Origin of the sequence: Paenibacillus sp. J22TS3 (assembly GCF_018403205.1) — a bacterium.
Classification (GTDB): domain Bacteria; phylum Bacillota; class Bacilli; order Paenibacillales; family Paenibacillaceae; genus Fontibacillus; species Fontibacillus tuaregi.
Genome location: NZ_BOSF01000006.1, coordinates 288,358 through 346,028 on the forward strand (window position 1 = coordinate 288,358; position 57,671 = coordinate 346,028).

Genomic DNA, 57,671 nt, shown 5'->3' on the forward strand with positions numbered 1-57,671 from the left:
AAGATGCGGTCAGCTCCTTGGCGGGTAGAGGGGTTATTGAGGGATATGAAGATGGAACGTATCGCCCCAATGCTAATTTGACCCGTGCTGAAGGGGTCGTACTGTTAAGTCGGATGTTGAATGCCCAGACCGTGACTTATGATAAAGCAGGCACCTACGGCCCAGCGGCAGGAACGGTAACGGTTCTTGGCAATGTGACCATTAATGCGGCAGGAACTACTCTTCAGAACACGGTAATCCGCGGGAACCTGTTACTTGGGAAGGGCATTGAGAATGGGGATGTTACCCTCAAAAATGTCAAAGTAGACGGGACTGCAACGGTTAATGGCGGTGGGGAGAACTCCATTCATCTAGTGAATACCGTTCTAACTAAATTAATTGTAAACAAATTAGGCGGAGTAGTAAGAATAGTAGCTGAAGGTACGTCATCTATCCAAGAGACATATGTAGTATCATCCGCTAAGCTCGAAGAAGCAGGAACCGGCGCTGGTTTTATAAAAGTGATTTTTGCAAAAGAATTGCCAACGGGTTCTGTTGTTACTTTAACAGGAGCATTTAGCACACTGGCCATGGAGGCCTCGAATATTAAGGTGGAGTTTCTTAAAGGTTTAGTGGAAAGCATGACAGTTAACGGAAGCGGCAATACCATTCATCTTGGCAAAGATGCAATCATTGCTAAATTAATTCTGAATGCAGCCGTGAAAGTTTTAGGTTTTGGCCAAGTTCAACATGCTACTGTAAATGAGGGTGGTAAAGGGTCTTCATTTGAAACAGCGCCAGGTAAAGCAGACGGACCTCAAAGCGGCTCTATTAGTTCCGGCACAAGCGGTTCGAATAATGGAGGGACTGGTGGTTCCACGGGCAATAACGGCGGTTCAGCCGGTGGTGGTTCTAACAACGGTGGAGGTACCGATCCATCAGGACCAGCAGCACCTGTGGTATTAAATGTAGTGGAAGGAAAGACATACACTTCCGGTGTTCTGCCGAACTGGACCGATGCGGCAGGCACAACCAGTACAGCGACTCTGAATGGTAAGACGTATGTGAAAGGTACAGGGATCACGGATGCTGGCGAGTATGCGTTAGTCGTAACGGCCAGCAAGAATGGCAAAAGCGCCAGCACAACGGTTAAATTCAAGATTGATCCAGCTCTGCGGATCATTGGATATGTACCCGGCTGGGTAGACTGGTCTGATGCGAATACGGTAGATGTAGCCAAAATGACACACCTGAACTACGCATTTAACCATATTGATAAAGATCACAAGCTCATTCCATTCCAAGGAAACTACCATGATGATCAGAACTATGCCTATTTAAGCAGTCTGAAGTCCAAGAACCCCAATTTGAAGATTCTGAATTCTGTTGGAGGATGGGGGGCAGATGGGTTCTCGGATGCGGCAGCGACACCAGCAGCCCGGGAGACTTTTGTCAACAGCGTGATCGAGCATATCAAGAAATACAATCTGGACGGAGTAGATCTCGATTGGGAGTATCCAACACAAACGGCGGGGGATCTGATTAAGGCAACCCCAGAGGATAAGGAGAACTTCACACTTCTTCTTCAAACGGTTCGTGAGAGGCTGAACAAGTTGGGCCTTGAGAACAACAAATATTATGAGCTGACCATTTGTGCGGCTGCCGCATCGGACTATCCGAAGTGGGTCGAGCTGGATAAGATCATTCCGCTCCTGGACAGTCTGAACATCATGACATATGACTTGGCAGGTGGATGGGTGCAGAAAACTGCTCACCACACAAACCTTTATGCAGGTAGAAGCGTGGATTCAACGGTGCAGATGTTCTTTGATCATAACGTGCCAGCAAGTAAAATTGCGATCGGTGCTGCTTTCTACGCTCACAAATGGACAGAGGTGGAAGCAGACGGAGAGAATATTCTTGATCAGAAAGCCAAGGGCAGCGAGGAAACGCCAACGTACAACGATATTCTTACGAAATATAACGAAGAGCATGGATTTATCCGTCACTGGGACGATGCAGCCAAGGCGCCTTATCTGTACAATCCAACCACTAAGGAATTTCTGTCTTATGACGATCCCCAATCCGTAACGGAAAAAGGAAAATATGTACTGGATAAGAAGCTTGGCGGCGTATTGTTCTGGGAGTACAGCCAGGATAAGACGGGGGCCCTGCTGGAAGCTTTGAATAACGGACTCCAGGGTAAACCGTACGAAGTGGATAACACAGTACCTGATGCTCCAAAAGTGGTTAACGTGACAGAAGGAACAACATACACCTCTGGTGTACTGCCGAACTGGACCGATGCCAAGGGAACCTACAGCTCGGCTACATTGAACGGTAAAGCGTATGTTAAAGGCACAGGCATTAATGAAGCAGGTGACTATACTCTGGTTGTGACTGCCATTCATGGCAAGAGCTTAAAGACTTCAAGCACAACGGTTAAATTCAAGGTTGAACCCGCTCTGCGGATCATTGGATATGTGCCCGGCTGGGTGGACTGGTCTGATGCGAATACGGTAGATGTAGCCAAAATGACTCATCTGAATTATGCGTTTAACCATATTGATAAGGATCACAAACTCGTTCCATTCCAAGGAAACTATCATGATGATCAGAACTATGCTTATTTGAGCAGTCTGAAGTCCAAGAACCCTAATTTGAAGATTCTGAATTCTGTTGGAGGATGGGGTGCAGATGGGTTCTCGGATGCGGCAGCGACACCAGCTGCCCGGGAGACTTTTGTCAACAGTGTGATCGAACATATCAAGAAATACAATCTGGACGGAGTAGATCTCGATTGGGAGTATCCAACACAAACGGCGGGGGATCTGATTAAGGCAACCCCAGAGGATAAGGAGAATTTCACACTTCTTCTTCAAACGGTTCGTGAGAGGCTGAACAAGTTGGGCCTTGAGAACAACAAATATTATGAGCTGACCATTTGTGCGGCTGCCGCATCGGACTATCCGAAGTGGGTTGAGCTGGATAAGATCATCCCGCTCCTGGACAGCCTGAACATCATGACATATGACTTGGCAGGTGGATGGGTGCAGAAAACTGCTCATCACACAAACCTTTATGCAGGTAGAAGCGTGGATTCAACGGTGCAGATGTTCTTTGATCATAACGTGCCAGCAAGTAAAATTGCGATCGGTGCTGCTTTCTACGCTCACAAATGGACAGAGGTGGAAGCAGACGGAGAGAATATTCTTGATCAGAAAGCTAAGGGCAGCGAGGAAACGCCAACGTACAACGATATTCTTACGAAATACAACGAAGAGCATGGATTTATCCGTCATTGGGATGAAGCAGCCAAGGCGCCTTACCTGTACAATCCAACCACTAAGGAATTTCTGTCTTATGACGATCCACAGTCCTTAACGGAAAAAGGAAAATATGTACTGGATAAGAAGCTTGGCGGCGTGTTGTTCTGGGAGTACAGCCAGGATAAGACGGGGGCCTTGTTAGGAGCACTTTATGATGCTCTCCAAGGCAAAGCACCTGAACCAGATACCAACGCAAATTAAGTAGTTGACAGCCGCCGCTATGCAACGCCATACCACGCGCAGGGAGCTTCAGACGCCCTTTAGCCTGGTATGGAAAACTGCTTAAGATGAGCTTTAATAGGAGCAACCATTTTAATTTCTTGAGTGTTAATCCGAAGAAGCCAAGCACAACAGAATGTGCTTGGCTTCTTAATGTTGTTAGAACATTTAGGATAGGTTATCCCCGCTTGCGGAGCACATCGGAGATGAACAGCTCGCTGGCATTAATCGCATCCTTCAGCTGGCGGCTCGCTCCCTGGAAGGGATGGGTCGTATTGAAGGTATGATTGGCTCCTTCAATTAGAATCCAAGGAATATGCGGGTTCGCTTCAACCAGCTTTCGGGAGCCCTCCAACAGATGGTCCTCCGTTCCCTGAATCAGAGCTACGGCGAAATCGGCCAGGCCGATGCGGTTCATAATATGATAACGGTCCTTCTGCTGCTCAAGATCTTCCAGAATCACAACATCCAGCGGCATCCGCTGGCCGGTTCTTGCATTAACCACGTGACTGCGGCCCTGCTCACGCATCTCCTTCTTTTGCTGCTCGTTAAAGAGATCCAGCTTCGTAAGTCCGTTCCAGGACAGGACTCCGGCCAGCGTTCTCGGGTGATCAAAGCCATAGACCAGACAAACCCCGGCTCCCCGGCTGTGTCCGATCAGGAATAGGGGCAGGGCAGACAAAGACGGGTCCTGCCGGATATAAGTATGAAGAGCTTCGAGGTCCCGAAGCTCGCGATCGTAGGTATTGACGGCAAATTTATTAAGTTCGGTGAATTCTGTTGGACTTTCGCCAATGCCATTATGGGAGAAATTAAAAGTAATGACTTCATGCTGGCGGCTGAATTGTTCGGCAACATAGGGGAACATACCCCAATCTTTGAAACCCTTGAAGCCGGGGGCCAGAATAATTAGGCTCTGCGGCCTAGCCTCCTTCGAGGGATAACGGGTGCACCTGAGCAGGTTCGCTTCATCCAGCCGGATATTGAAATCTATCGGCATTCAAGCTCACATCCTTATCTGGTGGTATCGCCTACCATTATATCACATCCCGGACTAAAGACTCGCATGGATGCGGTACAGTTGGTACAATGGAAATATAGTCTGGACGGAAGGAAGGGGTCACATTGATCTATGGCATTGGCCATGATGTAGTCGAGATTCCCCGTATCGAAGCGCTTGCGGGTGGACCGCTGGGAGAGCGGTTTCTCAAGCGGGTCCTTACAGAGGCGGAGCGGGCAAGTGCCGCTGGCCGCAATCGCCTGGCGGAGTATACGGCGGGCCGCTTTGCCGTCAAGGAAGCGGTAAGCAAGGCGTTTGGCTGCGGCATCGGCCGGACTTTGAGCTTCCAGGATATCCAGATTACTCCGGATGCGGCCGGGAAGCCTTGGGCTGAGCTCTCCGAAGGGGCGTGGGAGCGCCTTACGCTTAGCGGCAGCCCGCAGCACTATAAAATACATGTGAGTATCACCCATGAGAGACAGCTGGCCTCGGCTTTTGTTATTGTTGAATATATACCGTCAGAAAGCGTATCAGATGAACGATAGAGGAGACACGGATGCAGCAGGATAACAAGGATATCAAAAAATTCTTTAGCACTGAATTGTTGGAATGGTACGGGCGGTCCAAGCGTGATTTACCTTGGCGCCGACACCGTGACCCTTATTTTATATGGGTGTCGGAAATTATGCTTCAGCAGACCCGGGTGGACACGGTCATTCCGTATTTCCACCGTTTTATAGAGAAGTTTCCTACGGTTAAGGCTTTGGCAGAGGCCCCTGAGGAAGATGTGCTGAAATGCTGGGAGGGGCTTGGATATTACTCCCGCGCCCGCAATCTGCAGCAGGCCGCCAGGCAGGTAGTAGAGCAGTATGGGGGAAGCATCCCTGATGACTTGGAAGCCGTCTCGGCTCTTAAAGGGGTGGGCCCTTATACCCGCGGCTCTATTATGAGCATAGCGTTTAACCGGCCTGTGCCGGCTGTGGACGGGAATGTGATGCGGGTGCTGTCCCGTTACTTCCTGATTGAAGAGGACATCATGAAAGCAACAACCCGGAAGAAGATGGAGGCTCTGGCTGAAGAGCTGATTCCCGAAGGCCGGGCCTCCGATTTCAATCAGGCCCTAATGGAGCTGGGCGCGCTTGTATGTACGCCCAAGTCTCCGCACTGCTTGACCTGCCCGGTGATGGAGCACTGCCAGGGCCGTCTGGCAGGCATGGAGACCGAGCTGCCGGTCAAGACTAAGGCCAAGAAGCCGCGGCCGGAATACCGGCTGGCCGCGCTTGTGGAAGGCAGCGGCCCAGACGAAGGCCGCGTACTGGTGCGGCAGCGCCCGGCCACGGGCCTGCTCGCCCGCATGTGGGAGCTGCCGCATATTCTGGCGGCAGCGGACCCGGCCGGCGGCGCCGGACTGCCGGATGGGCCGGCCGAAGACCGGCTCACCGGCGCGCTTGCCGCCGAAGGGGTATACGCGCAGCCGCAGGGACCTTATATGGAGGCTGAGCATACGTTCAGCCACATTCATTGGAACCTGCGCGTGTACCGCTTCCGCCAGTCCCCCGAATTGGGGGCGCTGGCGGCCCTCGGCGCCGTTGCAGAGTCCGGCGCCGTGTACGAGATTGCAGCGGCTCAGGAAGACGAGCCGCTGGAGACGCGCTGGATTAACCGGGAGGATATGGAGAAGCTAGCTTTTCCCAATGTGTTTCTGAAGATCCTGAACCAGTACTTTTCTATTCGTAATTCTTAAATTAGTCTATATAGAAGCAGCCTTCATTCCTGACTGGAAAGTGCCAGACAGAATTGAAGGCTGTTTGTTTGTGTTCATTGGACGGCGTGAGACGAATCGGTTCAGAGCATCAGATCATCCGGTTCTCGACAGATTTCATCTTGTTCTGCTCATCAGGCACCCGGCTCTGATCCAGGATCTCCTGATCCTGTACATGACCGGTATCCCCGCTTACACTTCTGGCGAAGCTAGTAAACTGCGCCTTATGCTTGTCGGCTTCATGCTTGGACTTTAACAGCTCTTGCGGATCGTTGGTAGTCATCATCTAACCTCCTTATCCATATAAGAGTTGTTATTACTTTACCCAATTTGCCTGAATCCAACCAGTAAAATTGCCGTACTGACGTACAGCCAAGCGAATAAAAAAAGGACCGCATTTGCGGTCCTTTGGTAGACTGAAAATTATTTTTTAGCAGCCTCGTAACGTTTGTTCACTTCGTTCCAGTTGATTACGTTCCAGAACGCAGCGATGTAGTCAGGGCGTTTGTTCTGATATTTCAGGTAGTAAGCATGCTCCCATACGTCAAGACCCAGAACTGGAGTTTGTCCTTCCATGATTGGGCTGTCTTGGTTAGGCGTGCTGGTTACCGCAAGCTTGCCGTCTTTGCCAACAACGAGCCATGCCCAGCCGCTGCCGAAACGGGTAGTTGCCGCTTTAGCGAAATCTTCCTTGAACTTGTCGAAACCGCCAAGCTCGCTGTCGATTGCGGAAGCGATAGCGCCAGTAGGATTGCCGCCACCGTTAGGTCCGATGATTTCCCAGAATAGGCTATGGTTAGCATGTCCGCCACCGTTGTTGCGTACTGCTGTACGGATGTTCTCTGGAACTGCATCCAGGTTGGAGATCAGTTCTTCAACGCTCTTGCTTTGAAGCTCAGGTGCGCTTTCAAGTGCAGCGTTCAGGTTAGTGACATATGTGTTATGGTGACGATCGTGGTGGATGTTCATAGTTTGTTCGTCGATATGTGGTTCGAGTGCGTTTGCTGCATATGGCAATGCTGGCAGTTGATGAGCCATTTGTGAATCCCTCCTGAAATGTTTTTTGGTATTCAAACATACAAAAGAGCACCTATGTACGGATGCCTCACCTATAATTAAACATGATAATCTTGACTAAATCAATAGGGCTGTATGGAAAGGGCTGGATATCGGCCGATGGTTCTGGCATGCTGTTGGTAGGAGACGATTTTGTAATTGCCAATCCGTGGGGGAGAGATGCTTTCATGTACAAGAAAGACCGGGGGGAAGCAGTTCGGGGAAAGGGCAGAGGGGGGGCGCTTTTTGAGGTTTTGCTGGTCTCGGTCAAGCTGGGACTGACTTCTTTTGGCGGACCTATCGCACATCTTGGCTACTTTCATAACGAATATGTTCAAAAGCGCAAGTGGATGGATGAGCGGAATTACGCCGATTTGGTGGCACTCTGCCAATTCCTGCCCGGTCCGGCGAGCAGCCAGGTTGGGATTGGAATCGGGCTGATCCGGACAGGCCTGCTTGGGGGAATCGTGGCCTGGCTCGGCTTTACGCTTCCTTCCGTTATCGCACTAGTCTTCTTTGCGCTTCTTCTTCAGGGGATGGATATATCGCAGGCGGGATGGATTCACGGTCTGAAGATTACTGCCTTGGCTATTGTGGCTCATGCGGTATTGGGCATGGGGCAGAAATTGGCCCCTGACGCGAAACGGGCCACGATTGCCGCTGTGGCGGCTTCTGTGGTCCTGCTGTGGCAGAATCCCTTCAGCCAGGTCGCGGTGATTGCCGCAGCAGGTCTGGCAGGGTTCTGGCTGTACCGGGAGGATAGCCAAGGGGAGAAGACGCACCAGCTTAAAGTGCCGATCAGCCGTAGGGCAGGCGCGGGATGTCTGGTTCTCCTTTTCATTTTGCTTGTGGCTTTGCCGCTGCTAAGGACAGCAATTGCAAGTCCAGCTCTCGCCCTGTTTGACAGTTTCTTCCGATCGGGTGCTCTGGTATTTGGCGGGGGCCACGTAGTGCTGCCTTTATTGGAGCAGGAAATTGTAGGGTCAGGCTGGGTGAGCAAGTCTGTTTTTTTGGCCGGTTACGGGGCAGCTCAAGCTGTGCCGGGTCCTCTTTTTACATTTGCCTCTTATTTGGGAATGATGGCTTACGGCCTGGGAGGTGTTGTTATTGCCACTGTGGGGATATTTCTTCCCGCGTTTCTGCTGGTGATCGGAGCGCTGCCTTTCTGGAGTACTCTTCGGGGAAACCCCCGGGCCCAAGCAGCCCTGATAGGGGTCAATGCTGCCGTAGTGGGAATTCTTGCCGCTGCCTTTTATAACCCGCTCTGGACTTCTACAGTCAGAGAGCCAGTAGATTTTGTCCTAGCTATGATTCTGTTTGTCATGCTTAATTTCTGGAAATGTCCTCCGTGGGTGATTGTGCTGACTGGAGCAGCGGGGGGAGCTCTTACTGCCGCGGCTTAAACTTGGCTAATGCGCTTACAAGACTGTAAAATCCGTCATTTCTGGCTGTTCGGATCAGGTGTATAATTGAGATAAATAATTCCGTACCACAGGGCTCTTCTTCATAAGAGAAGCCCTGTTTGATATGAGCAAAAAGCATAATATTAATGTAAACGCTTCCTATTAAGCGCTTTCAGAAGAAAACAGGTGATTTGCTGCGATAAATGTGGTTTAATGGTCAAGGAAGCTTTATTTTATCGGTTTTTGTCATGTGTATGTTCGGTTAATGTAAACTTCCTGGAGTGGACAGGCGTCCGCTTTACTTTACGTTAACCCATCTTGTGAGGAAAAGGGAGATATAGACATGCGGGTTCGTTCCTTTCAATTGAGTGACGCCAGTCAGGTCATGGAGCTTTTGCAGGTTGCCTTGTCAGAGGAATGCTATGAGGACACGAAGCGGGCATTTGCCCGGCAGCTCTCTTGGGATTCTGAGCTAATCATGGTTACGGAAGCGGACGGAGAGATCGTTGGCGCTCTAATCGGTACCATTGACCAGAATCTGGGCTGCATCTACAGGGTCGCCGTTCATCCAAATTACCGCCGTCAAGGGGTAGGCAAGAATCTGGTAACCGCAATGGAGCAGCGCTTCCAGCAGCGCAAGGTCAGCCGCATTATGGTCGCGGGAGACGAGCATAATCTTGCTGCAATGCCGCTTTATGAAGCGATGGGTTACGCCGGAAAAATTCTCGAGGCTTTCCAGAAACTCGGAATCGCGGCGGCGCATACGTTATCGAGATCATAGAATTAAGTCGAATTATTTATCCCTTTATAAGCATATCTTTCCGTGCATTGCATTTGCCGGATAGATATGCTTTTCTATTTATAGATAGCAACTCCGGCTTAACCCGGGGTTCTCTCAATATTATGTTGCAATATCCGGTTTATGTCTTAGATTGATGAGGTGATGGCTAATGAAGCCGCAGAACAACTCCGGGAAGGATGACATCATATCCTGGGCGCAGCTGAAGCGTGATATCCAGGAGGCTGCGCCATCCCTTGGCATTGATGATATAGGCTTCGCTGCTGCGGACCCTTTCTTATCTTTAAAAGAGGTGCTGCTTGACCGGCGCCGGAAAGGCTACGAATCGGGCTTTGAAGAGCCCGATATCGACAAACGAATCTATCCTGAGCTGTCGCTGGAGAATCCGGCCTCGCTTATATCGATAGCAGTGGCTTATCCATCCAAGATGGAGAATCCGCCAAAATCTGAACCGGGCAGGAATCGCGGGATTCTTGCCCGTTCTGCTTGGGGCCGTGATTATCACCATGTGCTCCGGGAGGCGATGAAGAAGCTCGAGGAATTCATCCGGCTCAGGGTGCCTGAGGCGAGAATTGAGAGCATGGTGGACACCGGGGCTTTAAATGACCGTGCGGTGGCGGAGCGTGCGGGAATAGGTTTTAAGGGAAAGAATTGTCTGATTATATCCCCGAAGTGGGGTTCGTGGATTTACTTGGGTGAACTGATTACGAATATTCCCTTTCCACCGGATACCCCGGTGACTGAGGATTGCGGGGAATGCACAAAGTGCCTGGATGCGTGCCCTACGGGTGCCCTTGTGGGCCCTGGGGAACTGAACGCGCAGCGGTGCGTCTCCTTCCTGACTCAGACCAAGGGTCTGCTAGAGGAGGAATTCATGCTCAAGATCGGCAACCGGCTGTATGGCTGTGATACATGCCAGACGGTATGCCCGAAGAATCGGGGCAAGCATTGGAACCACCGGCCGGAGCTTCTTCCTGATCCTGAGGTGGCCAAGCCGCTGCTCTTGCCGCTTCTGGATATCAGTAACCGGGAGTTTAAGGAACGGTTCGGTGAGAGTGCGGCAGCTTGGCGGGGCAAGAAGCCGATCCAGCGCAATGCGTTAATTGGGCTGGGTAACTTCAAAGATCGGCTTGCCGTACCGAAGATAATAGAAGTGCTGCTTAAGGACCCACGGCCGGAACTGAGGGGAACGGCTGCATGGGCTCTTGGCCGGATAGGCGGCAGCGAGGCCATGGAAGGGCTGGATCAAGCTGCGGGGGCCGAGCAGGACGAAGCCGTCAGAGACCGGATTGAAAGAGCGCGGGAGAAGCTGCTTAAGACCTCCCTTGCCGGAGATTCCAAGTATGGGAATCCCTCACCGGTACTAGGACAGATTAATGATTGCTGTTCCGAAGGCGAATGATAACGGGGGGATAACATGAGGTACGTTAGCATCGAAGACATTGAACCGGGTCAGTATCTCGGCAGAACCGTGTATTCTGCGAATGGGACAGTTCTGTTGTCCAGCGGTGTTCAATTAACGGTGTTTATGATTAACACCTTGAACCGGATCGGGGTCACGATGATCTACATCCAGGATGAGCGGTATGAGGATGTGGAGATTGAGGATGTGCTGAGTGAACAGACCAAACAGGTGATCTTCAGGGAGATGAGTGAGACGCTGGAGGCCGTGCGTTCAGGCAAGGAATGGAGTACCAGGAAGCTTAGCCTGTCCATTGATCAGCTTCTGCACGAGGTTCTGGATCACAAAGGGGTGCTTGTTCAGCTTACGGATATAAGGACCGCGGATAATAACCAATATCTTCACGCGGTCAATGTGTGCCTGCTTGCCTCCTTGATCGGTCTGAATATGGGGCTTAACTATAGTCAGCTCAAGGACCTGGCGATTGGGGCGATGCTGCATGATATCGGCAAGATTGTGCCTGTGCCGGAGGGGGTTGCCGCAGAGACGGGCAAGTTCCATCATACCTGGCGCGGGTTCGATCTGATCAAGCAGAAGCGGGAGTTCAGCCTGCTGGTAGCGCACACGGCTCTGCAGCATCATGAGAAGCCGGATGGCAGTGGAGTCCCAAGAGGGCTTACCGATGAAGAGATTCATTTGTATGCCAAAATTGTCGCGGTTGCGAACCGGTACGATAATCTGATCGGTCAGGGGACGGGCAGTCTGGACAAAAGAATGCTGCCGCACGAGGCCTGCGAGACGATGATGGCCGCATCGGAACATGATTTGGACCGGAGTGTGCTCATAGAATTCACACGCATCGTGTCCATATACCCTAACGGTACTTCCGTAAGGCTGTCTACGAAAGAGACAGGGGTCGTCGTAAGGCAGCACCGCGGGCTGCCCGGGCGTCCTGTGGTCCGGTTAATCCGTGGTTCGGGCGATGATATGGAGGTCAAGGAAGTGGATTTGGCAACAGAGACGACCCTGTTTATTGAGGCGGTTCTCGCCTGATTTTTGTTTGCTTCACAGGGCTGAAGAATGATATTATTAGTGAGTGCGTCTGCTTGTCTGAACGCATAAGAGACTCAGAATTTAGAGGTGATCGACCGTGGTCTATATCGTTGGTGTTATTGCGCTTATCGTTGGCTTGATCGGCGGATTTTTCATTGGGGTCGTATACTTGCGCAAGCAGTTGACCAAGATGCAGAGCGACCCGCAAATGCTTCAGAAAATGGCTAAGCAAATGGGATACAACCTGAACGGCAAGCAAATGCAGCGTGCCCAGCAAATGATGAAGAATCAAGGCGGAATGCCGCCGATGAATCGCAAGAAGAAATAAGGGGTTTCATCGATTTTATAAAGAACTATAGAGCGAAGGGGGGTTGCTTCCATGGCAGGCGTTAAGGATTATTTGAATACCCAGGTCGGCAAGAACCGTGAACAGGTGGAACACCATGTGCGTGAGATCCTGAAACTGATTGGCGAAGACGTGGAGCGTGAAGGACTGCTGGATACTCCGGCAAGGGTCACGCGAATGTATGAGGAAATCTTCGGCGGTTATGAGGTGGACCCGCGTGATGTGCTGGGGGTTACTTTTGAAGAGAACCACGAGGAACTGGTCATCGTTAAGGACATCGTCTATTACAGCCAATGTGAGCACCACATGGCGCCTTTCTTCGGCAAGGTGCATATCGGGTATATCCCGAGCGGCCGGATAGCGGGCCTCAGCAAGCTTGCCCGTCTGGTTGAGGCCGTTACCCGGCGGCTTCAAGTACAGGAGCGCATCACTTCACAGATCGCCGACATTATGGACGAGGTCCTTAGCCCTCAAGGGGTTATGGTGGTAGTGGAAGGTGAGCATCTGTGCATGTGCGCCCGTGGGGTCAGAAAGCCAGGCAGCAAGACAGTTACGTCCGCCGTTCGCGGCACATTCCGCAGTGATGCGGCTTCCAGAGCCGAATTCCTGTCACTGATTAAGTCATAATCAGCAGGTTGAATTAAAGACAAAGGAGCAGGCATTGCAGAGGTTTCTGCATGCTGCTCCTTTTTGCATATGACAATAATCTATGGAAGATGGGGTCTGCGGAACCAAACTGCGAAATTCTGAAACTCAGCGGCTCTATAACCCAGCGGCTCTATAACTCTGGCATTTTGCCCAGATTAGAAGGGCTGCCATTTCAGATTGCGGGCTTCACCGTAGCGGTAGGCAACTTCAGGCCAGTACACCACGTTCCACCAGTCGGCAATGTATTTCTTCCGCTCGTTCTGATGCTTGAGATAATAAGAGTGTTCCCATACGTCTATCGGCAGCAGAGGAACGACATCCCACTGGGACAGGTTCTGGTGCTTTTCGGCCTGAAGAATCTCCAGTCTGTGGCTGCGCGGGCTCCATACCAGAATCGCCCACCCGCCGCCTTCTACCTCTTCCGCGGCTTTGGTGAACTGCTTATGGAAAGCCTCATAGCTTCCGAAGTCCCGGCGGATCTGGTCAGCCAGCTCCCCTTGAGGGCGGCCGCCTCCCTTTGGATTCATCGTATCCCAGTAGATGGTGTGCAGGTAATGCCCGGCCCCGTTAAAAGCCAGCTCCCGCTCCCAGTGCTTCACAAGGTCAAAGTTGCCGGTCTTACGCGCCTCTGCAAGCTTGGTCTCCGCTTTGTTCAGATTGTCTACGTAGCTCTGGTGGTGCTTGTCATGGTGGATGCGGACGGTAGTCTCGTCGATGTGAGGCTCGAGCGCATTATATGGATAAGGCAGGGGAGGAAGCTTATGACCGCCGATGGGGACCGGCTGTGCCTTTACCCTACCCGCATCGGCCGTCTGGCTGGAGGGCTCGGCAGACGGCTCCTGGGTCCCGGGGGAAGCCTCACTGCGTATGAATGCCTGAGCGTATGGGTCCAGGACGGCTGGATGGTGAACGCTATGTTCAATCTGTCCAGGGCAGTTCAGCGTCTCCAGCACACCTAGGAAGTATTCGGATTCGCGGATGATATGTAGGATGACGGTCTTTGCCAACGGAACCGATTTGACCGCAGCGCTCTGGTCCAGCATAAGGTACAGCTGGCGTATCCATTCCTTCGACTGCCGGAATGAAGTGTCCAGCAGCTGTTCAATCTGTCTCAGCAGTTCAGGCTGAACAGCGTTGGCCTGAGCCTGGATCGCGTACTGGAGCAGGTCGTTCGCCGCCTTCTCGGTCTCCTTGAACACGATGGCCCATTCATCCAGCAGTTGAACATAAGGCTGTTCAAGGTTAGGAACGATCGCCTTAATGACATCGGTATGTTCATCCTCCTGCTGTTTCCAGAACCGGATTTCCTCCAAAATGCGAACAGGCAAAAAAGGCCCGTAAATATAGAGCATAAAAGGTGTACCCCCTCTAAAATGAACTTCTCGATATAGAAGTTATGCCAAGGGGAGGTTGGCTATGCCTAAATTTAACGGGCCTGGTACAGGTTATAAGCGGTTATTTGTTCTTCATGGCTGCCTGAGCCTGCCCCAGGAACGTGGATACCCGGCGCAGGTACTCTCTTGGATGCTCCCTGAAAATCAACTCATGGTGTGCCTTCTCTACGATCCAGACGCCAGATACCGGATTGGTCTGATTGGAGGCAAGCTTCTCCGCAATGGGATAAGGCGCCTTCTCATCCTCGGTACCGTGGATGAACAGGATCGGGAACGGATAGTTCTTCTTCTTGACCTCCTGATAAGGAATCTGGCGCAGGCTGGTTCCGTTCTGGATCGGAAGCAGCATTTCCAGAATCTCAATAGAGGGGTGCTGCGGCAGGTTCATCTTCTGCCGAATGTTATGGTACAGCGTATCGGGCTCAAGCAGGAAGGTACTGTCGAGTATCATGGCATCGATATCTTTGCTGACGAGACCGGCCTGCAGGGCCGTGCCTGCACCCATGGAGAAGCCCCATACTACAATCTCTTTGGCACCCCTTCGCTTGGCAAGCTCTATCGCACCGAGCAGCTGCTGGGTCTCTTTCTTGCCCCCTGTAGCCACTTCCTTGCTGTTCTGTGCGGCGAAGCCATAGTCGAACATAATAACATTGAAGTTCAGCCGGTGGGCAAAGTGAGCCAAGTCATACATCGGGATCCAGCTTTCTTCCCGGTTGGCCCCGTACCCATGGCTGAACACAATGGTCTTCTTGGACCCAGGGGCCGGAATATACCACCCCTGCATAGTACGGCTTCCATCAATCGCAGGAAAATTAACATCTTCATATTTCATGCCCTTGGCCAGCATGGGGTTGGAATACAGGGGGGCTACCGTAGGATTCGACAGCACCCAGGCAATATAACCGTGAAGAGCAATAAAGCAGAACACAAGAAAAAAAACGATGGACAGCAGCAGGGCCACCAGCACATGCTTTAATTTAATAAAACGCGGGGTCAGCAGCGCGGTCTGCGTGTCCTTGGATACTCCAGTAGCTCCAGTAGAGTGGGGGGCATCGCTCCGTGTTGTCATCGGGTTCATGCATTCCCCTCCTTATATCATTTGAGTTAATATTTATGGTGATTACCCGGTAGGGGCGTATTAAATCTTATATATCCAGAAATGATTTTATATTTTATCGTATGATGAGGATTAGGCAAAGTCAATGGCGGGGAAATATATGGACTTTTCCAGAAACTATGCCATAGTAAAAATATAGACGAGACTGCTTTGTTTCTAGTATAATTTTATGTAACTAGGTTTCATGGAGTGAAACGATAGGGAGGCTTTCCTGATGGAGGACCGCAAACTGACTGTACGTGCCGTAGAGAGGGCACTTGATATATTAATGTGTTTTACCAAAGCCACGGATCTTGGACTTACGGAAATATCAAGCCAGATCGGCTTGCACAAGAGCACCGTGCACAGGCTGATGACAACGCTGGAAGAGAAAGGGTTCGTGATTCGCGATTCGGCAACAGAGAAGTATCGCCTCGGGCTCCGGATTTGGGAGCTGTCAGCCCATTTGTCGCATAGCGATGATCCCGCTGTACTGCTTCTGCCGCAGATGGAGCTGTTACGCGACCGGCTCGGTGAAACGGTAAGCTTGTATCTGCTGGATGGGACCGAGCGGATTCGAATTCAGGCAGTGCAGAGCAGCCAGGCCATTCGCCGGGTTGCACCTGTAGGGGCCAGGCTGCCCCTTTACGTTGGGGCCTCAAGCAAGGTACTGGTTGCATTTGCCGATCCGTCTACGCAGCAGGCGGTCCTGAACAGCCCGGATTGGCCATCTTCCGTGGACCGTGAGGATTATATCCGTCAGCTGGACGAGATCCGCGCGAAAGGGTACGCAACCAGCTATGAGGAACGTGAACCGGGTGCGGCTGCCGTATCCGCACCAATCTTCAATCATGCGGGTGCCAGTGTGGCCGCATTGTCCGTCTCCGGACCTGTCAGCCGCCTGTCGCCTCAGACGCTTGTGGAATTTGGCCCGATCCTGATTGAGGCTGCCCGCGAGATGGGCCTGATGATGCATTGATCATCCGCAATTGAGGGAAACTTTAAAGACCCCTGCCGGCCGCCAGAGGCCAGGGGTCTTTTTTTGGTTGGGCTAAAATGCAGGCCCGCGGACCAGTTAGAACAACGAAGATAAGGAGGGAATAAGTTGATCTTATGGCTGATTTTCTGGGGCATTCTGCTTGTGGCCGGTTATATGGTCCGTAGAGGGAAGAGGCTCCTGCTGCATCCAGATACACCCGAAGGACCGGGAAGCCGCATGATTCGTTCTTTAGGTACTTACTGTTATAGCATTGGCGCAGCGGGGCTGCTCAGGGAAACCATTCCGTTGTTGTTTAATGTATCTTCTATTATCCCGATGCTGAATATTATTCTGGTCTCCTTTGTACTTACACTGACACTGGTTATGTTCGCCAAGCTGCGCCGTCTGAAATTGGAATAATTCCGTGCATATACCTAAGCCGCCCCGCTAAACCTATGGTTAGCGGGGCGGCTTATTTCAAAAAACAGCTTATTTGGTTTTCTTCACCCATGCCGCGATATCATTGATTATCGTCTCGGAGGCGTGAGATGGTTGGGCATATTCCATGCTTGTGGATACCCCGTCATACTCGCTGAGAAGATGATTCACTTTCGGGTAAGACTTATATTCCACGTCACTGCGGCCAGCGAGGGCAGTTTTCCAGGCGTTGAATTGGGTCATCGGAACCTGATAGTCATTCTCTCCGGCAAGAATGAGAAGTGGGCCTTTCTGTGCTTTAGCCATGTCCGTTGGCTTGTAATCTCTCATAGAATACCACCAGTAAGGGGTACCCAGAGGGAAATTGGCCGGGAGATTATCCAGAGAATATTGCGGGTCATTCAGCATCTTGGCTGCCGCACTCCATACTGCGGCACTCTGTTCGTAAGGAGCTGTGTCCTGGCCAAGGCCTTTGATCCGGCGGATCAATTCCTGCTGCTGCTCCAGCGCCACATCCATGAACGTACTGCTTGGTCCAGCAAGCATGATGGAACCCTTGATATTCCGTTCATCCTTGTCCGCATTGATGATGAGCGGAAGGGCGAACCCGCCTTGACTGTGACCGGCTACGAAAATATGGGACGTATCAATGTCCTTGCGTGATTTCAGGTATCTAACCGCGGTAATGGCATCATCCACGGTTTCCTGCTTGATGGTTGCTTTAGGATTAGCGGCAAATTTGAAAGTATGCTCATACGTAATTTTATCATAGCGGAGTACCGCAATCCCCTGACTTGCCAGACCATTCGCCAGATCACGGAACGGCTTAGCTGCGCCAATGGATGAATCCCGGTCATTAGGCCCGGAGCCGTGCACCAGTACGACCACAGGAGCGGGACCCCCGGATACGGGTTTGGTCAACACGCCTGGCAGAGCGAATACGCCTTCACCAAGGGTAACCTCTTCTTCCGTGTAGGAAGCCGGATTCACGTAGGACGGGTTCGTATAGGCCACGCTGCCACCCGGGGCGATGAACAGGTCATCCACTTGGCCAGCCTTATTCATACGCAGAGTATAATTGAGCGGTGCAGCTGGAGTCTGGAACGAATAGGTGATATTGGTGTGCACTCCGTTAGGCGTTACCGTTCTGGACAGCTGGGTGGAAGGAGCGCCATAGATTTGGGCGTATCCTTTCCATAGCTCCTTCAGCTGAGGCTTGGGCAGCGCTACCTTGAACGCGGGACTCATCCATTTCTCAGCAGCATCTGCGTCACCGGTTTTAAGCGCCTGTACAAATGCATCCCCAGGAAGCCCCTCTTCGACAGATGGCTTCTCTTCAGCTGGAGCATCCTGAAGCAGCTGAATGATCGCATCGGGATTGATGAGCGCTTGATTGCGAACCACCCGAAGAGAATCTGGCAGATTAATCTGCTTGCCATTCAGCGCAGCCGTTTTCTTACCAACAGTTAGAACTAGCGTGCTGTCACCTTTAGTAATCGTGACGGTTTGGGACTTCTGGTTCCAGGTTACTGCTGCGCCAAGCTTGGCGGCTGTATCTCTGACCGGTGCAACGGATGAGGCGCTCTTAGCTGCCCCAGCAGCCGCTGGAACGGATAGACTAAGACACAGGGCAGCGGTAACTGCAGTGTACCGGATTTTTGGACGTTTCGTCATCATAGGTTCCTCCTAAATGTATGAAGTATAATAATCTCTGGCTTAGGGAGCCAGAAAAGTAATAACCAATATTATAATTACAAATGGTGCCACCAACATCAACCAAGCAAGCGGTCTTGCATAGTTCATCGTCCAGCCCACACCCATTCTCTTCTCAACAAAGAGCGAAGGGTCGTTCGGATTGTAGTAGAAATTGCCGAGCTTCCAGTTGTGATCATCATTGACAGGCATAGTTCCCGATTTATCAGCACTGTTGTCCAGGCGGCTCCCGCCTTGTCCGGTCTGGAAGGAGAGCAGGAGAGCTGATAGGATCATCAAGGCTGGTACCAGCATGATGACAGTCATTTGAATATGGTTGTTGATCTGCAAAAACATACTCAGCTGTATGAATGAGAACATCAGGATGAGTGCAAAGCCAGAAACCAGGCTGTACATGGACCATCTACGGCGGAACAGCACATTTTGCTGGGAGGATGCCGCGCCTTTGCCAGGCTCAAGCTGCTGCTTGCTTCTGGAAATAATACGGTTAACCATGTAGAACAGCAAAAGCAAAACTACCTGCATGACATTGGGGAAAAGAACAGACATGTGGGACTTCTCCACACTTCTTATGACCTCTCCATCCATGCTGTATTTCATCGGTATCATGTTGGGCACAAGGTCGTAATTCATCAGGGCAACCAGAACGTTGGCCGCAATTATAAGCAGATGAGGCAGGAACCACCAGTTTGAATAGACAAGCTTATGCGTGCGGAAGCTGGTATCAATCACAAGCTTCTCCTGCTTAGAAGGCAGGGCAGGATGCATAGCCTTATAACCTTTCATTTTGAAATAAAAATAGAGCTGGATAAGCATGGAACTTAAAATCATCGCTGCAGCATACACCGGAAGAATAATGCTGGCCAGTGTACCCTCCTGGCCCGAGGACATGAACAGAGCAAAGGCAATCGATAGAACAGCCTGGATGACTCCTGTAGTCCAAGCATAAGCTCTGCGCATGCCTGCTACTTCCTTGCTGTAGTACATTTCCTCAGAGACCGAAATTCCGAAGCTGACGGTCTTCCGGCTTAGAAATGGCATTGCGATCATGGTTGCCGAGACGGCGGCGATCATCAGGATCAGAATAATAATAGAAAGCCAGTTCATATTTACTTGCCCCTCTCATTGTTATCAGGCATAAGTTCGCTATAGATGCTGCCTGTGATATCTATGAGCTGTTCCTTCGTCATTCCTCTGCATATGGCTTCGGCAATAATGGATTTCAACTGCCTGCGCTGCTGCTCCAAATACTCTGGAGTGACAGAGGGCATCCCATCCGGGTTGACCACCACACCCTTCTGCCGATGGACCAGAATGAAGCCTTCCTGCTTGAGCAGGGTATAGGCTTTATTGACGGTATGCAGATTAATACCGATATCGGAAGCCAAGCTTCTCACTGAAGGTAGAGCCTCTCCGGGCTGAAGTCGGCCGCTGGCAATCCCTTCTATGATCTGGTTGATGAGCTGGGTGTATATGGGGATATCGGACTGCATATCAAGCTCGATAATCACAATAGCGGCCTCCTAACTATCTGTTATATCTCAAATATAACAGTTATAATTTGGTTTGTAAATAGATGATGCTCTAAATGTTGAACATAACAAATACCGACAGGCAAGAAGTGGGACGGAAGAACATTTCACATGGCTTACTTGTAAAACAATAGTTCAACTTATACAATTTGGTTTTCCCTAAATATCGGCGTATATTAGATATAGTTAAATCCGATTTAATCGGGTGGGAAATGATATTTTGTGTGAAAGGAATATACTTATGCCGAAGATTGCGAAGAATTTAACAGAACTGATTGGGAATACCCCACTGCTTGAATTAGGTGCTTATGAGGAAAATGAGGGGCTCCAGGCCCGAATACTGGCTAAGCTGGAATACTTCAATCCGGCTGGAAGTGTTAAGGACCGTACAAGTTTTGCTTTAATTCAGCGTGCTGAGGAGCAGGGATTGCTTAATAAGGAATCCGTTATTATTGAGCCAACCAGCGGGAACATGGGGATTGGGCTCGCCTTTGCGGCAGCAGCACTTGGATATAAGCTCATTATTACCTTGCCGGAGACCTTCAGCATTGAACGCCGGAAGCTCATGAATGCTTATGGTGCCGAGCTTGTCTTGACACCGGCCAGCGAGGGCATGGCAGGGGCCATTCGTAAGGCGGAAGAACTGGCGGCAGAAATTCCGAACGCCTTTATTCCACAGCAATTCAACAACCCGGCGAACCCTGAAATACATAAGAAAACAACAGCAGAAGAAATTTGGCGGGACACGGACGGACAAGTGGATATTTTTGTGGCCGGTGTAGGCACAGGGGGGACGATCAGCGGAGTCGGTGAAGTGCTTAAGAAGTATAATCCTGCAATTCAAGTTGTAGCCGTTGAACCGTTCGATTCCCCAGTGCTGTCGGGAGGCAAGCGGGGCCCCCATGCGATTCAGGGGATTGGCGCAGGATTTATCCCGGGTAACTACAATCCACAGGTGGTGGATGAGATTGTTCAGGTCAAGAATGAAGATGCGTTCGAGACGGCACGCCGGCTTGCCCGCAGCGAGGGACTGCTGGTGGGGATTTCCTCCGGAGCTGCAGCTTTTGCAGCAGCCTCGCTCGCTGCGCGCCCAGAGAACAAAGGTAGAACTATCGTTGTGATACTGCCGGATACCGGCGAAAGATATTTATCTACGGACTTGTTCGGGGAGTAGCTTAGATAAGTCCATGCTGCCGCTTGTACATTTCACGAAGAAGCCCCGCTGTGCATCCTGACTGGATGGGCAGCGGGGCTTAATGTGTTTCTTCGGGTTTTTTTTACTAATTGCGAAAAAAGCCTGCAGCTCGGGAACGGGTTCCGTGGCTGCAGGCTTTTTTTGAAGCAGTATAACTGCAACTGATTATAAGCAGATTACTTCGCTGCGGATTCGCTGATCATCTGGCGAAGCACCGTCTGCAGAATACCGCCGTTGTGGTAGTAGTCCACATCCACCATGCTGTCCAGGCGGGCTACAACAGGGAACTCGAACTGGGTTCCGTCTGTACGTGTAGCCACTACGTTCAGCACTTGGCCTGGCTTCACTCCGTTGTCAATGCCCAGGATATCGAACGTTTCGGTACCATCGATACCAAGCGTCTTCCAGCCGTGGCCTTCCTGGAATTGAAGCGGAAGTACACCCATGCCAACAAGGTTGCTGCGGTGAATACGCTCGAAGCTCTCGGCGATAACCGCTTTGACGCCCAAGAGATAGGTTCCCTTGGCAGCCCAGTCACGGGAGCTTCCGGTACCGTACTCTTTCCCGGCGAGAACAACCAGGTTGGTGCCGTTGCTTTGGTAATTCATTGAAGCATCATAGATGGACATGATCTCATCCGTTGGCAGATACTTCGTTACGCCGCCTTCAGTACCTGGAGCAACCTGGTTGCGGATACGGATGTTCGCGAATGTACCGCGCATCATGACTTCATGGTTACCGCGGCGGGAGCCGTAGGAGTTGAAGTCCTTGCGGGCTACGCCATGCTCGTTCAGGTACAACCCAGCCGGGCTGGTTGGTGTGATGTTACCTGCAGGGGAGATGTGGTCCGTTGTTACGGAATCACCAAGCAGGGCAAGCACACGCGCGCCGCGGATTTCTTCAATATCCTGCAGGCCGTCTGCAAGCTTCTCGAAGAATGGAGGATTCGCGATATAAGTGGATTTCTCATCCCATTCGTACAATTCGCCTTCCGGCACAGGGATGGAGTTCCAACGCTCATTCTGGGTAAATACATTCTCATATTTGCTGCGGAACATCGCAGGGCTGACGGACAGGCCGATCGCATCCTTGATCTCCTGGGATGTTGGCCAGATATCTCTCAGATACACCGGATTGCCTTCCTGGTCATGGCCAAGCGGATCGTTCTGCAGGTCAATGTTGACCGTTCCGGCCAAGGCATAGGCTACAACCAGTGGTGGTGAAGCCAGATAGTTGGCCTTAACCTGGGCATGGACACGTCCTTCAAAGTTACGGTTACCGGAGATTACAGCCGCAACCGTCAGGTCGTTATCCGCAATTGCCGCACTTACCTCATCTGGAAGCGGACCGGAGTTACCGATACATGTTGCACAGCCATAACCGGCAACGTGGAATCCGAGCTGCTCCAGGGAGTCGATCAGACCGGCTTTCTCCAGGTACTCTGTTACCACAAGGGAGCCTGGAGTCAAGCTGCTCTTCACATAAGCCGGCTTGGTCAGGCCGCGCTCAACCGCTTTCTTGGCAAGCAATCCGGCGCCTAACATAACGCTTGGGTTAGAAGTATTGGTGCAGCTGGTGATGGCCGCGATAACTACGGAACCGGTGCCCAGCTTGGTCTCGCGTCCATCCGGATGCTTCACGTCAACGAACTTGGCGATCTTCTCATCGCTCAGGCCGTAGCCGCCTTTATCCACTGGAGTGCGGATAATTTCAGTGAAGTTCTTCTTCATGTCTGTAAGCTCAATGCGGTCTTGCGGACGCTTCGGACCCGCAAGACTCGGTACAACTGAAGCCAGATCCAGTTCAATCAAATCTGTGAATTGAGGATCTGCTGTCTCGCTGGTACGGAACATGCCTTGAGCTTTGTAGTAAGCTTCAACCAGAGCGACCTGCTCGTCAGGACGTCCTGTGCTGCGCAGATAGTTCAGAGTCTCGTCATCGACAGGGAAGTAACCGATGGTTGCGCCGTATTCCGGAGCCATGTTGGCAACGGTAGCACGGTCAGCAAGGCTGATATTGGCAAGACCCGGGCCGTAGAATTCCACGAATTTGCCGACAACGCCTTTCTTGCGGAGCATTTGAGTTACCGTAAGGGCAAGGTCAGTTGCCGTAGCGCCTTCAGTAAGGCTGCCTGTGAGCTTGAATCCGATAACCTCAGGGGCAACGAAGTACAGCGGCTGACCCAGCATGCCTGCTTCGGCTTCGATACCGCCGACACCCCAGCCTACAACCCCAAGACCGTTGATCATAGTGGTATGGGAGTCCGTACCAACGAGGGAATCCGGGAATACAACCGTTTCGCCGTCAATGGTCTTAGTCGCCGCAACGGAAGCAAGGTATTCCAGGTTAACCTGGTGTACGATGCCTGTTGCCGGAGGAACGGCACGGAAGTTGTTGAACGCAGTCTGTGCCCAGCGAAGGAAGCGGTAGCGCTCCTCATTACGCTCGAACTCTACGTTCATGTTATATTCAAGAGCTTCTGGTGTGCCGAAAGCATCAACCATTACGGAGTGGTCAATAACAAGATCGACGGGTACAAGCGGATTGATCTGTTTCGGATCGCCGCCGGCTTTCTTCACCGTGTCACGCATAGCTGCCAGATCGACAACGACCGGCACGCCGGTGAAGTCCTGAAGCACGATGCGCGCAGGGATGAACGGAATTTCCTTGTTGCTGTCTTGACCTTCGGTCCAGTCAGCGATTTGCTTGACATGCTCTTCGGTAATAGCTCTTCCGTCAAATTGTCTTACAGCGGCTTCAAGCAGCACTTTGATTGAGAACGGAAGCTTGGAAACGTTGGAGAAGCCTTGGGCTTCCAGAGCCTGCAGATCATAGTAACGGTAGGATTTCCCACCCACTTCAAGACTGCGGGCAGCAGAGTACTGATCTTTGATTGGCATGAAGATGACCTCCTAAAAGTTTTGCGCGAAGTAAGCAGTGGACTAAGGCTGGGGCTGGTAAGGATTGAATGGGGTAAAGGTACCCTTGCCAACGATGTTGGCTGACAGGCAATCCGCCGCAGATTCCATTCATTCATAGTATAAATTGTCGGATACCATAAGTTCCAGATGGTTCAGCCGTGCTTTTTCGACTAAGTTTCATTAGATGAAACGTAATTTCAAAATAATATCTAAAATAATTATACCGCTTACTTTGTGGTGAGTAAAGTACTTTTTATTGGTTTTGGACACAGGCCGGACGCGGAAATCGGCGGGTTGAAACCGCCATCTTGCCGGGTGAACATACTGCCAGTTTTCAACTCATATATATAAAGAAAGGAAGTGAATAGCGAGGGGAGATTTGCGCATCTACCCCCTCTGGCCCAAGCGCCGTATAAAGGAGGTTGAACGCATGGCGGACGAGTGGAAAGGTGCATTATCCGCTTATATACAGCAGCAGAACAAGGATGAGGTTGACTTTCGTCCTTCCTCGGTACCGACTCTGGTCACAGATCTTGAGTATCTGATCCGTCGGGGGGAACGAAAGCAGCTTCTTGCAGACTGGTATTCCAAAAGAAAGGCGGTTCCGATCCGAAGCGAGACACGGGCCAAGCTGCTTAGGGAGACGGAGAACCGCAAAGACGAGGTTCAGGTGGATCTTCAGCTTCACCGTACGATCTATTATGAGAAGGGTGGAGTTACACACAAAGAGGAGCGCATTGACCAGGAGCGGCTCACCCTGCAGCGTGATGATGGCAGCTGGTCGATTATCCGTGTGGACATTCGCGTGGCCGAGCGCCATCCCCAGACCGGAATTCCCTATACTGCGATGGATGCCGATCTTGAAATTCCCAAATCGGCTTCGAGGCCTTATTTGAACAGGGAAGTCCTTGGGGTTGTTAATCAAAGCCGTGCCAAACAGTATAACCGGGCGGAGGCTGCTGCCTATGCAGACCGCTGGTGGAACAGCGCCAACCCGGAATTTCAGGAATTTGCGGTGGACTGCACGAACTACATCTCCCAAAGTCTCTTTGCAGGCGGAGCCCCAATAAACTATACTGGAAAAAGAGAATCGGGCTGGTGGTACAAGGGATACGTCGGCGGAAAAGAAGCCTGGAGCTACAGCTGGTCCGTTGCTAACAGCCTGGAGCGCTACCTCAGCAGTGGCGGGCTCGGCGCGAAAGTGCTCGAACGTCCGCAGCAGCTGGAGCTCGGCGATGTGATTATTTATGACTGGGACGGCAACGGAGCCTACGAGCATAGCACGATAGTAACCGCGTTTGATGCCGGGGGAATGCCTCTGGTCAACGCCCATACTGTAAGCAGCAAACATAGGTATTGGGATTACCGCGACTCCTATGCATGGACCGAGAATACGGTTTACCGCTTCTTCCATCTTGCTGACCGGTTCTGATCATAATTAAGTGAAGAGAGGTTAACCATGGGACAGGATAAGTTAACCGTCGGTTTGATTTACGGCGGTAAGTCAGGCGAGCACGAGGTGTCGCTGCAAACGGCCTTCGCTGTGATGAATGCATTTAACTACGATAAATACGAGGTGCTTCCTTTCTATATTACAAAACAGGGGGAGTGGAGAGTAGGCTCCCCACTGTCAGCTCCTTATGCGGACGCTGCGAAGCTCCGTCTTGAAGACGGTGCTGGCGATACCTCCACAGCTATTCAGAAGCTGTTCAGCAAGCTGGCTTCTGGGCAGGCAGAGGTCGACGTGGCCTTCCCGCTTCTGCACGGAACATACGGCGAAGACGGCACAATTCAAGGGCTCTTCGAAATGGCGTCCCTGCCTTACGTCGGTGCCGGTGTGTTGTCCTCTGCAGCAGGCATGGACAAAGCCGTTATGAAGAAGCTGTTCGGGGATGCGGGTCTTGAGCAGTGCAAATACTGCTATTTCACTGGGGCCCAGTGGGAACGCAGCAGTCATACCCTCATTCAGGGTGTCGAACAGCGGCTTGGCTACCCTTGCTTCGTTAAGCCTGCGAATTTGGGGTCAAGTGTCGGCATATCCAAGGCGGCCAATCAGGAGGAGCTTCTGAAGGCTGTAGATTATGCTCTTCGCTATGACACCAAAGTGGTTGTAGAAGAGTTCGTGGAAGCCCGTGAAATTGAGGTCGGTGTGCTGGGCAACGAGGAAGCGGAAGCCTCTGTGCCGGGAGAGATCGTCTCCTCTAGCGAGTATTATGACTATCAGGCCAAGTATCTTGACGGCAAATCTCAAATGGTGATCCCTGCGGCGATTGACACTGAGGTGGCTGACCGGGTTCGCGATCTTGCCGTGAAAGCATTCAAGGCGGTTGAAGGCAGTGGATTGTGCCGGGCCGACTTCTTCCTGAAGGCGGACGGAAGCCTGCTGATCAACGAGGTGAATACGATGCCTGGCTTCACTCCGTTCAGCATGTATCCCCTGCTGTGGCGGGAGACAGGGGTCTCCTATGAAGCCCTTCTTGACCGGTTGATTGAGCTGGCCCAGGAGCGCTTCGATATCAGACAGAATCTGGACTTTAATAATGGAGTGAATTAATTATGGGATTCCAAACCGAATTCAATTCCGTCTGCAAGTTCAAGAGCGAGCAGGAGCTGTATGAGCTTCTTGAATACGGCCGCGGCAAAATGGTCAAGTCCGGCCTAAGGGTGTTCCCGACAGGGCAAAAGGTGATCGCCTACACGTCGGATAACCGGGCTGTGGCGATTGTGAAGGTGCTGGGCTGCATAGCCGAGATCAACTTCAACGGGGATGAAGTGACTGAAGTGGAAATGTCGCTTGTCCGTCAGCTTACTGAAGAAGAATCGCGCATTCAGACCGCTTTGGCTTACGAAATGTTTTTCGGTGAGCATGAGGGGTAATACAAATATGGTGTTTGATTATTCTCCGTAATGTGGAATAACAGCAAATAAAGAACCGTTAGTCCTTCTGGATTAACGGTTCTTTTTTAGAGTTTATGGATTGGAGCATACTATATCAGATGATTTAAGAATAAGATTTACGTCCATCTTATATAGAATGAAGTGCGAAGGAAGTGGGTTACTGATGATCGTTCGTTTCGGATATGTGGCCATGTCTACAGTTGTTAAGAATGCTTCTCCCTCCAAAACCATGACGTTTAAGAGCTTTGGGCAGCTGGCCGACCGGGAAGCGGCTCTGCGTAAGCTTGAGCATGTGGCCGCGGAAAACCTCCATAATACGCTAAGGCTTTTGAAGCACAATCGCGCGTACAACATTCAGGTCTATAGATTCTCCTCCAAGTTAATCCCGCTTGCAACTCATGGAGAACTGGCGGATTGGGACCCTTTCCCGGCGCTTCAGAACGATTTCGCCGCGATTGGCGATTATGTCAAGAAGCATGGGATGAGGGTATCTTTCCACCCCGATCACTTTACGGTGCTGAGCACACCCCGGCCCGAGGTGCTGGAGAGCTCCATCCGGGATCTTGAGCATCACGTCCGGATGCTGGATGCGATGGGCCTGTCTGCCAGCGCGAAGAACAATATTCATGTCGGCGGAGCTTATGGGGATAAGAAATCCGCGGGGGAACGCTTTAAGGCGAATGTGACGGCCCTGCCGGACAAGCTTAAAGAGAGACTGACCTTTGAAAATGATGACAAGACCTTCAACACGCCCGAAACCCTGGAGCTGTGCGAGCAGCTCGGCATCCCGATGGTTCTGGATATTCACCATCAATGGGTCAATAACGAAGGGGAGGACCCTGCCGATCTGTGGCCCCGGATTCTTAAGACCTGGCAGAGCCCCTTTGCCCAGGCGGGTTCGGACCCGGAAGATCCGCTTCCGCCTAAAATTCATGCTTCCAGCCCGAAGAGTCCATCGGACTCCCGGAGCCATGCCGATCATGTGGAGACGGGCCCGCTTCTCGACTTTCTGAGGAAGATCGCTCCCTATACGGAGCGGGTGGACGTCATGCTGGAGGCGAAGCTGAAGGACGGGGCACTTTTTGCCTTGATGGAAGATTTGGGATTCTACTCAGGTGAAGGTGTTCGTGTGATTGACGAAGCTTCTGTAGAGATTGCGCCATGAGCGGGCGTGAACCTTGAAAACTTCGGGAAAATAAGGTAAGTTGGACGTAAGAAGCGGGGGATGCCGCGATCTGAAGGAGGACTTACTTAATATGAGCAATTTATTGGAAGGCAAGAATATTATTATTATGGGTGTGGCTAATGACCGCAGCATCGCTTGGGCGATTGCCCAAAGTCTTGCGGCTCAAGGCGCACGCCTGGCATTTACATATGAAAGTGAACGCGTGGAAGGCCGGGTGCGCAAGCTTGCCGAGACGATTCCGGGAGCAATTATTCTGCCGTGCAACGTTACGGTGGATGAGGAGATCGACAAGCTAGCGGACACGCTGAAGAGCGAGTTCGGCGTGCTTCACGGTCTCGTGCACAGCATTGCGTTTGCCAAGGCGGAGGATCTGGCCGGTGAATTTGCGGACACGTCCCGCGAAGGCTTCGCGCTGGCGAACGACATCAGCGTGTTCTCCCTTGTTGCGGTAGCGAAGCGCCTGTCGCCGCTGATGACCGAAGGCGGAAGCATTATGACCATGACTTATATGGGCTCGGAACGCGTTATGCGCAACTACAATGTCATGGGCGTGGCGAAGGCGGGTCTTGAGGCAGCGGTACGCTACTTGGCGAATGACCTCGGCCCTAGGAATATCCGGGTTAACGCGATCTCCGCTGGTCCGATTCGGACCCTTGCGGCGAAGGGCATCAGTGACTTCAACTCCATTCTGAAGCAAGTGGAAGAGAAAGCGCCGCTTCGCAAAACGACAGAAACCGCTGAAGTTGGAGATACAGCGATGTTCCTGCTTAGCCATTTGTCCAGAGGAATCACTGGTGAAGTTATTTTTGTAGACGGCGGTTACAATATCGTCGGAGCATAAGCTTTAAGTTAAATGAAGGTTCGTTCCCGGGTAATGAATATTAAGCCGCCGGGGGCGGACTTTTTGTTCCTTGTGGGGGCCGGCTTGTCCCATGAAGACTGGGCGAACGATTGACTGGGATCAGGTTAGACACCCTTTTATTATAGGAGTGATTGACGGGGAGCTCTTGAATCAAGTAACGTAGAGGATGGAATAAGGAAAATTTTAGTAGAATACAACAGAAAGTAGAGTGAGAGATTTGAACCCGATTGAGAACCAGAGCCATGATCAAGACCAAGTTCCTTATACAGTCAGCAGTAAAAGTCCGACAGCTGTAGCTATTAACGCAGCTGCCAAGACCGGAGAGTGGATCAAGACCAGACTCGGTAATCACAAGGAGCTGAACACTAAGCTGTCTCCACAGGATTTGGTTACCGATGTGGATAAAGGTGCGGAATTGATGATCCGCAAGCTGATACTAACCCATTTTCCAGACCATGAAATTCTAGGGGAAGAAGGGGTCAAGCCCGGCCCAGATGCATCTATTGAAGCGCTGGCCTCTTACGAGGATGCGGAATACCTGTGGATCGTAGACCCGATAGACGGGACGACAAATTTTGTGCAGGGCTTTCCCTGCTTCTGTGTATCTATAGCTCTTGCCCATCATGGAGAAGTTATTGTAGGGGTGATCTATGATCCGATCCGTGACGAGCTGTTCGTGGCTGAGAAAGGGAAAGGGGCATACATGCACGGTAATCCGACAAGCGTGTCCGGGGACCGGGATCTTGCCGGAAGTGTGCTTGCCATAGGATTTAACCCTGAGCGTGATTTTGCGCTGCCGCTGAACATGAAGGGCATTGAAGCGCTGTCCACAAGAACGCGCAGCCTGCGGGCCATGGGTTCTGCAGCTATGCATCTTGCTTATGTGGCTGCCGGCCGGATGAGCGGGTATTATGAAGTGGGCTTGAATTCTTGGGATATTGCTGCCGGTACACTTCTTGTTCAAGAGTCCGGAGGCAAGGTTACAGATACAAAGGGGAACCCGTATCATCTTGGCGTTCGTCACATGGTTGCCACCAATGGCCACATTCATAAGGAGCTGTTGGAAGTGATTGAGACGGCTGGTGCAACGGGGCTATAAAACTTGTTAAGGGGGCTATTCAGATGAGCGAGGACAAAGATTTGGAACGTCAGCTTAGTGAACTGCTTACCGGTGGGGAGCTGGAGCAGGAGGAGCGCAAGGAAGAAGAACGCCGGCGGCTCTCTCCCAAATATGAAATCCGCGTCCAGACCGAGCATGATCCGATTGTGGAGGAGACACTGAAATACCGCAGTATGGCCAAGGAAGTTGACGGGCGTTATGATGAATATTTGAAGAAGACGGGAAAGACGGAAAAGACAGAAAAGACAGAAGAGGTGGATAAACAAGACTGAGTTGACAGCTGACCGGGCTTTTATCGGGAAGAGTAGATTGGCTGCACGGGCATCCGTTTTAATATAGACTGCTGGGGAGTGTATGTAGTGATTTTAAGGGGAAATCGGAAATGGCCGGTTGTATCCGGCATGCTGGCTTTAATGATTATGATTGCGGGTACAGGCACAGTCTCGGCTGCGAACGAAGGGACAGGGCAGCCGGGCAGCCAGCCAGCCAGCTACAAAATTGTGGCGATTGGGGACTCCATCACGGCCGGATTTGAGCCGGCAATGGTTACCCAGAAAGATCCGAAGCCATACGGATATGTAGACCGTCTTCAGGAGCAGGGTTGGTTCCGGGGGCGCACCCAGACCGTGAATTACGGCATTCTTGGCCTTAAGACAGGCGGTCTTAAGAATTATATCCGGGCCATTAAAGAGGGAAGAACCCTGACCCCGGACGAGATTCAACCCGCTATTGTCGACCCGAGAGCCGCTTCCTTCGGCCAAGGGACCGCGGCCGCTAAGTCTGATCTTCAGACCGCGAATCTGATTACGGTTACAATCGGCGGCAATGATGTAGCCCAGGTCATGGAGGCTGCCGTCAGCGGATCTGCGTCCTCGGACCAGCTGGACACAAGTGTGACAAAGCTGCTTGCGGACTACAAGGCGAATGTCGGTCAGGTGCTTGATGATCTGACCGGGCTGAATCCGAATGCGCAGATTGTGATTGCGGATCAATACCAGCCGGTACCGAAGCTGGCTGGGGCAGCCGTATATGACAGGCTGGAGAAGGCAGCGGATGCCTTTACCGCTTCAGTGGACTCTCTGGCTGCGGAGCTCAGTGCCAAGGGGGCCAAGGTGAAGGTGGCCCATATCGCCAAGGAGTTTGTCGGCGGGGAGATTTCATACACACATATTCTGGAGAAGGATATACATCCCAATCAATTCGGATATGAAGTGATTGCCAAAGTATTCGCCCAGGCTGTATGGGGTGATTATCTGAAGCCTTCGGCCGCTGACGGCGATGTGCCTCTAACGGTAATCGTGAAAGGCCGCGAGATCGTAACACCGTACAAACCGGTGGTAAAGAACGGTCAGACTTTTGTGGCGATTAAAGATATTGTGAATGCGCTTGGCGCATCCTCAACCTGGGACAACCACAGCAGCAGCGCGACCATCAGCAGTGGGACCCGCAAGGTTGTCATTCCTGTGGGTTCCAAGACGATTAAGGTGAATGGCCAGAGTGTAGCTACAGCCGCTCCCTCCTATTTGAACAAAGTGGGCAAAGAGACCAAGACCTATGTGCCGCTTGCCCTGATTGCTCAAGGGCTGGGCATGGATGTGCAGTACAGCCCGCACTTGAAGGCAGCATTCATTAATCCGTAAGCATCAAGCAACCAGGCGGAACGCAAGGCTGGTCCATAGTATATTGAATATTCAAAGAAAACCGGTTCTTTTGTAAATGGGGGCTCGCCTCCAGGTTACCAAGAAACGGTTTCTTTTGCTTTTAATTACTTGTTTCGCCGAAGTCGCGAAGAGACGAACGACCCGCGGCCAAGCGCTAGCAGTCGCCTTTGGTTCTGGATTTCATTCCCCGATAATAATTTGAGAAATCCAAAAGAATAGGCCAACCAGTCTGGCTGACCTAATAATACGAAGGTGTCGTCTTTTGGGGCGACCCCCTATTTATGAGTAGAGGCGTGCTGTCGTTCGAAAAAATGAGTCAATTCTAAAGCGGCAGGCAACTTGATATTAGCACTCTTATCTGCTGCATAGCTTGCCACCTCTTAGGTGAAAGCAAGAAAGTCTTGATTTACTCGGCAGTGAAGTACAGCCCAAGAGGCACGGACATGAACGGCTGAATCACCGTTTTTAAAGTGAATGAGGTGCTGTCACTGATGACACGGGTCTGCCGGGCACCAAAGCTGTAGGTATGAAGAGTTCCTTCATCAATCTTGTAATGCACATATCCGGTGTTTTCGCTGCGGGAGGCCCCGCCGTAAAGCGTATGGACAGTGGCGAGCCCTGAGGAGTTCTTGATTTCGAATTTGTACGTCAAATCCGTGAACCAGTAAGAGCCCCGCTTCTTCGAGCCCTTCACCACTTCAACGGGAGCTTTGAGCGGCTCACCCTCCACACTCCAACGGGTCATCAGCGGCTCCTGCTCGCCTGGATAGGCATAAGGCACGGAATCGCTGACCTTCATGTATTTGGCTGGAGCTTCAGGCGTCAGTTCCAGCTTAACATCAACGGTACGTGCCGAGTGCTTCAGAAGCCCTCGGTAATCGTCCCCGTTGGTCACCGCAATCCGGGTGCTGGCAGCATATTCATTCACCTTGGAGACCCCGTTATTGGTCACAACATCCGATACGATCACAGCCGCGCTCTGTCCTGTCTTTACATTTACAGCTCTGAAGTCTCCGATATAATTCATGACTTGATAAGGAGCAACGGAAGTCGAATAAGAAAGAGTATAAGACCCTTTTGGAGGAATTGTCGCAAGAAGCGTGCCGCCTATTCCTTCAGGGAGCTTCATAAATTGTTCTGTTGCAGCCTTTAAGGATGTGACCGGATCGGCCGAGGTTCCGCTGGAATATCCTTTACGTTTGATATAGAGCTTAACCGGGCTTAATGAAGGATTCTTCACATGCATATAGAAAGCTACCTTTTTCTTAGTGGCATTAGTGTGAGCAGACCAGAAACGGAAGCTGCCGTTCATCTGGTCACGGTAGAGCGTGGTATTGACCTGCACAACATCCGAGCCGTCTGAGCGGTTGCCTTCGTATAGAGCTTCCGGTGCATTGGAGACAAAGACAGGGGTTCCTCCCTGGGTAAACGTAAGCTTATCCAAAGATCCGTCACCCGGTTGAACTTGTACAGCCGTTTCCGGACGCGGGGCGAGATCACCTACCGACAATCCGTCCGCTGCGGATAGGGATGCGGGCAGGAGCATAGCTGCGACGGCAGCAGAGAGAAAAAAATGTTTAAAATTCCTCAGTTTCACGGTATACCTCCATAGGTTTTATTTTAGTTTAAGAACATTTCACATGATTGCCTTACGTATTAATTCATAGCTCGACTTCTATAGCATTTAATTCTATGACGCTTAATCCCCCGGAAAGTTACCAGATTTTATGAATTAATTTAATGAACTCTTATTGCTCTGAAGATACGTAGTTTCACACATAAGCTGGATAACGCTGCACATTGGGTACTCCCGAATTTTTGGATAGTCTGTGGAGGAGACATAGATATTGACAAAGGGAGAGGGAGAGCATGCCTAAAATTGCAGACAAATACTTAAAAATTGATCCCTGGGCGATCGTAGAAGAGGGCTTTGATCCGCAGCGGAACAGGGTCTCGGAATCTATTTTCTCGCTGGGGAATGAATATATGGGCGTACGAGGCTACCCGGAAGAGGGCTATAGCGGTGACAGTCTAAAAGGAAGCTACTTCAATGGCCTGTTCGAACAGATGGAGGTCAGCGCCCACTACAAGGGAATTATCAGGTCACTGCGCTTTATGGTGAATGCGGTGGATTGGCTGTATACAAGGATCACTATTGATGGGGAGACTCTGGATCTTGCCACTAGCCGGATATCTGATTATAGCAGAAGGCTGGATTTTCGTACGGGGATTTATTCACGTGAATTCGTTTGGCATTTGCAGGGTGGAAAGTCTATAAAGCTGGAATTCACTCGACTGGTTAGTATGACCGCTTCTAATCTGGGGGGACAACGGATTAAGCTGACTCCGCTGAATTTCTCAGGTACGGCCCAACTGCGGACCGGACTGGATTTTTCGGTAATACATGAGGACCAGGGACGCGGGTTCTGGAAGTGTCTCGGCAAGGACAATCGTGACGGAATTAGAGCTATGATCGGCGAGACGGCTAATACAGGGAACCGGTTGTATGCCAGTTACAAAGCGCATTCCGATGCCATGACCGCTTCGGTGGATATCGAAGATGAACTGTTCATCGGGCAGGATTTGACCCTTCGCCTTGAACAGGGGCAGGTGGCGGTATTCGATAAGCTGGTGGTGAATTACGCAGAGAAGAATTTGCTGACGGACTTAGACAGCTTGTGGGCTAGGGGACATGATTTAGCACTGAAGCATACAGCTCCGGGACTCGAGACCGCACTGGAGGACCAGCATGCTTATTGGAAGCGCATCTGGGAGACCTCGGACATCACGATTGATGGGGATGAGGAGAATCAGCAGGGCATCCGGTTTTGTATTTTCCAATTGTATCAGACCTATCACGGCGATAATCCTGGCTTCAATATCGGGGCCAAAGGGCTGACCGGCGAAGCGTACCGGGGGCTGGCGTTTTGGGATACCGAGTCTTACTGTCTTCCTTTTTATATTTTCAATAACCCTAAAGCGGCTAAAAGCCTCCTGGAATTCAGATACAAGTCCTTGCCCGAGGCACTTCAGCGTGCCCGTGATGTGGATTGTGAAGGAGCCTTCTACCCGATTGCCACAATTGACGGCACAGAAAGCTGTGACCTCTGGCAGCACTCCAATCTTCAGCTTCATGTTGGTACGGCGGTGGCTTACGGATTGTGGCATTATGTCAAAATCGTGGGAGACAAAGCTTTTCTGTATGAAAAAGGCGTTGAGATGCTGATCCAGATTGCCCGCTTCTACGCGACCCGGGGGCAATGGGGCCAGAAGACCGGCCAATATGGCTACTATGGGGTTATGGGACCTGACGAATTTCAGCTGATGGTGAACAATAACGCATATACCAATTTACTGGCTAAAAAAATGTTCGAATACACGCTGGAATCGGTAGAGGAAATGCGGAGAGAGGAAGAGGCCGCATTCAACGAATTGGCCGGACGGCTAGAGCTTAAGGATGAAGAGCTTGTGCAGTGGAAGCATCTAGCTGAGCATATGCGGATTCCAAAAGATGAGCAGAGCGGCATCTACGAGGAGCATGACGGGTTCTTTGATATGCCGCATCTGGATATTCACAGTATCCCAGTTACGGACTTCCCGCTGTATTCGAACTGGTCCTACGATCGTCTGTACCGCTACGATATGATCAAGCAGCCGGACGTACTGATGTTCATGTTCTTGTATAACCAGCAGTTTACGCTTGAAGAGAAGCGTGTGAATTATGAGTATTATGAACCGAGATGTATCCATGAGTCGTCGCTTTCGCCGTCGATTCATTCCATTCTGGCCTCGGAGCTTGGGAAGCATCAGGAGGCATACAAATTTTTTGAGTTTGCCACACGGTTGGATTTGGATAACTACAACCGGAATACACGGGAAGGGCTTCATACCACTTCGATCGCTGCAGCGTGGATGAATGTGGTGTATGGGTTCGGAGGCATGCGTTCAGATGGGGAGGAGCTGGTGCTGAACCCATCCCTGCCAGAGCGCTGGAGAGGATTCAGCTTCCACATTGTCTATCAGGGAACAACACTCAAGGTTAACGTGGAGAGAACTCAGGTTAAAGTACGCTCGCTATCGGAGGGCGGAAGCGTACGGCTTCGGATTTATGGTGAGCCCCATACGGTGGATGAATCCGGATTGGTTATTGCGCTTCCGTCTGCAGAGAGGGGGATCGTATCATGAGCTGGACGGTTAGGGAGACAGGATATACCCCGAAGTCTGCGGAGACTAATGGCAATAAATTTATGATCGGAAACGGCCGGTTTGGCTACCGCGGAACACTGGAGGAATTCACGAAGCAGGAGCTAACCGCAACAATTGTTGCCGGGTTGTATGATCAGGTTCCGGGCAAATGGCGGGAGCCTGTGAATGTGCCAAACGGCTTGGCAACTAGAATCTATGCAGGTGATGAGCAGCTCAGTGTACTGAACCTCGTTCCTGTACATCACGAGCAGGAGCTGGATATCCGGCAGGCTGTGCATCGCCGTACGACAACCTTTGCGGTGGGAGAAGCTTCAGAGCTGCATACAACCGGCTCCGGTGGAGCTTCAGACAATATGATTACGTTCCGTTCAGAGCGCTTTGCCAGTCTAGCTCAGCTGCCGCTGCTGGTCAGTAAAATGACCCTCAGCTGCACCCGGAATTGCCGCATCGTGATTGAGACAGGAATCGATGGGGACGTGTGGGATATTAATGGCCCCCATCTGGAGAGGTCTGAAGCGGTTGATGAGGACGGAAGCATCGCTCTGAAGGCTGTGTCACAAGAGCTGAAGCAGACGGTTGTGGTGGCTGAAAGCATGTGGAGCAATTTTGGAGATATAACAGGCATTGGCATAGATGCAGGCACAAATACAGACGCGAAATCACGAATTGCTACAGACGCAGGAACAAATACAAATGCGGAATCACGCATTGCTACAGACACGCACATAAGCACAATCGCGGATTCACGTATTGCCACAAATAATGTCACTGAGGAAATCGTGAGCGAAGATAAGCAGATATACCGGAGAATCACGGTGGATTGTCTGGCCGGGGAGACCTATGAATGGGTAAAATATGTGTCGATCTTTACGGGCCTCGATCCGGTGCAAGATCCCCTACAGGCTGCGCTGAACTGCTCCAAAGACGCGTATGAGGCAGGATACGATCAACTTCTGGCAGAACACCAGCGGAAATGGGACGAGAAATGGGCGCTGTCGGATGTACGGATTGAAGGGGACGATGAAGCCCAGTTCGCTTTAAGGTACAGCATGTATCAGCTGCTGATTATTGCCCCTTATGAATCGGAAAAGGTGTCCATTCCGGCAAGAGGGCTCTCCGGGCAGGTCTATAAAGGCGCCGTATTCTGGGATACCGAGATGTTTATGCTGCCCTTCTTCCTCTTCACCCAGCCGGAGGTAGCCCGCAACCTGATGATGTACCGGGTTCATACCCTGGAGGGTGCACGCCGCAAGGCAGCGGAATATGGATTCGAAGGTGCTTTTTATGCCTGGGAGAGCCAGGACAGCGGTGAGGATGCCTGCACCCTGTTTAATGTGAGCGATGTATTCACCGGACGAAAGATGAGAACCTACTTCAGGGACAAACAGGTGCACATCAGCGCCGATGTGGTACATGGCATATGGCAGTATTACACTTTTACCGGGGATATCCGCCTGCTGCTTGAGGGAGGCGCCCGCGTAATCTGGGAGTGTGCCCGCTTCTTCTATTCCTACGGCTATTACAATTCACGGAAGATGAGGTATGAAATTCTGGATGTTACAGGTCCTGATGAGTATCATGAACGTGTGAATAATAATGCGTTTACGAACTATATGGTCAAGCGTGCGCTTGAAACGGCCATTTTGGTAATGGAGCTGCTGCAGCCTGATTATCCGGAACTCGTTCAGGAGATCCTTGCCGGAGGAGAGCCGGGAGGGCCGACAGTTGAGCATATCCGTGAGATGCATGATCAGCTGTATGTTCTGCAGCCTGGCGCAGAGGACGGCATTGTTGAACAGTTCGATGGATACTTCCAACTTGAGGATGCCTCCCTGGATGAAGTGAAATCCCGGGTGATCCATCCGAATGAATATTGGGGCGGAGGGAATGGTATTGCCACCACAACCCGGATTATCAAGCAGGCGGATGTGGTCCTCATGCTCCATCTGTTCAAGGAGGTTCTTCCTCAGGAAGTCAAAAAAGTCAACTGGGCATATTACGAGCCGCGTACAGAGCATGGTTCAAGCCTTAGCCCATGTGTATACGCGCTGGTCGCCTCGGACATCGGTTCTCCGGATTGGGCATATCCTTATTTCATGCGCACAGCTACCATTGACTTGACTGGAGATTCGAAGCAGTATGTCGGGGATTTATATATTGGCGGTACACATCCGGCTGCGAACGGGGGAGCCTGGATGGCGGCAGTGCTCGGTTTTGCAGGACTTCATTATGAAAAAGGAGTACTGCATATCCGGCCGCAGCTGCCGGCCAAGTGGGAGAAGATCAGCTTCTGTGTGATTCTCTTGGGGCAGCAGTATCAAATTGAGGTCAGCAAGAGCAGAGTATCGGTAATTCCACAAGCGGTTCACACCCGCAAACTCCCGGTTGATGTGTTCGGTGAGCGGCGGATTTGTCAGCAGGATCAAGCCGTTGACGTGGATTACGGGACGGACAGAGTCTGAGCCTGACTATATAAATTAGCAGTATAACTGTAGAGTAGAGGAGAGACACAATGTTTGAACAGATGAAAGGGGCCATCTTTGACCTCGATGGAGTTATTGTGGATACAGCTAAATACCATTACCTGGCTTGGCGCAGCCTTGCGGAGGAACTGGGCTTTGAATTCACAGAAGAAGATAATGAGCGGCTTAAGGGTGTAAGCCGGATGGAATCTTTAAATATTTTGCTTGAAATTGGCAGGATTGACGCATCGGATGAAGAGCGGGAGAGAATGGCCGCTTCCAAAAATGAGAGGTATGTGGAATTCATCTCCCGCTTGCATGAGTCTGAGCTGCTCCCGGGAGTTAGAGCATATTTGACAGACCTCCGCAGCAGGGGGGTCAAGATTGCACTCGGTTCCGCAAGTAAGAATGCGGAATTCATCTTGAGCAAGCTGAACATCAGAGGTCTGTTCGATGCGGTTGTGGATGGCAATCAGGTGGTCAACGCGAAGCCGGACCCAGAAGTGTTCCTGATTGCCTGCCGGAAGCTGGGCCTTGAACCTGCTGAATGTGTCGTCTTCGAAGACGCGGCTGCAGGTGTTCAGGCGGCGATTGCAGCCGGAATGGGTGTAGTGGGAATTGGCAGAGCGGACCTGCTGCCTGGTGCGGATAAAGTAGTTTCGGGCGTGGATGAGCTGATAGCTTGAATTTCGCAGAAGCTGCTTTTGAACGGAGCCAGTGCTGTAAGCTGGACTTGGCTGGCAGGGATAACCTGGATAGCTTGAGCTGAGCGAAAGCCGGAGTGCTGGCGGGAGGGCAGGCAGAGGAACAAGCTGGAGCGCGAGAAGAAGAACAAGCAGAAGATCAAGTGGAAGGGCAAGATGAAGAGTAAGTAGAGGACAAAGTGAGGTAGCAGGAGAAGAACATGCCCGGAGAGCGAGCTCAAGGGCAATGCAGAACATTAAGAAGAACCAGCAGTGGATCGAGTGAAAGAACAAGCTGAAGGACAAGAGGCAAGCAGGGAGGTGAGTTCTCCCTGCTTGTTTTTTCACTGAATAGGGGCAGAGCGGCGATCTGTCCCCCTTTTTTACCAGATAAGTCTTATAATTCAGATAGCAGGCAAGGTCCTGCACAAAAGTGCTTACATACACCCATACTTTCCGTAGAAACGCCTATGTTCGCACTGATTTTAATTGATATATTTAACTCAGCCGGAGGTGTGAGCCGTTGAATTCAGGATTTATGAATCCGCTGTCAAAAATGAATGTGAAGCAGCAGCTTATCCTGCTCCTGCTGATCATGTTCAGCCCCATCTTCATTCTGTATGCCTACGGAAATTTGAAGGCGGAACAGATTCTGAAGCATCATGTCACCAATGCTTATGTGGAGCTGAACAAACAGAACTTTACGCTGATCAATCGGGACATCGATACCGTAAATAAAGTGACCTCCACCGTGATCCAGAACCCGCTTGTCCAGCAGCTGGATGTTCATGTGTCGGATTCGGTGTATGAGCGGGTGAAGAAATACGAGAAAATCGAGAAGATTCTGAACGGCTACTCGCAGGCTGCAGACGGGCGGGAGCCGATCTATTATTCACTGTATGTGTATGATCCGGATGATGCTTATTTTTTCGCGCCGAATTATCCCCAGGTTAAGAAATCGGGTGTTTATTTCGTGTCGAACAAAGACAAGCCGGAATGGTTCGACGAGGCTATTGCCAAGAAGGGAAAAGGCTACCTGAGAATCATTAAGGGCATGAACTCGCAGGACAACGAGAAGATGAGCACCTTGGCTTATGTCAGGGCAATCAATAATATCTCCAAGGGCGAGACTATCGGTGTGCTGGTGGTCACCAAGATGGATGCGAAGATTGGGGAGTCCTTGCAGACGGTAGACCTGCCAGACGGCAACATCTACTTCACCGATTGGGACAACAGGATACTGGCTTCCACAGAACCTGAGACTGGGACCCTCCTGCAGCTGCAGGAAGTGAACCAGAATATAGTGAAGCCGGAGGGCGTAGTGGATGTAATCACGTCTGAGTATATTTATGTCATGAACTATAATCATGCGCTGGAACAGAAGCTCATTTATAGGGTTCCTGTCAAAGCCCTGCTCCAGCAGCAGAACGAAATGAAACAGGTGATCCAGCTTATCTCTATCGTCTACGCTGCGGTCGTGCTGCTGGTGATGGCTTATTTCTGGAAATCACTTATGATGCCGCTTCAGCGGCTGGCCTTCTTCGTACGCAAATATGTTCCAGGCCATTCCGTACCGGTGACCCCGCGCAGAGGCAGGAATGATGAGGTGAGTGTACTCATTACATCCACCTATGATATGGCCCGCAGGTTGAACGATCTGGTTCAGAATCAGTACCAGATGGAGATCCGTGAGAAGGAAGCCCAGCTGCAAATTTTATATCAGCAGATTAACCCTCATTTACTATACAACACGCTGGAGAGCATCTATTGGAAAAGCTCGCTTGAAGGCAACGTGGAATCGGCGGAAATGATTAAGGAACTGTCCAAGCTGATGAAGATCAGCCTCAGCCGCGGCAGGGAGCTGATTACGCTCGAAGAAGAGCTGGAGCATGCCAAGGCCTACATCAAGCTCCAACAGATGCGATACGATTACAGCTTCAAGGTGGTCTGGGATATCTCCGGGGATACGCTGCAGCAGCTTATTCCGAAGATTACCCTGCAGCCATTGATTGAAAATGCCATTATCCATGGGGTCAAGAATATGGAGGATGACGGGGTAATCCTCATCCGGGCCTGGAGAGAACAGGGGAATATGCTGATCCGGATTGAGGATAACGGGTATAAGATGACCGACTATGCGGCGATTGACAGGCTGCTGAATGACGAGTTGCATGATCCGTCCACGGGTTATGGCATTCGGAATATCCATCAGCGCATCCGGCTTCATTTCGGTCCTCTATATGGCCTCAAGTATACGAGACGCGAAGAAGGTGGAACATCGGTAACCATCACTCTCCCTGCCGACCAGATATAGAACATGAGAGAAGACAAAGGAGGAGTCCCATGTACAATGTATTAGTTGTGGATGATGAGCCGCTGATTTGCAAAGGCCTGCACAATTTGCTCTTGTCCTCAGGCTTGAGCATACACCAGGTGTATACAGCCCATAGCGGGTATGAAGCCCTGGATTTTATACGGATGGAAGAGATTGATCTGCTGGTGACCGATATTCAGATGGGGGCCATGAACGGCATCGAGCTGATGCATCAGGCCAAAATGATCAGACCCCGTCTGCAGGCAATCATCATCTCAGCGCATGAGAATTTCCAATATGCCCAGATGGCTCTGCGGCTCGGAGCCAAAGACTATCTTATCAAACCGCTGAACAGTGAGCACTTTCTAGATAGTGTTCGCAATGTGCTTCTTAAGATGGATAAGCCGATTTCGGGGCTTGAGGAGATTATGGCGGATATGGATGAGCACTTTCATATGGAGGAACCGCTTCCCGCAAGCACAGAACAGCTTAACCGGCTGCTGGAGAACCCTGCTGCTGTGCTTGAGGGTCCCCTCGGCGCAAATGAAGGGTATGGACTTGGATTATATGGACCTTATTATGCCATTATCAAACTCCAGATGAATCCGAACTCCCGTTCCGAAGGCCACTTCTCCTCTAGGGATCTCCAACTGTTCAGGTATGCGGCGCTGAATATTGTTCAGGAATTGATGGAGCAGGAATGGAATGCCACGTCGTTCTACTCGTCAAGCCGGGAGATCAGTGTGATTGTGCAGTGGAGTGAGAAGGAGTATGAGGAGCCAGGCATTAACAAAATCAACCAGCTGGAGATGATCGGGCGAAGCCTTCATTATCATATTCATAAATATTTGGGGATGCACTGCGTAATTGGCATCAGCCAGATTCTGAAGGGAATCGAATTCCTGGAGATTCTGAACAAGCAGGCGGGCAAGGCCATCCATTGGAACCAGAAGCATGGAGACCACTATGTCTTTTACTATGGTGATTTCAACTGGAATGTCTACTCCAGCGACCCATCTGAAGAGGAAATGAGCAAGCAGAGCAACTGGATTGTTGAGAAGACGAAGCAGTATATCGAGGAGAACTATGCCCAGAAGGGCCTTACCATACATGAAGTAGCCAAGAAGAATCATGTCAGTCCCAACTACCTGAGCTATCTCTATAAGAAGACTACGGGATATAACCTGTGGGAGTACGTCATCAAGCTTCGGATGGAAGAGAGCCGCTCGCTCATTCTGAATACAGACCTGCGCCGATATGAGATCGCCGAGAAGGTCGGTTATGAGTCGCCGGAGCACTTCAGCAAGATTTTCAAGAAATATTACGGCATGAGCCCAAGTGAATTGAAGAAGTAAAAATAACTATGATTCAAATAGATATACACATGTGAACTTCCCCCCTTCTTATCTACAATGAGTGAAGACACAGGAATGAACCGGGATGCTGGATAAGGTTCAGCCCGTGTCCGAAATAAAAGGGGAATGAGGGAGTTAGATGGAGCAGCCGGAAGTAACCGCCACATACCAGAAGCTAACAAAACCGGACTATACGGCACGATCAGGAAGGTGGAAAAAACATTTGTGGGGGTACGCCTTTCTGGTCCCCGCGATTGTGGTTTTCACCTTGTTCTTATGGATGCCTATTTTTAAGGGGATTGTCAACAGCTTCTTCCATATTGATTATGTCAAGGGAAGCAGCTTTGTAGGATTGGATAATTACAAGCAGGTGCTGGACGACCCGGACACATGGAAGGCCGTGAAGAACACCCTGTATTACATGTTCCTGTGTCTGATTATCGGGTTCTGGGTGCCTATTGCCGCTTCAATTGCTATTTCGGAGCTTCGTAAATTCCAGGGTTTTGTGCGGATATCCGCTTATCTGCCTTATGTCATGCCGGGTGTCGTGCTCTATGGGGTATGGAGATGGATGTATGACCCGGTAGGACCGCTGAATGCGGTTCTTTCGAAATTCGGTACCGAATCGATATCGTTTATTTCTGACAGCGCCTGGTCCATGATCTCCCTGGTTGTCATGGAGACGTGGCAGCAGTTTGGTTCTGCCATGCTGATCTATCTTGCGGCCGTGCTCAGTATACCGCGAGACTGGTATGAGGCCGCTGAGATTGATGGGGCGGGTGTATGGAACCGTATCCGGTACATCACCCTTCCATCCATGAAGGGACTTATTATCCTGATGCTGATTCTTCAGGTTATCGGTACCTCCCAGGCCTACCAGTCCCAGATGGCCCTGCTGGACGGTGGACCGAACAAAGCGACCTTGACCTATGCGCTTCATATTGTGAAGTATGCATTTACCAGTCAGGATTACGGCGCGGCTTCGGCGCTCGGAGTGCTTATGTTCATAGTACTTGGCATTCTGGGCATCATTCAGTTCAAGCTGAACAAGGAGGAATACTAAGATGGCAGCCAATGATAGAGGAATTCTGTCCTCCTATGACCTGAAGAAGCCAATGAACAAGCTGGTATACGGCCTGATGCTGATTGTGATTGCGGGTATGGTCGTAACTATGCTGTATCCGATTCTGATGACGATGTTTAACGGGCTTAAGTCCAATGAGGAGGTCAACAGCTTTCCACCGCACTTTTTCCCGGACTCCTGGAACTGGTCAAATTTGAAGGAAGGCTGGGAATATATTAACCTGCTGGGCTTTTTGAAAAATACGATTTTTGTGTTCGCAGGCAACCTGTTCATGACCGTTGTTGTGCTTGGATTGGCATCCTTCAGCATTTCCCGGCTGAATGTGCCGTACAAGCGGGCCATCTATTTCTTCTTTTTGATGACCTTGTTCGTACCGGCAGCCAGCTATCTGATTCCGAGCTTTTTGAATTTAAGAGATTTTGGCATGCTCAACACGTACTGGGCTTTCTGGCTCCCTGCGGGAGCAAGTGCGTTCAATTTCCTGCTGATGAAGAATTTCTTCGACGGGATTCATATGGAGATTCTCGAGGCGGCGAAGATGGACGGAGCTTCTGATCTGACCAGCTTCTTCCGGATCGCAATGCCCCTGTCCATTCCTATCTTCTCTACCTTGGCGATCTTTATATTCTCCGCCGCATGGAATGACTGGTTCTGGCCATCACTGGTGATGCAGACCGAGGATAAGTACACGCTGGCTACGGCTATTTTTAAATACGTGATCAATGTCCGCTCGCTCGATACCAACATCAAGTTTGCCGTACTGTTCCTGGTTATGGTACCGCCTATTGCTGTATTCCTCCTGTTCCAGAAGTTTATTATGCGCGGGGTGACCATGTCTGCGGTCAAAGGGTAATCCACCCAAGCAAGCGTAATTGCACACACAAAGGGCATAGGAATACACCTCGTGTGAAGAACGGATGTTCAATATGATGAGAGAGCAGGGCGGTAAGCCTTGAACACTAACAAATAGCGAAAAGGGGAGTTTCAATGCGCAAGTTCTCAGCAGTTCTGTTATGTTTGCTTCTCCTGGGCACTATGCTCTCGGCCTGCAGCGGGGGTACGGCACCGAAGAAAGAAGCGGAAGGCTCCGGAGCCAACAACAACTCTAATACGGGCAATACGTCCGGCAGCGAAGATATCACGAAGAAGAAGATTACGATCAAAATCCATTATCCTACACCCGATTTGAAGGTCATGCGGGCTCAGGAGGATGATAAAATCAAGCGTTTCCAGGCGGAATATCCGAATGTGGAAATCATTAAGGATGACTGGCAGTACAAGATTGAAGAGATCGGTGTGAAGATGGCGTCCAATGAGGCCCCGACGATCTTTAATACCTTTGCAACCGAAGCGAATTTCCTGGTTGAAAAAGGCTGGGTAGCCGATATTACGGACCTGTATAATAATTGGAAGTACAAAGATCAGATGAACCCTGTGCTTCAAGATCAATTTGTAATCAACGGTAAAGTTTACGGGCTTGCTTATAATGGTTATGTCGTATCTACCGTACTGAACAAGAAGCTGCTCGATGCCAAGTCTGTTGCGGTCCCACCGGTGGACTGGACATGGGACGATATGCTGAATACAGCCAAAAATGCAGCTAACCCGGCCAAGGGCGTGGCGGGCATTGCTCCAATGGGCAAGGGCAACGAAGCTGGCTGGAACTGGACGAACTTCCTGTTCGAAGCTGGTGGAGAGATTGAGAAGAATGAAGGCGGCAAGGTAACCGCAACCTTCAATTCGGAAGCCGGGATTAAGGCTTTGGACTTCTACAAAAAGCTGAAATATGAAGCAAACGCCATTCCGAAGGACTGGGCGCTTGGCTGGGCAGACGCGGTTAATACGTTCCAGCAGGGCCGCACAGCCATGGTTATGGCTGGAGCTGCTGATGTGATTGAACCTGCGCTGAATCAGGGAGGCATGAAGCCTGAGGATGTGCTGACTTATCCAATGCCAGCAGCCGAGAAGGGCGGCAAGCATACAGGAATCCTAGGCGGGAATTATTATGTAATTAACCCGAATGCAACCAAGGACGAACAGGAAATGGCGTTCCGTTACATCACCTTCGATTATTTCTCTGAAAAAGGTCTTCAAGCGCTGGAAGCCAACATTCAAGAGCGTAAGACCAACGGCAAGTATTATGTGCCTCAGTTGATGGACTACTTCAAAGCTGACTCCGATTTCGGCAAGAAGACACAGGCCATCTATGACAAGTACGATAACATCTATAAATACAATCCGGAAATCACCGCACTGCTTGATGGCAAGCCAGAGGCTCAATTCGGCACACAGGATTATTATGCGGAGATGTCCAACGTGATCCAAGAGACCTTCTCCAAGAAGGATATGGACAGCAAAGCACAGTTGGACACAGCTGCGAAGAATGTGCAGGAAAAGGTGTTTGACAAGCTGAAAGCCCAATAATTGTTTCGTTCTCTTAATAGAATCACAGCAAATAGGCTCCTGCCCCGGCGGGGGTCTATTTGCTGTAAGAGCCGAAAGAGGGGCCTTGCAAGGTAAGCGTAAAAACGATCTCCAACAGTCCTTTTTTACACCGAAAGCTTTGTCAAAAACAGATGCCTGCTTCATTTGAAATTCTCAAACTTTGTTTTAAAATGCCTTCTTTATAGCATCATGTTTTTCCTTTCTAGTCATCGAGTAGAGGGCGGAGAGGATTGATAAGAGGGTAATCAACCTGCCTGCTGCAGGATTAACAGAAATGCTGTATTGGCTCACTACGAAGCCGCCTACCATGGAGCCGAGTGCGACTCCAATGTGAAGTGATGAAGTATTAAAGCCGAGCTGAATATCCGCTGATTCGGGAGCAATCTCGATGAGATAGCTCTGAATAGCCGGGCTTGGAGCCATGTTGAAGGTAACTTTGGACCCAATCGCTTCTCATAAAGAATGATTTATTGAACGTTTCCACAATCCATCATGTTCCATTGGGCAGTAATTCAGCTTTTCATGAAACACATCTCCAAGTACCTCGAGTGTCAAAGTTCTAATTAGTCATTTCACCCATGTTACCTTTCCTCTATCGCCGTAAGCGTCAAACGCCATGCCAATGTGATGTGCCAAATATAAAGTACCAAAACAGTAAAACAGCCCGCCCAGCTATTGCCGGACGGGCTGTTGCCATGTTCAGATTGCTTATGCTTTCATCTTGCGGAACGCATTGTCCGCTGCTTCCAGCGTAAAATCAATATCCGCATCCGTATGAGCCGTGGTCAGGAACCACGCTTCATATTTGGATGGGGCAAGGTTGACACCCTGCTCCAGCATGTGCCGGAAGAAGGCGGCGAACTGCTCGCCATCGGTGTCCTGCGCTTCATCGTAATTCGTGACCGGGTGGTCGCAGAAGTGGGTCGAGAAGGCGCCGCGGATCCGGTTGATCGTAAGCGGCACCTCGTGGCGGGCGGCGGAAGCGCCAAGGCCTTCCGTCAACCGCACGGCAAGGCGCTCCATCTCGTCGTAGACGCCCGCGCCTTGCAGCACTTCCAGGCAGGCGATGCCTGCCGAGATCGAGGCGGGGTTGCCCGCCATCGTACCGGCCTGGTAGGCCGGGCCGAGGGGAGCCACCTGCTCCATGATCTCCTTGCTGCCGCCGTATGCGCCGATCGGCAGGCCTCCGCCGATGATCTTGCCCAGCGCCGTCAGATCCGGCTTGATGGCATCATGGTTCGCGAGGCCCGCGTAAGTCTGCGCGGACCCGTAATGGAAGCGGAAGGCGGTGATGACCTCGTCATAGATGACGAGGGCGCCGTATTCACGCGCGAGCTTGCGGAGGCTCTCCAGGAAGCCGGGCTCCGGCATAACCATACCGAAGTTGCCAACAATCGGCTCAACCATCACGGCAGCAACATCTTCGCCCCATTTGTCCAGTGCCTCCTTGAGTGCATCTGGATTATTGAACGGCACGGTGATCACTTCATGTGCGATGCTGGTCGGAATGCCCGCACTGTCCGGGATGCCCAGCGTGGAAGGGCCTGAGCCGGCCGCGACCAGCACCAGATCGGAGTGGCCGTGATAGCATCCGGCAAACTTAATGATTTTGTTGCGTTTCGTATAGGCACGAGCGACGCGGATTGTGGTCATGACCGCCTCCGTACCGGAATTGACAAAGCGGACCTTATCCATGGAGGGAATGGCCTCCTTCAGCTTAACCGCCAGCTGAATTTCCAGCTCGGTCGGCGTACCATAGAGCACGCCGTTTGCTGCCGCCCGGGTGATCGCCTCGGTAATATGCGGATGGGCATGGCCGGTAATGATAGGGCCGTATGCGGCCAGATAATCGATATACTTATTGCCGTCCACATCCCAGAAGTAGGCTCCCTGGGCACGGTTCATGAACACAGGGGCACCGCCGCCCACCGCTTTGAAAGAGCGGGAAGGACTGTTGACGCCGCCAACGATATGTTTGAGCGCCTCCTGATATAAGTGTTCGGATTGGTTGCGGTTCATATGACTTATTCTTCCTTTCTGATTAGGCAGCCTGCCGTTTCACATATTTTACTTGGCTGCCGAAGACTTATTGTCCGAGGTCTGGCTGCCGGAGGCCGAGCCAGATTTGCTGTCTTTAGTATCTTTAGTGTTTTCAGTATCTTTGGTGCCTTCTTTGGCATCTTTAGTACCTTTATTATCCTCTTTGGTTCCGTTCAGAACATCTTGAACATATTCCTTCAGTTTCTTCTCACTGCTTACCCCTAGTACAGCTCCCGCTGAGGTGTTTTTCTCAACAAGCAGACTCATCGGAGGAATCTGTTCGCTGCCGTTCATTTGGCTGTCATAGCCTACGGAGGCAAGCTTCCACATATCATTCACGGTCATGTTGGTATCGATATACGGATTGATCTTCTCCAGAATGCCTGGCAGGTTCATGATCGAGGTAGTGGTTTTCATCTTCTCGGCCACAGCCTTTAGGAAATTGCGCTGGCGTTCTGTCCGTGTGAAGTCGGACATGGCATCATGCCGGAAGCGGACGTATTGGAGGGCGGTTTTGCCATCCAGGTGCTGCATCCCTTTTTTGAGATCAATATCGTACTCGTGTTTGTCAGCAGCACTGACATAGTGCATATCCTTCTCTACATTGAAGTCAACGCCACCCACCGCATCAACCAGGGCGATGAAGCCTTGGAAGTCGGTGTAGACATAATATTGAATTGGAATTCCGAGCAGATCAGAGGCCGTCTGCATTGCAGATTCCGGGCCGTGCGTAATCGCGGTGTTGATCCGGTCCTGCTTCTTCTGCCCGGCGATATCGACATAAGTGTCACGCATAATGGAGAACAAGTAGCCTTTCTTCTGAACAGGATCTATGGAGGCTACAAGCATCGTATCGGACCGGGGGATCTCCCCCTTCTTCAATCCGCGGGCATCCACGCCCATCATAAGTATATTTACACGTTCGGTGCCTTCCCATTTCGGAGGGGAGTTCACCTTCGTTTCGGTTGGCGCAATTTGATGGAACGGAGAATTCTCCCCGACCTTGTGGAAGTTGTTAACCTGGTTATAGATGGCAATGAAATACCAAGCTGCAATAGAAAGAATGATGATAAATACGGCAGCGGCAGACCAGATAATCGTCCTCTTTGTTTTTTTCGTCATCACGTTCGTCCCTTCAATAACCATGGTTGCTCTTTAGCCTAATTGGTATATACATTATAATTTCTTTTATATGTACAATCAATTTTCCTGTTTATTGTTACAGGTTAAAAAAAGAAAGGGGCTTCTTATGATAGATCAACAGGTACAGCTGGGACAGCCAGTTCCTGACTTTACGCTTCCATCTGTGGGTGGAGAAGGGGATACCGTAACTTTAAGCCAGTTTCGGGGAAGCAAGGTGGTTATCTATTTTTATCCCAAGGATATGACTCCTGCTTGCACACAGCAGGCTTGTGATTTTCGCGACAGCGCCACTTATTTTGCATCCAAGGGGGCTGTTATTATAGGCATAAGCGGGGATGAACTGAAATCCCATGTGAAATTTGCGGGCAAGCATGAGCTTCCTTTCCCGCTTCTGGCGGATACAGAACATATAGTCAGCCGGATGTTCGGAGTATGGCAGCTTAAGAAAATGTACGGCCGTGAGTTTGAGGGAATTGTGCGTTCGACTTTTCTGATTAATGAAGAGGGCATTTTGGTCAAGGAATGGCGCAAAGTCAGAGTGCGCGGCCATGTGGATGAAGTGCTTCAGGAGGTTAGCGGCAGCTAGCAGGGGGGGAGAGTTCTTCATCCTCAAGTACAGTGCGTGTGAGAAGCCTAAGGCTTACCAAGATTCAATCTATATAAAGCGAACTTTAAAAATTAACCGATCTCAGCGGAGAGGCCGAGTGATTCTGAAGAAGCAGAGCGTCCGCCTTTGTCTCCGAAATGCCCCTACTTGGATATTTAGTTCAAGCATTTCGGAGACAACAGCGGCCTTAAAGAACACTCGGTAACGCAGCGCCCCATACGGGTAACCTTAATAAGTTCATTTTATATAGCTATAAAAAATAGAGGCCATCTCATGTCATAATATGACTGTGGGAATGGCCTTATTTTGTGCTTCACCCTGGTAACCAGAATGTTATTCAATCTCAGAGGTCTCTGATTTGTTCTTGGATTTGCTGAAACGCCGGATCATGAACTCTTTAATGGATCTGCGGTACCGGAATAGGGCGACAGCCAGGATGATAATCACAAGGGCGATCCCGGCTGCAGCGGAATACGTGGCTGCGAGGTGGAACATTTTGCTCCACTGGGGACCGAATATCCTGCCGATGCCGATGAACAAGGCAGTCCAGAATAGGGCTCCGGAATAAGCGTATATGGCGAACTTGCGGAAAGGCAGTGAAATAATTCCAGAGAAATAACCGGTAATGTGACGGACACCCGGGATAAAGTAGCCGATGAAGATCAAGGTGTAGCCATACTTCTCGAACCAGTACCGTGCTGTATCCAGCTTTTTCGGAGGCAGGAGGAACCACTTCCCATACCTTTTAATAAAAGGAAATCCCGCTTTTCGTCCAATCCAATAAGTAATTGTGATTCCAATCGTGGTTCCCAAGAACGCGATTACAATGAGCAAAGGCCAAGCCAGCAGACCTTTATAGGACAAGTATCCGGCATAGGCCATCGTGGTCTCGCCCGGGAAAGGCAGTGCGATAAATTCAAGAACTAGCCCGATAAAGAGAACCCAATATCCATGGGATTCAAATAAAGTTTCGAGGTACTTCAGGAAGTCCATCATTTTCTTCTCCAGCTCCTAACCTTATCTATTAAGAGGATAGATAAGTCCTGTTTCTATTTTATTATTTCATATTTAGATAGAAGTCTATTTCCGAAGAAGCCTCCATATAATCTATCAAAAGCAAGTTATCATTCATAGAACTGATGGAGGTTATCTACAATGTCCAGAACCTTACTGCACGTTATTAAGCGGACTTTTGTGCCATTTCTACTAGTGATCCTTCTTATCGGAGCGTTTCATCCATCATTAAACCTTTCTTGGAATTCTACGGCTTCGGCACAAGAAGAGTTTCAACCAATTTTGCCAGGAAGTCGTCTTGCCGGTCTTAAGCCGCTGTCCTCCTCTGGTTCAGCCATATCAACGACACCTGTATCCTCCAGTTCCGGGGTCAAGAAGAAGGTTGTGTATTTGACCTTTGATGATGGGCCAACCAAACTGACGGACCAAGTGCTGGCGATCTTGTCTAAGAATAAGGCCAAAGCCACCTTTTTTGTGCTTGGTGAGCAGGCAGAGAGGTATCCTGAAGTAATCAGACGCATATCAGAAGGTGGACATGCTCTTGGAAATCATACTTATGATCACGTGTACAAAAAGCTCTACCACAATTTTAGCGAATTCTGGAGACAAATAAAACAAACGGAGGAAATCCTGCGGAATATCACGGGTTCAAGGACCCCATTGGTCCGGGCGCCGGGTGGAACGTATGGTCATTTTGACAGCAGTTATTTCAGTCTCCTTAAGAGGGGGGGATATGCGGTTTTTGACTGGGATGTGGATACCCGGGATTCCTCACGCAAAGGGGTGCCTTCGTCTGAGATGATCCGCAACGTTAAATTGGCGGAGCTGAAGGATCAGATCGTGGTGCTGATGCATGACGGGGCTGGACATGAGCAGACGATAAAGGCGCTGCCACGCATCATTGAATATTACAAGTCGCACGGATACGAATTTCAATCTCTAAGCTCCAAGGTTAAGCCTGTTCAGTTCTCTATTAAGGCTAACGGAGCATGGGGTTCTAGAATAAAGCCAACAAAGAAATGGGTTGAGGACCATGTAGTCCCGAACGCAGCATTATTTCAGGAGGGGCGGCAGCTTGTTCTGAGCACAGGGGGCGTAGAGACTGAAATGGGGTACGGGGAATACGAGTTGTCTGAAGGAAGGTATAAGGTGCCTCTTCGAGCAGCAATGGAACGTCTCGGGGCTTCAGTCCAATGGAGCAGTGTTAACCGGGCGGCGGTAATTACCTGGGGGAAAAAGACATTGACCATTAAGGTGGACTCAAACACTGCTGAGCAGATGACGATTGGAAAGCAGGGATCAGCTGGGGTCCCGTTTGCCCTGGAAACGAGGGGCGATACCGTATGGGTTCCTCTCCGCAGCCTGCTCGGCCTGCTTGGGCACCCTATCGTTTCAGTGACCAAAGACCGTGATTATTACAGGGTCAAAGCCTTGTAAATGAAGCTGCCAACATCTCTTTGACGTCTATTTCGGGAACAATATGGTGACACTAGTTACTAGATTTTTTACCGGAGTAGAGGAGGTATTGGACTTGTTGAATTCTACCGGCTTGTCTCACGAACAGGCTTCCAGCCTGCTGGAACGTCTGGTTAATCAGGTCGACCGGGTTGTACTTGGTAAACGGCGTGAGATCGAGCTTATCTTAATCGCAATGCTTCAAGGGGGACATGTTCTGCTTGAAGATATTCCTGGTGTGGGCAAAACAACCCTGGTACGGGCCATCGCTGCAAGTATGGGAGGTTCGCTTGGACGTATTCAATTCACCTCTGACTTAATGCCCTCAGATGTTACAGGTGTGTCGGTGTACCGTCCACATAAGGGGGAATTTGAGTTCAGAGCGGGTCCTATTCTATCGAATATCGTGCTTGCCGATGAGATTAACCGGGCGGCCCCCCGGACCCAGTCTGCACTGCTCGAAGCTATGGAAGAGCGCCGGGTGACCGTTGACGGGGTGACCTATCCGCTCCCGAAGCCTTTTCTTCTGCTGGCTACCCAGAATCCGCTTCAGTTCGAAGGAACATACCGTCTGCCAGAGGCACAGATGGACCGGTTTCTTATGCGAATAACGCTGGGATATCCAGGTTCTGAATATGAGATGGACATGCTCGGCCGCCACCAGAGCGGTTCACTGGTAGAAGCCCTGAAGCCTGTCCTCCTCGCTGAGGAAATGGCGGGAATGCAGCGTCAGGTAAGGGGAGTTATGGTGGAGGAATCCATTAAGCGTTATCTTGTTACCATTGCGGAGGCATCCCGCCGGCATAAGCGGATATCGCTTGGAATCAGCCCGAGAGGAACGCTGGCCTGGATGGGAGCCGCTCAGGCTTATGCATATTTTCATGGAAGAATGTTTGTGATCCCTGATGATGTGAAGTCTGTAGCGGCTGCCGTTCTTTCACATAGGGTGACGTTAACTCCAGAGAGCAGGCTGTCTGGGACAACCGGTGAGGAATTGATTCGGGAGATTCTCCAGCACACTCCTGTGCCGGTATCCCGAGGCTCAGTGAGGAGGGCTTCGTCATGAGTATCTCGCTGTATCCGTGGCTGTGGACTGGCGCTGCAGCTATGTTGCTTATGACAGCCTATGCCTCGTATGGAGGGGCTTCCATGTTGTTTCTGCTTGTTGTAACCGGTTTGATCATGCTCCAGGGAGCCGTAGTACAGGCTGGAAGGCCGCGTATGACCGAAGTTCGCAGACATTGGCTCCCTGCCCGGCCTTCAACTGGCGACACAGGATATGTAAGCTATGATATTCGATTTATGGGGGGAGTCCCTCCACTTTGGATCGAGATTTCCGATCCGCTGATCGACCAGGCCGGGAAGATGGAAGGGCTTCGGATGTTCACCGGCTTCCGCCGCCATGTCATACTTCCAGCAGCAGTAAGCTCTCTTCAGAGGGGAGTGTACTCAGGAGGACGGGTTCAGATCACCTGTGGGGATGTGTTCGGTTGGTTTAAGCGCTCTCTTTTCGTGGAGGCTGACGGTTTATTAACCGTGATTCCCCAGACCGCCGTTCTCCCTGCGAAACCGGGGATTCTGGAACAAGGAGACGGAACCACATCATTGTATGGGCCGGAGGGCAGGGAGAGAGGGACTCTAATCAGGGACTACCAGCAGGGGGATTCATGGAGAAGCATTCACTGGAAATCCTCTGCCCGGAAGTCCTCATTGCTGGCTCGCCAATCCGAAGACAGCGGACCTGTGATGCAGGTGTTTCTGCTTGTTACAGACCCGGCCTGCTACTCACCGGGTGCTGTAGAGTTCGAGACTGCCGTTTCCTACACCGCTTCATTGCTGCGGCGGGAGGCAGAAGGCGGTAGAGGGGCCGGGCTTGTCCTTGGAGGTCCTGACGGACGGATGACCTACCGCTGTGAGCCTGACCAAGATAAGGGTATGGAGTTGCTTGCCGCAGCTAAGCTCGTTTCCTGGACACCAGGGCATCATCTATTGATCGAAACGGTGCAGGAGAACATCTATGCGGAGATTACATGCCTCGTTGGGCAATTAACCCGTGAGCTTGCTGCTGCGGCTGCATCTGCAGCCATAAGGGGAATCAAGCTGGAGATTGTGATCACGGGGGACGAGCAAGAGAGAGAGCTTCCGGCTGATCCAGCCGACCAGTCCAGGGAACTGATAGAGCAGCTTCGTCATACAGGAGTAGAGGTAAGGCGTTTAAATTCCTCCACGCTTAAGAACATCGTAGCTGGCGGGAACGACAGAGGCGGGTGGGAATATGCCGAGACTTAAGAAATCCTTTCGCCAAACCATCCTTAGCTTCAAAGAGGCCGGGGAACATGCCCTATTGTCCCTGTTTATTTTTGGACTGTTCCGGGAGTGGTTGAATCCGATCGCCAAGCTGCTTGGGCCGGAAGCGGGCAGGTCCTTGAATCTCTTTTATATCCTTACCGTGGTCCTTCTAATACTGGGGTGCTTTAAGCTGCCTGGACTTGTCCAATTCCTTCTGCCACCAGTGCTGTGTGTGACCAGCATGGTTTATTTGTACGGCGGCAGCCGCGGCATAGGGTGGCTTGAGGTTTTTCTTCAAATGATAGCCGAGGATATATCCGGTGTGGCGGACACGGGCAGACTGAACGGGCTTAGTCCGGAAGTTAGAATGTTTGTGCTGCTGCTGGGCTGGGTGCTTCTTGTCGTGTCAGTTCAGCTGCTTGCTGTTAGCCGCCAGAGCATTATGCTGTTCTTTATGGCTACTTTGCTCTATCTGCTCAGCCTGGAGCTTGGTCTGGGCTTGAGCATTTATTCGGGGTTGGTTAGAACTGTGCTGATTGGGCTGCTGCTGCAGGCTTTATTGTTCGTCTTGCGGCTTCAGGAAGAGGATGAGATTCCTGTGAATCCACATCCGGCAGTTATTGGTGAAACCGAAACCGTTACCGGAAACAAGAGTAGACTTCAGGTGTTCCCGTCTGTCCGGGTTTTTGCCGTAGTCATATCGATCGTGCTGGGGAGCATTCTCGGGCTTGCCAGTCTGGTTCATGCTCTCCCCGTTCAGTCGGCCAGGGCTTTCTCGTTCCAGCAGGTTATGGCCAGTCTGGAGGCGTGGACCAAATCGGCCGTGCCGGCGAACGCTAGGGTGATTTATAACCTGTCGGGATACGGCAGTGATGACGGGGAACTCGGCGGGCCCCTGACGCTCAGAAATGAGGAACTGTTCACCGCCATCTCCCCATTTCCGACCTACTTTCGTGGAGAGAGCAAGAGCAAATATACCGGAAGGGGATGGGAAGAGCTCACCCCGCAGATGGAGAGGCTGAACGTTAACGGGCAGGTTCCGGCCCGTGATGGCGACCGCCCAAGGGGAAGGGAGTTCGAACAGACCATAGTGTTCAAGGAACCCCAGAGCGGTAAAGTCCCTTTGGCTGGCGGCGGGATTCCCACAGCGGTAAAAGAAGTGGTAGCGGGCAATTTCAAGCTCCCTCTCCATGATCTTCAGGCGTTCCCTTCTTCGGGTTTGGTCCTCTATGATGAGCCAGGTCAGTCCCTTTCGAGATATTCGCTCAAGGTTAGAGATCAGTACGCTGCCCCGGAGCTCCTTAGAGCATCCGGTGGGGATGATCCCACTGATATTGAAGATAAGTACCTTGGGCTGCCTGCTTCTCTGCCTACTGAGGTGAGAACGCTTGGGGCTAATCTGACTAAAGGATCAACAAACCGTTATGATTCAGTTAAAAAGGTGGAAACATACTTAAAGGACAATTATAGATATGACTTGAAGACAAGCTCTCCTCCTGTCGGAAGTGATTTTGCCGGGGACTTTCTGTTTGTACAGAAAAAAGGCTACTGTGACCATTTCTCAACAGCGATGACGGTCATATTAAGAACCCAGGGCATACCCGCCAGGTGGGTAAAAGGGTACGCTACAGGCCAACCTGAATCCGGCAACACCCACGCGTATACGGTGTCTTACGCCGATGCCCATTCGTGGGTCGAGGTGTATTTTCCCGAGGTAGGCTGGGTTCCCTTCGATCCGACTCCTGGGTTTGAAGCACCTCAGGGGGCAGCTGCTCAAGAGAATGCAGGCGGTGGACGCTCGCCCCATCACTTCTTTGCCCAATGGATGCAGGCTGCCGGCCAAGGACTAAAGTCAGCCAGCGCTTTCTTTTCTGGAATCGCCTTGTGGATGCTCAAACACCTTTTGGAGCTGATTGCAGGCGGTCTGGTCTGCAGTCTGTTCTTCATGCTCTGGAAATACCGGCCTTATCTCACAGCGTACTGGGCAGCAGCGCTGCTGCCTTATTGGAGAAGAGGGCAATTTCCTGGCCGCGTTGAACTGCTGCGCACTTCTGACTATACGTGGGACTGCCTTTATGCAAGGTATGGCCGTAAGCCGCCAGGACTCACCGGAAGAGAATATGTCCAGAACCTAAGTGGGCTTTGCCTAGAAGAGAGGACACGGCTTGACCAGTTTGTAAATGTATGGGAAGCCTTAAAATATGGAGGGAAGGATCTGGATCGCTCCGCGACCCTGGCATTTCTACGGCAGTGCCGCAAGATGGCTGCAGTATGGGCAAAATCGGAACCCGATCTTCCTTGACGAGCCGTTTTGTCGTTTCGTATAATAAGACCCATGAATTGAGGGAGGCTCGGAAATGAATAAGCCAAATGAAATGATTGTCGTCCTGGACTTCGGGGGACAGTACAACCAGTTAATAGCCAGAAGGATTCGTGATCTTGGTGTGTACAGTGAACTGCTGCCGTATAACACAACTGCTGAGCGCCTTCGCGAACTTGCGCCTAAAGGGATTGTGTTCTCCGGCGGGCCGACAAGTGTGTATGCAGAGAATGCGCCACAAGTGGACCCTGAGATTTTCAACC

At 51.0% G+C, this 57,671-nt stretch carries 47 protein-coding genes and 1 pseudogene (2 of these 48 only partly in view); 34 read left to right on the top strand and 14 right to left on the bottom strand.

Annotation, left to right across the window (positions count from 1 at the left end):
• Nucleotides 1-3,509: the 3' portion of a glycosyl hydrolase family 18 protein gene (locus KJS63_RS19655; RefSeq protein ID WP_244862696.1), read on the top strand. The gene continues 310 nt to the left of window position 1, outside the view; the window shows 3,509 of its 3,819 coding nt (coding positions 311-3,819); its start codon lies off the left edge, out of view; its stop codon occupies nucleotides 3,507-3,509.
• Nucleotides 3,510-3,705: 196 nt separating this feature from the next.
• Here the strand turns inward: KJS63_RS19655 and KJS63_RS19660 are convergent, their stop codons facing one another.
• Nucleotides 3,706-4,527 (bottom strand): serine aminopeptidase domain-containing protein, encoded by an 822-nt coding sequence (locus KJS63_RS19660; protein ID WP_213620678.1) that lies wholly within the window; start codon nucleotides 4,525-4,527, stop codon nucleotides 3,706-3,708.
• A 125-nt stretch (nucleotides 4,528-4,652) separates the two neighbouring features.
• Between KJS63_RS19660 and acpS the strand changes: the two genes are divergently transcribed.
• Nucleotides 4,653-5,072 (top strand): holo-ACP synthase, encoded by a 420-nt coding sequence (gene acpS / locus KJS63_RS19665; RefSeq protein ID WP_213620679.1) that lies wholly within the window; start codon nucleotides 4,653-4,655, stop codon nucleotides 5,070-5,072.
• Between the two features lie 11 nt (nucleotides 5,073-5,083).
• Complete coding sequence (gene mutY, locus KJS63_RS19670; RefSeq protein WP_213620680.1) at nucleotides 5,084-6,271, top strand: A/G-specific adenine glycosylase; 1,188 nt, start codon at nucleotides 5,084-5,086, stop codon at nucleotides 6,269-6,271.
• Between the two features lie 109 nt (nucleotides 6,272-6,380).
• Here the strand turns inward: mutY and KJS63_RS19675 are convergent, their stop codons facing one another.
• Together KJS63_RS19675 and KJS63_RS19680 are read right to left on the bottom strand one after the other, a co-directional pair.
• Nucleotides 6,381-6,575, bottom strand: coding sequence for a hypothetical protein (locus tag KJS63_RS19675; RefSeq protein ID WP_068614256.1), 195 nt, complete (start codon nucleotides 6,573-6,575; stop codon nucleotides 6,381-6,383).
• Nucleotides 6,576-6,712: 137 nt separating this feature from the next.
• On the bottom strand, nucleotides 6,713-7,327 hold the full coding sequence (locus KJS63_RS19680; protein WP_068614260.1) for a superoxide dismutase: 615 nt from the start codon (nucleotides 7,325-7,327) through the stop codon (nucleotides 6,713-6,715).
• Between the two features lie 206 nt (nucleotides 7,328-7,533).
• On the opposite strand from KJS63_RS19680, the gene KJS63_RS19685 reads away from it, so the two are divergent.
• The 6 genes and pseudogenes from KJS63_RS19685 (at nucleotide 7,534) to folE (ending at nucleotide 12,975) form a co-directional block, all read left to right on the top strand.
• Nucleotides 7,534-8,748, top strand: a complete 1,215-nt coding sequence (locus KJS63_RS19685; RefSeq protein WP_213620681.1) for a chromate transporter — start codon at nucleotides 7,534-7,536, stop codon at nucleotides 8,746-8,748.
• A 343-nt stretch (nucleotides 8,749-9,091) separates the two neighbouring features.
• Complete coding sequence (locus KJS63_RS19690; protein ID WP_213620682.1) at nucleotides 9,092-9,529, top strand: GNAT family N-acetyltransferase; 438 nt, start codon at nucleotides 9,092-9,094, stop codon at nucleotides 9,527-9,529.
• 169 nt (nucleotides 9,530-9,698) lie between these two features.
• Nucleotides 9,699-10,877 (top strand): annotated as a pseudogene (queG, locus tag KJS63_RS19695) (tRNA epoxyqueuosine(34) reductase QueG); the annotation flags it as partial.
• 87 nt (nucleotides 10,878-10,964) lie between these two features.
• A complete protein-coding gene (locus KJS63_RS19700; protein WP_213620684.1) occupies nucleotides 10,965-12,002 on the top strand; it encodes an HD-GYP domain-containing protein in 1,038 nt (345 codons plus the stop codon).
• A gap of 97 nt (nucleotides 12,003-12,099) precedes the next feature.
• Entirely contained in the window at nucleotides 12,100-12,330 is a 231-nt protein-coding gene (locus KJS63_RS19705; protein ID WP_068614269.1) for a YneF family protein, read from the top strand.
• Between the two features lie 51 nt (nucleotides 12,331-12,381).
• Entirely contained in the window at nucleotides 12,382-12,975 is a 594-nt protein-coding gene (gene folE, locus KJS63_RS19710) for a GTP cyclohydrolase I FolE (protein WP_068614272.1), read from the top strand.
• 176 nt (nucleotides 12,976-13,151) lie between these two features.
• On the opposite strand, the gene KJS63_RS19715 is transcribed toward folE, so the two are convergent.
• Both KJS63_RS19715 and KJS63_RS19720 read right to left on the bottom strand, forming a co-directional pair.
• Nucleotides 13,152-14,348, bottom strand: coding sequence for a Fe-Mn family superoxide dismutase (locus tag KJS63_RS19715; protein WP_213620685.1), 1,197 nt, complete (start codon nucleotides 14,346-14,348; stop codon nucleotides 13,152-13,154).
• A 103-nt stretch (nucleotides 14,349-14,451) separates the two neighbouring features.
• Nucleotides 14,452-15,468 carry an alpha/beta hydrolase gene (locus KJS63_RS19720; protein ID WP_068614278.1) on the bottom strand — a complete coding sequence of 339 codons (1,017 nt, stop codon included), beginning with the start codon at nucleotides 15,466-15,468 and terminating at the stop codon, nucleotides 14,452-14,454.
• Between the two features lie 253 nt (nucleotides 15,469-15,721).
• Between KJS63_RS19720 and KJS63_RS19725 the strand changes: the two genes are divergently transcribed.
• The gene (locus KJS63_RS19725) at nucleotides 15,722-16,465 is read left to right on the top strand and encodes an IclR family transcriptional regulator (RefSeq protein ID WP_068614282.1); all 744 of its coding nucleotides are present in this window, start codon (nucleotides 15,722-15,724) and stop codon (nucleotides 16,463-16,465) included.
• A gap of 126 nt (nucleotides 16,466-16,591) precedes the next feature.
• Nucleotides 16,592-16,885 (top strand): hypothetical protein, encoded by a 294-nt coding sequence (locus tag KJS63_RS19730; RefSeq protein WP_213620686.1) that lies wholly within the window; start codon nucleotides 16,592-16,594, stop codon nucleotides 16,883-16,885.
• Between the two features lie 69 nt (nucleotides 16,886-16,954).
• Here KJS63_RS19730 and KJS63_RS19735 read toward each other — a convergent pair whose 3' ends face one another.
• The 3 genes from KJS63_RS19735 to KJS63_RS19745 are packed head-to-tail and all read right to left on the bottom strand — an operon-like array spanning nucleotide 16,955 to nucleotide 20,127.
• Nucleotides 16,955-18,580, bottom strand: a complete 1,626-nt coding sequence (locus tag KJS63_RS19735; protein ID WP_244862686.1) for an alpha/beta hydrolase family protein — start codon at nucleotides 18,578-18,580, stop codon at nucleotides 16,955-16,957.
• 39 nt (nucleotides 18,581-18,619) lie between these two features.
• Entirely contained in the window at nucleotides 18,620-19,723 is a 1,104-nt protein-coding gene (locus tag KJS63_RS19740) for a DUF1648 domain-containing protein (protein ID WP_213620687.1), read from the bottom strand.
• Between the two features lie 2 nt (nucleotides 19,724-19,725).
• Nucleotides 19,726-20,127 (bottom strand): GntR family transcriptional regulator, encoded by a 402-nt coding sequence (locus KJS63_RS19745; protein ID WP_213620688.1) that lies wholly within the window; start codon nucleotides 20,125-20,127, stop codon nucleotides 19,726-19,728.
• A 262-nt stretch (nucleotides 20,128-20,389) separates the two neighbouring features.
• On the opposite strand from KJS63_RS19745, the gene cysK reads away from it, so the two are divergent.
• Nucleotides 20,390-21,322 carry a cysteine synthase A gene (cysK, locus tag KJS63_RS19750; RefSeq protein ID WP_213620689.1) on the top strand — a complete coding sequence of 311 codons (933 nt, stop codon included), beginning with the start codon at nucleotides 20,390-20,392 and terminating at the stop codon, nucleotides 21,320-21,322.
• Nucleotides 21,323-21,519: 197 nt separating this feature from the next.
• On the opposite strand, the gene acnA is transcribed toward cysK, so the two are convergent.
• On the bottom strand, nucleotides 21,520-24,243 hold the full coding sequence (acnA, locus tag KJS63_RS19755) for an aconitate hydratase AcnA (RefSeq protein WP_213620690.1): 2,724 nt from the start codon (nucleotides 24,241-24,243) through the stop codon (nucleotides 21,520-21,522).
• 451 nt (nucleotides 24,244-24,694) lie between these two features.
• Here acnA and KJS63_RS19760 point away from each other — a divergent pair, with 451 nt between their 5' ends.
• From KJS63_RS19760 to KJS63_RS19795, 8 genes are all read left to right on the top strand, one after another.
• Nucleotides 24,695-25,696: an amidase domain-containing protein gene (locus KJS63_RS19760; RefSeq protein ID WP_213620691.1), complete on the top strand. Its 1,002-nt coding sequence runs from the start codon at nucleotides 24,695-24,697 to the stop codon at nucleotides 25,694-25,696.
• A gap of 27 nt (nucleotides 25,697-25,723) precedes the next feature.
• Nucleotides 25,724-26,818, top strand: coding sequence for a D-alanine--D-alanine ligase (locus KJS63_RS19765; RefSeq protein WP_213620692.1), 1,095 nt, complete (start codon nucleotides 25,724-25,726; stop codon nucleotides 26,816-26,818).
• A 2-nt stretch (nucleotides 26,819-26,820) separates the two neighbouring features.
• The gene (locus KJS63_RS19770; RefSeq protein ID WP_213620693.1) at nucleotides 26,821-27,141 is read left to right on the top strand and encodes a hypothetical protein; all 321 of its coding nucleotides are present in this window, start codon (nucleotides 26,821-26,823) and stop codon (nucleotides 27,139-27,141) included.
• Between the two features lie 184 nt (nucleotides 27,142-27,325).
• Nucleotides 27,326-28,327 (top strand): UV DNA damage repair endonuclease UvsE, encoded by a 1,002-nt coding sequence (uvsE, locus tag KJS63_RS19775; protein ID WP_213620694.1) that lies wholly within the window; start codon nucleotides 27,326-27,328, stop codon nucleotides 28,325-28,327.
• Nucleotides 28,328-28,418: 91 nt separating this feature from the next.
• Nucleotides 28,419-29,189: an enoyl-ACP reductase FabI gene (gene fabI, locus KJS63_RS19780; protein WP_068614320.1), complete on the top strand. Its 771-nt coding sequence runs from the start codon at nucleotides 28,419-28,421 to the stop codon at nucleotides 29,187-29,189.
• A gap of 238 nt (nucleotides 29,190-29,427) precedes the next feature.
• Nucleotides 29,428-30,309 carry an inositol monophosphatase family protein gene (locus KJS63_RS19785; protein ID WP_235847565.1) on the top strand — a complete coding sequence of 294 codons (882 nt, stop codon included), beginning with the start codon at nucleotides 29,428-29,430 and terminating at the stop codon, nucleotides 30,307-30,309.
• Between the two features lie 23 nt (nucleotides 30,310-30,332).
• Nucleotides 30,333-30,602: a hypothetical protein gene (locus tag KJS63_RS19790; RefSeq protein WP_213620695.1), complete on the top strand. Its 270-nt coding sequence runs from the start codon at nucleotides 30,333-30,335 to the stop codon at nucleotides 30,600-30,602.
• 87 nt (nucleotides 30,603-30,689) lie between these two features.
• Entirely contained in the window at nucleotides 30,690-31,970 is a 1,281-nt protein-coding gene (locus tag KJS63_RS19795) for a stalk domain-containing protein (RefSeq protein WP_244862687.1), read from the top strand.
• A 427-nt stretch (nucleotides 31,971-32,397) separates the two neighbouring features.
• Here the strand turns inward: KJS63_RS19795 and KJS63_RS19800 are convergent, their stop codons facing one another.
• Nucleotides 32,398-33,588, bottom strand: coding sequence for a hypothetical protein (locus tag KJS63_RS19800; RefSeq protein ID WP_213620696.1), 1,191 nt, complete (start codon nucleotides 33,586-33,588; stop codon nucleotides 32,398-32,400).
• A 272-nt stretch (nucleotides 33,589-33,860) separates the two neighbouring features.
• Between KJS63_RS19800 and KJS63_RS19805 the strand changes: the two genes are divergently transcribed.
• The 8 genes from KJS63_RS19805 to KJS63_RS19840 all read left to right on the top strand — a co-directional run bounded on the left by KJS63_RS19805 (nucleotide 33,861) and on the right by KJS63_RS19840 (nucleotide 46,519).
• Nucleotides 33,861-36,176: a glycoside hydrolase family 65 protein gene (locus KJS63_RS19805; protein ID WP_213620697.1), complete on the top strand. Its 2,316-nt coding sequence runs from the start codon at nucleotides 33,861-33,863 to the stop codon at nucleotides 36,174-36,176.
• Nucleotides 36,173-38,659, top strand: coding sequence for a glycosyl hydrolase family 65 domain-containing protein (locus tag KJS63_RS19810; RefSeq protein WP_244862688.1), 2,487 nt, complete (start codon nucleotides 36,173-36,175; stop codon nucleotides 38,657-38,659). Before KJS63_RS19805 ends, KJS63_RS19810 begins: the two co-directional genes overlap by 4 nt.
• 50 nt (nucleotides 38,660-38,709) lie before the next feature.
• The gene (gene pgmB / locus KJS63_RS19815) at nucleotides 38,710-39,345 is read left to right on the top strand and encodes a beta-phosphoglucomutase (RefSeq protein ID WP_213620698.1); all 636 of its coding nucleotides are present in this window, start codon (nucleotides 38,710-38,712) and stop codon (nucleotides 39,343-39,345) included.
• Nucleotides 39,346-39,865: 520 nt separating this feature from the next.
• Nucleotides 39,866-41,656 (top strand): sensor histidine kinase, encoded by a 1,791-nt coding sequence (locus tag KJS63_RS19820; RefSeq protein WP_213620699.1) that lies wholly within the window; start codon nucleotides 39,866-39,868, stop codon nucleotides 41,654-41,656.
• A gap of 29 nt (nucleotides 41,657-41,685) precedes the next feature.
• Nucleotides 41,686-43,011, top strand: a complete 1,326-nt coding sequence (locus KJS63_RS19825; protein WP_213620700.1) for a response regulator transcription factor — start codon at nucleotides 41,686-41,688, stop codon at nucleotides 43,009-43,011.
• A 139-nt stretch (nucleotides 43,012-43,150) separates the two neighbouring features.
• Entirely contained in the window at nucleotides 43,151-44,074 is a 924-nt protein-coding gene (locus tag KJS63_RS19830; protein ID WP_213620701.1) for a carbohydrate ABC transporter permease, read from the top strand.
• Between the two features lies 1 nt (nucleotide 44,075).
• Nucleotides 44,076-44,948, top strand: coding sequence for a carbohydrate ABC transporter permease (locus KJS63_RS19835; RefSeq protein WP_068614345.1), 873 nt, complete (start codon nucleotides 44,076-44,078; stop codon nucleotides 44,946-44,948).
• A gap of 134 nt (nucleotides 44,949-45,082) precedes the next feature.
• On the top strand, nucleotides 45,083-46,519 hold the full coding sequence (locus tag KJS63_RS19840) for an extracellular solute-binding protein (RefSeq protein ID WP_213620702.1): 1,437 nt from the start codon (nucleotides 45,083-45,085) through the stop codon (nucleotides 46,517-46,519).
• A 186-nt stretch (nucleotides 46,520-46,705) separates the two neighbouring features.
• On the opposite strand, the gene KJS63_RS19845 is transcribed toward KJS63_RS19840, so the two are convergent.
• The 3 genes from KJS63_RS19845 to KJS63_RS19855 form a co-directional block, all read right to left on the bottom strand.
• A complete protein-coding gene (locus KJS63_RS19845; protein WP_213620703.1) occupies nucleotides 46,706-46,963 on the bottom strand; it encodes a hypothetical protein in 258 nt (85 codons plus the stop codon).
• A 285-nt stretch (nucleotides 46,964-47,248) separates the two neighbouring features.
• Complete coding sequence (locus tag KJS63_RS19850; protein WP_213620704.1) at nucleotides 47,249-48,559, bottom strand: glutamate-1-semialdehyde 2,1-aminomutase; 1,311 nt, start codon at nucleotides 48,557-48,559, stop codon at nucleotides 47,249-47,251.
• 48 nt (nucleotides 48,560-48,607) lie between these two features.
• The gene (locus KJS63_RS19855; RefSeq protein WP_213620705.1) at nucleotides 48,608-49,702 is read right to left on the bottom strand and encodes an LCP family protein; all 1,095 of its coding nucleotides are present in this window, start codon (nucleotides 49,700-49,702) and stop codon (nucleotides 48,608-48,610) included.
• A 127-nt stretch (nucleotides 49,703-49,829) separates the two neighbouring features.
• Here KJS63_RS19855 and bcp point away from each other — a divergent pair, with 127 nt between their 5' ends.
• Nucleotides 49,830-50,309 carry a thioredoxin-dependent thiol peroxidase gene (gene bcp / locus KJS63_RS19860; RefSeq protein ID WP_213620706.1) on the top strand — a complete coding sequence of 160 codons (480 nt, stop codon included), beginning with the start codon at nucleotides 49,830-49,832 and terminating at the stop codon, nucleotides 50,307-50,309.
• Nucleotides 50,310-50,663: 354 nt separating this feature from the next.
• On the opposite strand, the gene KJS63_RS19865 is transcribed toward bcp, so the two are convergent.
• Nucleotides 50,664-51,323: a DedA family protein gene (locus KJS63_RS19865; RefSeq protein ID WP_068614357.1), complete on the bottom strand. Its 660-nt coding sequence runs from the start codon at nucleotides 51,321-51,323 to the stop codon at nucleotides 50,664-50,666.
• A 162-nt stretch (nucleotides 51,324-51,485) separates the two neighbouring features.
• Between KJS63_RS19865 and KJS63_RS19870 the strand changes: the two genes are divergently transcribed.
• From KJS63_RS19870 to guaA, 5 genes are all read left to right on the top strand, one after another.
• The gene (locus KJS63_RS19870) at nucleotides 51,486-52,781 is read left to right on the top strand and encodes a polysaccharide deacetylase (RefSeq protein ID WP_213620707.1); all 1,296 of its coding nucleotides are present in this window, start codon (nucleotides 51,486-51,488) and stop codon (nucleotides 52,779-52,781) included.
• A 94-nt stretch (nucleotides 52,782-52,875) separates the two neighbouring features.
• Nucleotides 52,876-53,865, top strand: coding sequence for an AAA family ATPase (locus KJS63_RS19875; RefSeq protein WP_374706300.1), 990 nt, complete (start codon nucleotides 52,876-52,878; stop codon nucleotides 53,863-53,865).
• A complete protein-coding gene (locus KJS63_RS19880) occupies nucleotides 53,862-55,088 on the top strand; it encodes a DUF58 domain-containing protein (protein WP_213620709.1) in 1,227 nt (408 codons plus the stop codon). The genes KJS63_RS19875 and KJS63_RS19880 overlap by 4 nt, the downstream gene beginning before the upstream one ends.
• Nucleotides 55,075-57,390, top strand: a complete 2,316-nt coding sequence (locus KJS63_RS19885) for a DUF4129 domain-containing transglutaminase family protein (RefSeq protein WP_213620710.1) — start codon at nucleotides 55,075-55,077, stop codon at nucleotides 57,388-57,390. The genes KJS63_RS19880 and KJS63_RS19885 overlap by 14 nt, the downstream gene beginning before the upstream one ends.
• Nucleotides 57,391-57,445: 55 nt before the next feature.
• Nucleotides 57,446-57,671, top strand: partial view of a glutamine-hydrolyzing GMP synthase gene (gene guaA, locus KJS63_RS19890; protein ID WP_213620711.1) — the beginning only. The gene runs 1,313 nt beyond the window's last position; 226 of the gene's 1,539 nt are visible here — the first part of the coding sequence; the start codon lies at nucleotides 57,446-57,448; the stop codon falls past the right edge of the window.

Bases quoted from the DNA above. Each gene is read 5' to 3' on its own strand.
- KJS63_RS19845 (WP_213620703.1), bottom strand. From the start codon at position 46,963: ATGGCTCCAAGCCCGGCTATTCAGAGCTATCTCATCGAGATTGCTCCC.
- KJS63_RS19725 (WP_068614282.1), top strand. From the start codon at position 15,722: ATGGAGGACCGCAAACTGACTGTACGTGCCGTAGAGAGGGCACTTGAT.
- KJS63_RS19850 (WP_213620704.1), bottom strand. From the start codon at position 48,559: ATGAACCGCAACCAATCCGAACACTTATATCAGGAGGCGCTCAAACAT.
- KJS63_RS19700 (WP_213620684.1), top strand. From the start codon at position 10,965: ATGAGGTACGTTAGCATCGAAGACATTGAACCGGGTCAGTATCTCGGC.
- KJS63_RS19720 (WP_068614278.1), bottom strand. From the start codon at position 15,468: ATGAACCCGATGACAACACGGAGCGATGCCCCCCACTCTACTGGAGCT.
- KJS63_RS19770 (WP_213620693.1), top strand. From the start codon at position 26,821: ATGGGATTCCAAACCGAATTCAATTCCGTCTGCAAGTTCAAGAGCGAG.
- acnA (WP_213620690.1), bottom strand. From the start codon at position 24,243: ATGCCAATCAAAGATCAGTACTCTGCTGCCCGCAGTCTTGAAGTGGGT.
- KJS63_RS19680 (WP_068614260.1), bottom strand. From the start codon at position 7,327: ATGGCTCATCAACTGCCAGCATTGCCATATGCAGCAAACGCACTCGAA.
- KJS63_RS19835 (WP_068614345.1), top strand. From the start codon at position 44,076: ATGGCAGCCAATGATAGAGGAATTCTGTCCTCCTATGACCTGAAGAAG.
- KJS63_RS19685 (WP_213620681.1), top strand. From the start codon at position 7,534: ATGTACAAGAAAGACCGGGGGGAAGCAGTTCGGGGAAAGGGCAGAGGG.
- KJS63_RS19765 (WP_213620692.1), top strand. From the start codon at position 25,724: ATGGGACAGGATAAGTTAACCGTCGGTTTGATTTACGGCGGTAAGTCA.
- KJS63_RS19660 (WP_213620678.1), bottom strand. From the start codon at position 4,527: ATGCCGATAGATTTCAATATCCGGCTGGATGAAGCGAACCTGCTCAGG.
- bcp (WP_213620706.1), top strand. From the start codon at position 49,830: ATGATAGATCAACAGGTACAGCTGGGACAGCCAGTTCCTGACTTTACG.
- KJS63_RS19690 (WP_213620682.1), top strand. From the start codon at position 9,092: ATGCGGGTTCGTTCCTTTCAATTGAGTGACGCCAGTCAGGTCATGGAG.
- KJS63_RS19870 (WP_213620707.1), top strand. From the start codon at position 51,486: ATGTCCAGAACCTTACTGCACGTTATTAAGCGGACTTTTGTGCCATTT.
- KJS63_RS19855 (WP_213620705.1), bottom strand. From the start codon at position 49,702: ATGACGAAAAAAACAAAGAGGACGATTATCTGGTCTGCCGCTGCCGTA.
- mutY (WP_213620680.1), top strand. From the start codon at position 5,084: ATGCAGCAGGATAACAAGGATATCAAAAAATTCTTTAGCACTGAATTG.
- KJS63_RS19825 (WP_213620700.1), top strand. From the start codon at position 41,686: ATGTACAATGTATTAGTTGTGGATGATGAGCCGCTGATTTGCAAAGGC.
- KJS63_RS19760 (WP_213620691.1), top strand. From the start codon at position 24,695: ATGGCGGACGAGTGGAAAGGTGCATTATCCGCTTATATACAGCAGCAG.
- KJS63_RS19810 (WP_244862688.1), top strand. From the start codon at position 36,173: ATGAGCTGGACGGTTAGGGAGACAGGATATACCCCGAAGTCTGCGGAG.
- KJS63_RS19830 (WP_213620701.1), top strand. From the start codon at position 43,151: ATGGAGCAGCCGGAAGTAACCGCCACATACCAGAAGCTAACAAAACCG.
- KJS63_RS19805 (WP_213620697.1), top strand. From the start codon at position 33,861: ATGCCTAAAATTGCAGACAAATACTTAAAAATTGATCCCTGGGCGATC.
- KJS63_RS19790 (WP_213620695.1), top strand. From the start codon at position 30,333: ATGAGCGAGGACAAAGATTTGGAACGTCAGCTTAGTGAACTGCTTACC.
- uvsE (WP_213620694.1), top strand. From the start codon at position 27,326: ATGATCGTTCGTTTCGGATATGTGGCCATGTCTACAGTTGTTAAGAAT.
- pgmB (WP_213620698.1), top strand. From the start codon at position 38,710: ATGTTTGAACAGATGAAAGGGGCCATCTTTGACCTCGATGGAGTTATT.
- KJS63_RS19885 (WP_213620710.1), top strand. From the start codon at position 55,075: ATGCCGAGACTTAAGAAATCCTTTCGCCAAACCATCCTTAGCTTCAAA.
- KJS63_RS19715 (WP_213620685.1), bottom strand. From the start codon at position 14,348: ATGCTCTATATTTACGGGCCTTTTTTGCCTGTTCGCATTTTGGAGGAA.
- folE (WP_068614272.1), top strand. From the start codon at position 12,382: ATGGCAGGCGTTAAGGATTATTTGAATACCCAGGTCGGCAAGAACCGT.
- cysK (WP_213620689.1), top strand. From the start codon at position 20,390: ATGCCGAAGATTGCGAAGAATTTAACAGAACTGATTGGGAATACCCCA.
- KJS63_RS19840 (WP_213620702.1), top strand. From the start codon at position 45,083: ATGCGCAAGTTCTCAGCAGTTCTGTTATGTTTGCTTCTCCTGGGCACT.
- KJS63_RS19675 (WP_068614256.1), bottom strand. From the start codon at position 6,575: ATGATGACTACCAACGATCCGCAAGAGCTGTTAAAGTCCAAGCATGAA.
- KJS63_RS19865 (WP_068614357.1), bottom strand. From the start codon at position 51,323: ATGGACTTCCTGAAGTACCTCGAAACTTTATTTGAATCCCATGGATAT.
- fabI (WP_068614320.1), top strand. From the start codon at position 28,419: ATGAGCAATTTATTGGAAGGCAAGAATATTATTATTATGGGTGTGGCT.
- KJS63_RS19735 (WP_244862686.1), bottom strand. From the start codon at position 18,580: ATGATGACGAAACGTCCAAAAATCCGGTACACTGCAGTTACCGCTGCC.
- KJS63_RS19880 (WP_213620709.1), top strand. From the start codon at position 53,862: ATGAGTATCTCGCTGTATCCGTGGCTGTGGACTGGCGCTGCAGCTATG.
- KJS63_RS19740 (WP_213620687.1), bottom strand. From the start codon at position 19,723: ATGAACTGGCTTTCTATTATTATTCTGATCCTGATGATCGCCGCCGTC.